The 57,548-nt window shown below is 61.8% G+C and carries 50 protein-coding genes (2 of these 50 running past the window's edge); 29 read left to right on the top strand and 21 right to left on the bottom strand.

Translation table 11 applies throughout. The annotated features are described in order from the left end of the window. From BM079_RS07200 to serA, 4 genes are all read right to left on the bottom strand, one after another. Positions 1 to 1,167 carry the beginning of a beta-glucosidase family protein gene (locus BM079_RS07200; protein WP_090132370.1) on the bottom strand. The gene continues 1,191 nt to the left of window position 1, outside the view, so the window shows 1,167 of its 2,358 coding nt (coding positions 1–1,167); it begins with the start codon at positions 1,165 to 1,167; its stop codon lies off the left edge, out of view. A gap of 269 nt (positions 1,168 to 1,436) precedes the next feature. After that, positions 1,437 to 2,654, bottom strand: coding sequence for an amino acid deaminase (locus tag BM079_RS07195; protein WP_090132367.1), 1,218 nt, complete (start codon positions 2,652 to 2,654; stop codon positions 1,437 to 1,439). A gap of 58 nt (positions 2,655 to 2,712) precedes the next feature. Beyond that, entirely contained in the window at positions 2,713 to 3,603 is an 891-nt protein-coding gene (locus BM079_RS07190; protein WP_090132365.1) for an NAD(P)-dependent oxidoreductase, read from the bottom strand. Positions 3,604 to 3,862: 259 nt separating this feature from the next. Continuing rightward, positions 3,863 to 5,110, bottom strand: a complete 1,248-nt coding sequence (serA, locus tag BM079_RS07185; RefSeq protein ID WP_090132363.1) for a phosphoglycerate dehydrogenase — start codon at positions 5,108 to 5,110, stop codon at positions 3,863 to 3,865. Between the two features lie 384 nt (positions 5,111 to 5,494). Here serA and xseB point away from each other — a divergent pair, with 384 nt between their 5' ends. From xseB to djlA, 4 genes are all read left to right on the top strand, one after another. Then, positions 5,495 to 5,818 carry an exodeoxyribonuclease VII small subunit gene (gene xseB, locus BM079_RS07180; RefSeq protein ID WP_090132360.1) on the top strand — a complete coding sequence of 108 codons (324 nt, stop codon included), beginning with the start codon at positions 5,495 to 5,497 and terminating at the stop codon, positions 5,816 to 5,818. 10 nt (positions 5,819 to 5,828) lie between these two features. Beyond that, the gene (ispA, locus tag BM079_RS07175) at positions 5,829 to 6,728 is read left to right on the top strand and encodes a (2E,6E)-farnesyl diphosphate synthase (protein ID WP_090132358.1); all 900 of its coding nucleotides are present in this window, start codon (positions 5,829 to 5,831) and stop codon (positions 6,726 to 6,728) included. A gap of 97 nt (positions 6,729 to 6,825) precedes the next feature. Then, entirely contained in the window at positions 6,826 to 8,724 is a 1,899-nt protein-coding gene (dxs, locus tag BM079_RS07170) for a 1-deoxy-D-xylulose-5-phosphate synthase (protein ID WP_090132356.1), read from the top strand. A gap of 31 nt (positions 8,725 to 8,755) precedes the next feature. After that, positions 8,756 to 9,523 carry a co-chaperone DjlA gene (djlA, locus tag BM079_RS07165; RefSeq protein WP_090132354.1) on the top strand — a complete coding sequence of 256 codons (768 nt, stop codon included), beginning with the start codon at positions 8,756 to 8,758 and terminating at the stop codon, positions 9,521 to 9,523. Between the two features lie 18 nt (positions 9,524 to 9,541). Here the strand turns inward: djlA and BM079_RS07160 are convergent, their stop codons facing one another. Both BM079_RS07160 and ribA read right to left on the bottom strand, forming a co-directional pair. Then, positions 9,542 to 10,045, bottom strand: a complete 504-nt coding sequence (locus tag BM079_RS07160; protein WP_090132352.1) for an acyl-CoA thioesterase — start codon at positions 10,043 to 10,045, stop codon at positions 9,542 to 9,544. 269 nt (positions 10,046 to 10,314) lie between these two features. Beyond that, positions 10,315 to 10,947, bottom strand: coding sequence for a GTP cyclohydrolase II (gene ribA, locus BM079_RS07155; protein WP_090132350.1), 633 nt, complete (start codon positions 10,945 to 10,947; stop codon positions 10,315 to 10,317). A gap of 210 nt (positions 10,948 to 11,157) precedes the next feature. Here ribA and hemE point away from each other — a divergent pair, with 210 nt between their 5' ends. The 11 genes from hemE (at position 11,158) to BM079_RS07100 (ending at position 25,496) form a co-directional block, all read left to right on the top strand. Further along, a complete protein-coding gene (gene hemE, locus BM079_RS07150) occupies positions 11,158 to 12,222 on the top strand; it encodes a uroporphyrinogen decarboxylase (RefSeq protein WP_090132347.1) in 1,065 nt (354 codons plus the stop codon). Beyond that, positions 12,191 to 12,694, top strand: coding sequence for a thiol-disulfide oxidoreductase DCC family protein (locus tag BM079_RS07145; RefSeq protein WP_175489630.1), 504 nt, complete (start codon positions 12,191 to 12,193; stop codon positions 12,692 to 12,694). The genes hemE and BM079_RS07145 overlap by 32 nt, the downstream gene beginning before the upstream one ends. Before the next feature lie 236 nt (positions 12,695 to 12,930). Further along, positions 12,931 to 13,965 (top strand): amino acid ABC transporter substrate-binding protein, encoded by a 1,035-nt coding sequence (locus BM079_RS07140; RefSeq protein WP_090133239.1) that lies wholly within the window; start codon positions 12,931 to 12,933, stop codon positions 13,963 to 13,965. A gap of 83 nt (positions 13,966 to 14,048) precedes the next feature. Further along, on the top strand, positions 14,049 to 15,242 hold the full coding sequence (locus tag BM079_RS07135; RefSeq protein ID WP_090132344.1) for an amino acid ABC transporter permease: 1,194 nt from the start codon (positions 14,049 to 14,051) through the stop codon (positions 15,240 to 15,242). Between the two features lies 1 nt (position 15,243). Then, a complete protein-coding gene (locus BM079_RS07130; protein ID WP_090132341.1) occupies positions 15,244 to 16,359 on the top strand; it encodes an amino acid ABC transporter permease in 1,116 nt (371 codons plus the stop codon). 101 nt (positions 16,360 to 16,460) lie between these two features. Beyond that, on the top strand, positions 16,461 to 17,189 hold the full coding sequence (locus tag BM079_RS07125; protein ID WP_090133237.1) for an amino acid ABC transporter ATP-binding protein: 729 nt from the start codon (positions 16,461 to 16,463) through the stop codon (positions 17,187 to 17,189). Positions 17,190 to 17,324: 135 nt separating this feature from the next. Then, positions 17,325 to 19,157, top strand: coding sequence for a methyl-accepting chemotaxis protein (locus BM079_RS07120; RefSeq protein ID WP_090132339.1), 1,833 nt, complete (start codon positions 17,325 to 17,327; stop codon positions 19,155 to 19,157). Between the two features lie 239 nt (positions 19,158 to 19,396). Then, a complete protein-coding gene (locus BM079_RS07115; RefSeq protein ID WP_090132337.1) occupies positions 19,397 to 21,454 on the top strand; it encodes a methyl-accepting chemotaxis protein in 2,058 nt (685 codons plus the stop codon). Positions 21,455 to 21,682: 228 nt separating this feature from the next. After that, the gene (locus BM079_RS07110) at positions 21,683 to 23,731 is read left to right on the top strand and encodes a methyl-accepting chemotaxis protein (RefSeq protein WP_090132335.1); all 2,049 of its coding nucleotides are present in this window, start codon (positions 21,683 to 21,685) and stop codon (positions 23,729 to 23,731) included. 187 nt (positions 23,732 to 23,918) lie between these two features. After that, complete coding sequence (locus tag BM079_RS07105) at positions 23,919 to 24,698, top strand: ferredoxin--NADP reductase (protein ID WP_245742863.1); 780 nt, start codon at positions 23,919 to 23,921, stop codon at positions 24,696 to 24,698. A gap of 195 nt (positions 24,699 to 24,893) precedes the next feature. After that, positions 24,894 to 25,496, top strand: coding sequence for an FMN-dependent NADH-azoreductase (locus tag BM079_RS07100; RefSeq protein WP_090132331.1), 603 nt, complete (start codon positions 24,894 to 24,896; stop codon positions 25,494 to 25,496). Between the two features lie 68 nt (positions 25,497 to 25,564). On the opposite strand, the gene glnK is transcribed toward BM079_RS07100, so the two are convergent. Then, positions 25,565 to 25,903: a P-II family nitrogen regulator gene (glnK, locus tag BM079_RS07095; RefSeq protein WP_086621444.1), complete on the bottom strand. Its 339-nt coding sequence runs from the start codon at positions 25,901 to 25,903 to the stop codon at positions 25,565 to 25,567. A 204-nt stretch (positions 25,904 to 26,107) separates the two neighbouring features. Continuing rightward, positions 26,108 to 27,355 carry an ammonium transporter gene (locus tag BM079_RS07090; protein WP_090132328.1) on the bottom strand — a complete coding sequence of 416 codons (1,248 nt, stop codon included), beginning with the start codon at positions 27,353 to 27,355 and terminating at the stop codon, positions 26,108 to 26,110. Positions 27,356 to 27,816: 461 nt separating this feature from the next. On the opposite strand from BM079_RS07090, the gene BM079_RS16990 reads away from it, so the two are divergent. After that, positions 27,817 to 28,359 (top strand): accessory factor UbiK family protein, encoded by a 543-nt coding sequence (locus BM079_RS16990; protein ID WP_090132326.1) that lies wholly within the window; start codon positions 27,817 to 27,819, stop codon positions 28,357 to 28,359. A 508-nt stretch (positions 28,360 to 28,867) separates the two neighbouring features. Next, complete coding sequence (locus BM079_RS07080; RefSeq protein ID WP_090132322.1) at positions 28,868 to 29,983, top strand: metallophosphoesterase; 1,116 nt, start codon at positions 28,868 to 28,870, stop codon at positions 29,981 to 29,983. A gap of 24 nt (positions 29,984 to 30,007) precedes the next feature. Here the strand turns inward: BM079_RS07080 and BM079_RS07075 are convergent, their stop codons facing one another. The 4 genes from BM079_RS07075 to BM079_RS07060 are packed head-to-tail and all read right to left on the bottom strand — an operon-like array spanning position 30,008 to position 33,583. Beyond that, positions 30,008 to 30,862 carry a metal ABC transporter permease gene (locus BM079_RS07075; protein ID WP_090132320.1) on the bottom strand — a complete coding sequence of 285 codons (855 nt, stop codon included), beginning with the start codon at positions 30,860 to 30,862 and terminating at the stop codon, positions 30,008 to 30,010. Further along, on the bottom strand, positions 30,859 to 31,734 hold the full coding sequence (locus tag BM079_RS07070; protein ID WP_090132318.1) for a metal ABC transporter permease: 876 nt from the start codon (positions 31,732 to 31,734) through the stop codon (positions 30,859 to 30,861). The genes BM079_RS07075 and BM079_RS07070 overlap by 4 nt, the downstream gene beginning before the upstream one ends. Continuing rightward, complete coding sequence (locus BM079_RS07065; RefSeq protein ID WP_090132316.1) at positions 31,731 to 32,651, bottom strand: manganese/iron ABC transporter ATP-binding protein; 921 nt, start codon at positions 32,649 to 32,651, stop codon at positions 31,731 to 31,733. The genes BM079_RS07070 and BM079_RS07065 overlap by 4 nt, the downstream gene beginning before the upstream one ends. Further along, the gene (locus BM079_RS07060) at positions 32,648 to 33,583 is read right to left on the bottom strand and encodes a metal ABC transporter substrate-binding protein (RefSeq protein ID WP_090132314.1); all 936 of its coding nucleotides are present in this window, start codon (positions 33,581 to 33,583) and stop codon (positions 32,648 to 32,650) included. The genes BM079_RS07065 and BM079_RS07060 overlap by 4 nt, the downstream gene beginning before the upstream one ends. A gap of 323 nt (positions 33,584 to 33,906) precedes the next feature. On the opposite strand from BM079_RS07060, the gene dld reads away from it, so the two are divergent. Continuing rightward, positions 33,907 to 35,688 (top strand): D-lactate dehydrogenase, encoded by a 1,782-nt coding sequence (dld, locus tag BM079_RS07055; RefSeq protein WP_245742862.1) that lies wholly within the window; start codon positions 33,907 to 33,909, stop codon positions 35,686 to 35,688. A gap of 103 nt (positions 35,689 to 35,791) precedes the next feature. Beyond that, positions 35,792 to 37,300 (top strand): YifB family Mg chelatase-like AAA ATPase, encoded by a 1,509-nt coding sequence (locus BM079_RS07050; protein ID WP_090132312.1) that lies wholly within the window; start codon positions 35,792 to 35,794, stop codon positions 37,298 to 37,300. Between the two features lie 30 nt (positions 37,301 to 37,330). Here BM079_RS07050 and BM079_RS07045 read toward each other — a convergent pair whose 3' ends face one another. After that, positions 37,331 to 37,681, bottom strand: a complete 351-nt coding sequence (locus tag BM079_RS07045) for a hypothetical protein (protein WP_139215273.1) — start codon at positions 37,679 to 37,681, stop codon at positions 37,331 to 37,333. Positions 37,682 to 38,081: 400 nt separating this feature from the next. Here BM079_RS07045 and BM079_RS07040 point away from each other — a divergent pair, with 400 nt between their 5' ends. The 3 genes from BM079_RS07040 (at position 38,082) to BM079_RS07030 (ending at position 42,036) form a co-directional block, all read left to right on the top strand. Beyond that, entirely contained in the window at positions 38,082 to 38,768 is a 687-nt protein-coding gene (locus BM079_RS07040; protein ID WP_217639648.1) for a gluconate 2-dehydrogenase subunit 3 family protein, read from the top strand. Between the two features lie 86 nt (positions 38,769 to 38,854). Further along, the gene (locus BM079_RS07035; RefSeq protein WP_090132305.1) at positions 38,855 to 40,267 is read left to right on the top strand and encodes a cytochrome c; all 1,413 of its coding nucleotides are present in this window, start codon (positions 38,855 to 38,857) and stop codon (positions 40,265 to 40,267) included. Then, positions 40,264 to 42,036, top strand: a complete 1,773-nt coding sequence (locus tag BM079_RS07030; RefSeq protein WP_090132303.1) for a GMC family oxidoreductase — start codon at positions 40,264 to 40,266, stop codon at positions 42,034 to 42,036. The genes BM079_RS07035 and BM079_RS07030 overlap by 4 nt, the downstream gene beginning before the upstream one ends. A 135-nt stretch (positions 42,037 to 42,171) precedes the next feature. Here BM079_RS07030 and BM079_RS07025 read toward each other — a convergent pair whose 3' ends face one another. After that, positions 42,172 to 43,356 (bottom strand): S-(hydroxymethyl)glutathione dehydrogenase/class III alcohol dehydrogenase, encoded by a 1,185-nt coding sequence (locus tag BM079_RS07025; RefSeq protein ID WP_090132301.1) that lies wholly within the window; start codon positions 43,354 to 43,356, stop codon positions 42,172 to 42,174. 287 nt (positions 43,357 to 43,643) lie between these two features. Between BM079_RS07025 and treA the strand changes: the two genes are divergently transcribed. From treA to BM079_RS07005, 4 genes are all read left to right on the top strand, one after another. After that, positions 43,644 to 45,287 carry an alpha,alpha-trehalase TreA gene (gene treA / locus BM079_RS07020; protein WP_090132298.1) on the top strand — a complete coding sequence of 548 codons (1,644 nt, stop codon included), beginning with the start codon at positions 43,644 to 43,646 and terminating at the stop codon, positions 45,285 to 45,287. Positions 45,288 to 45,428: 141 nt separating this feature from the next. Beyond that, complete coding sequence (locus tag BM079_RS07015; protein ID WP_090132295.1) at positions 45,429 to 46,013, top strand: GNAT family N-acetyltransferase; 585 nt, start codon at positions 45,429 to 45,431, stop codon at positions 46,011 to 46,013. Positions 46,014 to 46,072: 59 nt separating this feature from the next. Then, the gene (locus BM079_RS07010) at positions 46,073 to 46,960 is read left to right on the top strand and encodes a carbon-nitrogen hydrolase family protein (protein WP_090132293.1); all 888 of its coding nucleotides are present in this window, start codon (positions 46,073 to 46,075) and stop codon (positions 46,958 to 46,960) included. A 125-nt stretch (positions 46,961 to 47,085) separates the two neighbouring features. Then, a complete protein-coding gene (locus BM079_RS07005) occupies positions 47,086 to 48,510 on the top strand; it encodes an amidase (RefSeq protein WP_090132291.1) in 1,425 nt (474 codons plus the stop codon). Positions 48,511 to 48,519: 9 nt separating this feature from the next. Here the strand turns inward: BM079_RS07005 and BM079_RS07000 are convergent, their stop codons facing one another. The 7 genes from BM079_RS07000 to BM079_RS06970 form a co-directional block, all read right to left on the bottom strand. Continuing rightward, on the bottom strand, positions 48,520 to 49,602 hold the full coding sequence (locus tag BM079_RS07000; protein ID WP_090132289.1) for a sulfite oxidase: 1,083 nt from the start codon (positions 49,600 to 49,602) through the stop codon (positions 48,520 to 48,522). 83 nt (positions 49,603 to 49,685) lie between these two features. After that, positions 49,686 to 50,714 carry a lipopolysaccharide kinase InaA family protein gene (locus BM079_RS06995; RefSeq protein WP_090132287.1) on the bottom strand — a complete coding sequence of 343 codons (1,029 nt, stop codon included), beginning with the start codon at positions 50,712 to 50,714 and terminating at the stop codon, positions 49,686 to 49,688. A 299-nt stretch (positions 50,715 to 51,013) separates the two neighbouring features. Further along, a complete protein-coding gene (locus BM079_RS06990) occupies positions 51,014 to 52,054 on the bottom strand; it encodes a protein kinase family protein (protein WP_090132286.1) in 1,041 nt (346 codons plus the stop codon). A 223-nt stretch (positions 52,055 to 52,277) separates the two neighbouring features. Beyond that, a complete protein-coding gene (locus BM079_RS06985) occupies positions 52,278 to 53,366 on the bottom strand; it encodes a pyridoxal phosphate-dependent aminotransferase (protein WP_090132284.1) in 1,089 nt (362 codons plus the stop codon). A 51-nt stretch (positions 53,367 to 53,417) separates the two neighbouring features. After that, positions 53,418 to 53,975 (bottom strand): hypothetical protein, encoded by a 558-nt coding sequence (locus tag BM079_RS06980; protein WP_139215272.1) that lies wholly within the window; start codon positions 53,973 to 53,975, stop codon positions 53,418 to 53,420. Beyond that, complete coding sequence (locus tag BM079_RS06975) at positions 53,939 to 54,937, bottom strand: alpha/beta hydrolase (protein ID WP_090132280.1); 999 nt, start codon at positions 54,935 to 54,937, stop codon at positions 53,939 to 53,941. The genes BM079_RS06980 and BM079_RS06975 overlap by 37 nt, the downstream gene beginning before the upstream one ends. Before the next feature lie 44 nt (positions 54,938 to 54,981). Next, complete coding sequence (locus BM079_RS06970) at positions 54,982 to 55,368, bottom strand: DUF423 domain-containing protein (RefSeq protein ID WP_090132279.1); 387 nt, start codon at positions 55,366 to 55,368, stop codon at positions 54,982 to 54,984. A gap of 161 nt (positions 55,369 to 55,529) precedes the next feature. On the opposite strand from BM079_RS06970, the gene BM079_RS06965 reads away from it, so the two are divergent. The 3 genes in view from BM079_RS06965 to BM079_RS06955 are tightly spaced (at most 58 nt apart) and all read left to right on the top strand, a layout consistent with a single transcriptional unit that may run on beyond the window. Further along, complete coding sequence (locus BM079_RS06965) at positions 55,530 to 57,011, top strand: alanine/glycine:cation symporter family protein (protein ID WP_090132277.1); 1,482 nt, start codon at positions 55,530 to 55,532, stop codon at positions 57,009 to 57,011. 58 nt (positions 57,012 to 57,069) lie between these two features. Then, positions 57,070 to 57,270 carry a sulfur carrier protein ThiS gene (gene thiS, locus BM079_RS06960; protein WP_090132275.1) on the top strand — a complete coding sequence of 67 codons (201 nt, stop codon included), beginning with the start codon at positions 57,070 to 57,072 and terminating at the stop codon, positions 57,268 to 57,270. A gap of 58 nt (positions 57,271 to 57,328) precedes the next feature. After that, on the top strand, positions 57,329 to 57,548 hold the beginning of the coding sequence (locus BM079_RS06955; RefSeq protein WP_090132273.1) for a thiazole synthase. 584 nt of this gene lie beyond the right edge of the window; 220 of the gene's 804 nt are visible here — the first part of the coding sequence; the start codon lies at positions 57,329 to 57,331; its stop codon lies beyond the right edge, outside the window.

Raw genomic sequence — 57,548 nt, 5'->3', positions numbered from 1 at the left:
ATTTTCGGCGATCTTCTGGGCCACATCGGCATTGGCGCCCTTATCGATGGGCGCACCGGTTGCAGGGTGATCCACGATGCCGGCGGCGAAATAGCTGCGCAGGATGCGAAAGGCCATGTCATCGATACGCTCGCGAGGCACCTCGCCGCGCTCGACGGCTTTCTCCAGTGGCGCACCGAAATAGACCACGCCGTCAAAGTCCTCGGCGGCCGACTGCTGATCCAGCCCGGCGTTGGCAGAGGGGGCGCTGGAGTAGACCGCACCCCAGTCGGACATCACAAAGCCCGGATACCCCCACTCGCCCTTGAGCACCTGATTGAGCAGGTAGCCATTTTGACAGGCATAGTCACTGTTGACCCGGTTATAGGCGCACATCGTCGCGCCCGGGTGGCTGTGCTCGAGCGCATAACGGAACGAGAGCAGATCGGACTCCTGCAGGGCCTGATCGCTGATGTTGGCACTCAGCTTGTGGCGCCCGGTCTCCTGGGCGTTCATGGCAAAGTGCTTGATGGTCGACATGACATGCTGGCTTTCGATGCCGTTGATCTTGGCGGCGGCAGTCAGACCCGAGAGCAGCGGGTCCTCACCGGGCATTTCATAGTTGCGCCCGGCGCGCGGGTCGCGTACCAGGCCCGCCGTGCCGCCCAGCAGCACGTTGAAGCCATAGTGGCGCGCCTCGCGGGCGATCATGGCTCCGCCCTGATGGGACAGTTCGGGCTGCCAGGTGGCGGCAGCGGCCAGCACCGAAGGAAGCGCCGTGGCTTCCCGATCGGGATCGATCCAGCCGGGATTGGTCACCCCCAGATCGGCATCGGTCTGCTGCTGGGCCGGTATGCCCAGCCGGCTGACGCCCGGCACAAAACCGGCGGAGCCGATGGCCCCTCGTACCTGCTGGGTGGCATCCATGGGCGCAGCGAAATCCCCCACCAGCAGCTGCATCTTCTCGGTCGTGGTCATCTCTTCCAGTACGGCGCGCGCGCGCTCATCGGCGCTGCGGCTCTGATCCATCCAGGGCGCCTGGGCCAGGCGCTCGCTCAGGGCCTGCTCGGCCTGGGCCAGCCGGCCGGGGCGCTGGTCCGGCACTGGCGGCATCTGGGTGGCCAGCGTCTGGGCGCTGAAGAGAAGAGCGGACAGCGAAATGACAGGCAGGAAAAAGCGTTGGCGCATGCGTAAGGCGTCTCCGGAAATCAGGATGGCCGGCCCGGCAGCATTGAGGCGAGCACGGGGCAGTCAACAATGGGACTACCTTAGTCGTATGGCCGGTGGTTTGCTGTATCGAAACGTCAGTATTTGCCAGCAACCATGAGCGAGTGTGAACCGTCGTCAGCAGGCGCAACGAACAGGTCCAGGGCCGCTGCGTCATCAGCGCCTGTCCGGGGAGCGGTCATGGTCTGTTCCGTCTTTTTGTGAGGTCTTGTGTCGGTCTTTTTTGAAGCTTAAAAAAACGTCGGCGCGACGGCCGTGACCGACAATTTTTCATCCACCCACAGTCCCTGGCGCCACTTGTCAAAGGTCAGGCACGGATGGGAGGCGCCAAAGGCGATCACGTCCTCGATACGGATATCGGCGTGATCGGGCACGCGCAGGAACGTGTGCTGATCCATGATGTGAAACACCTGCCAGTCGGTGACCTCGCGCACACACCGGCCATCGCGATACAGCCTCAGTGCCATGGGCAGGTCCGGGTCGCAGGAGATATCGCGCTTGCCCATGGCCACGATCGCAAGACCCGGTTCGGGCAGTGACTGTACCTGCGCGAAGACCTCCAGCGCCGGTTCAAGTGCGCCTTCAAGTGCCGGGTGACGCTCGCTGACCGCCTCCATTGCCTCGCGATAGAGCCGGTGGTCGTGGGTCACGTAGCAGCCCGGGCGCAGCACCGGCGTGTAATGTTCACGCAGCTCGGCCTGATCAAAGGCCTCGGCGATCAGGTCGAACCATTTCGACCCTGACGCCGTGACGATCGGGCGCTCAACGGCCAGCGCGCCGCTGTCATGAAGGTGTCTGACGGTCTCCACCAGCCGCTGACCATAGGCGCGCACGTCCTCCAGCGCATGGTCACCACCGATCATGCCTTCATACCCTTCGATGCCTGCCAGCCTCAGGGCCGGGGCCTGCCGGATGGCCTCCACCAGCGTGGCCAGCTCTGAGCTGTCACGCACGCCGCAGCGTCCGCCCGGGACGCCCAGCTCGATCAGCACCTGAAGCTGCTGACCAGATGCCGCGAAAAACTCGTTGAGAACGCGCACGTTATCGGCGTGATCCACCGTGCAATAAAAATCCAGCCCGTTTTCGATCATTCGGGCGATCAGCGCCATGTTGGCCTGTCCGATCAGTTGATTGGCCATGAGAAGGCGTTTGATCCCGTGAGCAAAGGCCGCCGCACACTGTGTCGCGGTAGCCAGCGTGATGCCCCAGGCGCCGGCCTCGATCTGGCGTGAAAAGAGCGCCGGCATCATGGTGGTCTTGCCGTGCGGCGCCAGGCGGGCGTGATGGCGATCGGCAAAGCGCTGCATCCAGGCGATGTTGTGCTCGATCACTGTCTGGTGCAGCACCATCGCCGGCAGGCTCACGCCGGTGAGCAGGTGATCATCGAGGATCAAACTGCCCTTCTGAGGGAACTGGCCTGCGGCAGACGAGAGCGAAGGGGTATGCATGGTGGGGCGCTCCTGATGGGATATTGGTGTTGTTGTCATCGGGCGCCAAAAGGCGCCGTCAGGGTCGGTAACGCGTCTGGCGGCGCAGGTAGTCATGGATGGCAGCAATGTCCTGCTCGCCCAGCCCGGCATTGACGGCGTCGCGCCAGATTTCGCTGATGCGGACCAGTCCCGGCAGGTCAGTATCACCGGCGGCCTCCAGGGCGAGCCGGGCATCCTTGAGCCCCCACTCCAGGGCCATCTGGGCGCTGTATTCGTCTCCCCCGATCTTGTCGAGCTTGGCCTTGACGTAGGGCGCCGCCAGCGGACCGCCATCAAGCACCGACCATAGTTCATCGGTGGAAAAGCCAAGCCGCTCAGCCAGCCGCGCGCTTTCGGCAATGCCCTGCATCATGTGAATCAGCCAGGCGTTGACGATGAGCTTCATGCGTGAGCCGCGCCCGGCATCTCCCAGCCAGACCACGCGTTTTGAAATGGCGTTGAACACGGTATCGATGCCATCGGCGGCCGTTTGATCACCGCTGGCCAGTACCGAGATGGTGGCCTGCTCGGCCGGGGCTTTCGTGCCGGACACCGGGGCATCGATAAGGACCACGTCCGGGCGGGTCGCTTTGACCTCGCGAATCAGGGTTTCGGTCTGTTCCACGCCGATGGTGCCCATCTGGATCACGACGCCCTTTTCGGGCAGATGGGCAAGGGCGCCGGACTCGCCCAGCAGCACGTCACGGGTGGTCTCGACATCGGGCAGCATGGTGATGACAAAGCGTGCGCCGCTGACAGCGTCACTGGCGCTGTCAGTGTTGAGAGCGCCCTGCTTGGCCAGGTCATCGCCACGCGAGTGGGTACGGTTCCAGACCCGCACCGACAGATTGTTTTTCAAAAGGTTGGCAGCAAAGGCGTGGCCCATGGCGCCCAGACCGAGAACCGCGACGGTAGTGTCGTGTGACATGTGTCAATGCTCCTGTGATGGTGTCAGACAGATGGCACCAGCGTAGACCGGGACAGGGGCGGCGGTCATGTCCGGTCTGAAACGACAGCGGGCGCCCTGTGAAAAGGACGCCCGCTGAATGGCCCGTATGAGGTGCCTTCAGACGCTAGGCCAGCGCTGCGAAGACGAAAAACAGCACCAGAACGATGGCAGCAACGATCACGATCAGAAGCCTCGGGTCCTTCATGGCATTGTCCTCCTCGGGCCTTCTGGCTGTGAATTATTCACTATCGGCCTGCGAATAGAGCACGCGCGTGCGCAGGGTGTGATTGACTTCGCGCAGGGCGTTAAGCGCCTGTTCACCATAGGCCTTGTCGACATCGATGACCACGTAGCCGACCTCTTCATTGGTCTGCAAGAACTGGGCAGAGATGTTGATGCCTTCATCGCCCAGCACATGGTTGATCTCGGAGAGTACACCCGGCACGTTGGCGTGAATGTGCAGCAGGCGATGCTTGTCCGGGTGCGACGGCAGGGCGACTTCGGGGAAGTTGACCGAGGTGATGGTCGTGCCGTTGTCGGAGAAGGTGATCAGCTTCTCGGAGACCTCGACGCCGATGTTCTCCTGCGCTTCAACCGTGGAGCCGCCGATGTGCGGCGTCAGAATCACATTATTGAATTTGCGCAGCGGCGAGACGAACTCTTCGTCGTTGCCCTTGGGCTCGACCGGGAAGACATCGACGGCAGCCCCCAGCAGTTTGCCGGATTCGAGCACCTCGGCCAGCGCCTCGATGTCCACGACCTTGCCGCGCGAAGCGTTGATCAGATAGCTGCCCTGTTTCATCAGCGCCAGCTCGTCACGACCGATCATCCAGGTGGTCGCCGGTGTTTCGGGCACGTGCAGGGTGACAACATCGGCGCGCGCCATCAGCTCCTGCAGGCTGCCGACCTGGCGGGCGTTGCCCATGCCCAGCTTGGTGATGGTGTCGTAATAGATGACGTTGAGACCGACCGATTCGGCCAGCACCGACAGCTGGGCGCCGATGCTGCCATAGCCGACGATGCCCAGCGTCTTGCCGCGGGCCTCGAACGAGTTGCTGGCGGATTTCAGCCAGCCGCCCTCGTGGGCGCGGGCATTTTTCTCGGGGATGCCACGCAGCATCATGATGGTCTCGGCCAGCACCAGCTCGGCCACCGAGCGGGTGTTGGAGTAGGGCGCATTGAATACCGGGATACCGAGCTTGAGCGCGGCCGGCAGATCGACCTGGTTGGTGCCGATGCAGAAACAGCCGATGGCGACCAGACGCTCGGCGGCGCTCAGCACACGTTCGTTCAATTGCGTGCGCGAGCGAATCCCGATGAAATGGGCGTCACGGATCCTTTCGATCAGATCCTCTTCGCTCAGCGACGTCGTCAGACGCTCGATGTTGCTGTAACCGGCATTCTGAAAGTTGTCCACGGCGGACTGGTGGACGCCCTCGAGCAGCAGAACCTTGATCTTGCTCTTGTCCAGAGACGTTTTAGCCATGTGCGCATCAACCCTTTAATCGGCTGGCCTGAGGGAAAGTAGGAAGAGATGGCGGGCGCGGCCCGATCTCGGCCGAAATCAATCGGGCATCGATATGACAGCGGGCGAGGCTGCCCGGATGGCCCGGCTCGGCGGGGCGCTTATCCTACCATGGTCGTGGTATCGGTGCATGGACTGCCATGGCAGGCCCGGTTGAAGGATTCGCGGGTGCCGGATGAATGCAATGCATGTGACGAGGGGTTCGTTCGCCTGTTTCGGTCTGCCCGCATACGCGCCCCGGGCGGCGTCAAATCCATGACGGATGTGTATACTTGCAGGCTGTCGGCCGTGACCGTCTGCCGACATTTCGATCTCAAGCCATGTATCGGCGCTACAGGATGACGCATGACACGACGGCCCGAGTCCGCCCCCTTGAATGATCAAAGCGCTGCGGCGCCATCAACCGCCGCGGTGCAGACGCCTTCCGATTTCGCCGGCGCCCTGACCGCCCTTGAAGGTCTGGTCAGGCGTCTCGAATCGGGAGAGCTGAGCCTTGAAGCCTCGCTGGAGGATTTCGAGTGCGGCATCGCGCTGGTGCGAGATGCCCGAACGCGACTCGAACAGGCCGAACTGCGGGTGCAGCAGCTGCTGGAGCAGGGTGATGGCACCCTGGTGTCGCCGGATGACACCTCGCAGGATAACGATACATCGCAGTACAACGACGCATGACGGGGGAGACATGACGGTGGACACGGCGGGTGTGGATGTCGGCGCCCTGATGACAACGCTGCGCGACAGGGTCGAGGCGCGGCTGGGCGACGTGCTGGAAAACGCGGCACCGGTGCAGGCGGCACGGTTTGAGGAGGCCATGCGCTACAGCGTGCTGGGCGGCGGCAAGCGCCTGCGCGCCATCCTGGTCTATGCGGCCGGTCAGGCGCTGGAGGCCGATGACGCAGCGCTGGATGCCCCGGCCGTGGCCATCGAACTGATCCATGCCTATTCGCTCGTGCATGACGATCTACCCTGCATGGATGACGACGATCTGCGCCGCGGGCGGCCCACCTGCCACCGCGCCTTTGACGAGGCCACGGCGCTGCTGGCCGGTGATGCCCTGCAGACGCTGGCCTTCGAGGTGCTGGCCGAGACCCGTCAGCCGCGAGCGGCCGAGATGGTCGCAACGCTTGCGCGCTGTGCCGGTCGCGCCGGCATGGCCGGTGGCCAGGCGCTGGATCTGGACGCTGTGGGCCGTCAGCTCGATGTCGAGGCGCTGATGGCCATCCATCATCACAAGACCGGTGCTCTGATCGAGGCGGCCCTGTCGCTGGGGGCACTGGCGGCGCCCAGCGTACAGCCGGTGCACCTTGAGGCTCTAAGCGACTATGCCCGCGCCATTGGGCTGGCCTTCCAGATTCAGGATGACATTCTGGATGTCACCGGCTCCACCGAGGTGCTGGGCAAGACCCAGGGGGCCGATGCGCTGCGCGACAAGCCGACCTATCCGGCCCTGCTGGGCCTTGAAGAGGCACAGCGCCGAGCGCGTGACCTGCTCAACCAGGCGCTGGCGGCGCTGGCACCGCTGGGGGCCCGCGGCGCCACGCTGGCCGCACTGGCACGCTATATGATCGAGCGCGACCACTAGGACAAGACGCCCCCGGCTGCGGGCCGGCACGACATTTTTTGATGTCCCGGGGTTAGACAGGACCAGGGACAGGATCCTGATAGGCCATTGAGGCGCTATGAAGCTGTTTGACGACATTCCCACAAAAAGACCGGCCACCCCGTTGCTCGATCGTATCGAGGCGCCTTCGGACCTGCGCAGTCTCGACGAGCAGCAGCTCCTGCGTCTGGCCGACGAGCTCAGGGCCTATCTGCTCTACAGCGTCGGGTGCACGGGCGGGCATTTTGGTGCCGGCCTCGGGGTCATCGAGCTGACCATCGCGCTGCATCAGCAGTACAACACCCCGCACGACCGGCTGGTCTGGGACGTGGGGCATCAGACCTATCCGCACAAGATTCTCACCGGTCGGCGCGAAGCGATGGACTCCATGCGCCGCTATCAGGGGCTGGCGGCGTTTCCGCGCCGCGAGGAGTCCCCCTATGACACCTTCGGCGTCGGCCACTCCAGCACCTCCATCTCGGCTGCGCTGGGCATGGCGCTGGCGGCGCGCACCCGCGGCGATAACCGGCGGGTGTGCGCGGTCATCGGCGACGGCGCCCTGACTGCCGGCATGGCATTCGAGGCGCTGGCGCATGCCGGTCATGTCGATGCCAACATGCTGGTGGTGCTCAATGACAACGAGATGTCGATTTCGGAAAACGTCGGCGGCATGGCCACCTATCTGGCGCGCATTCTCAACAGCGGCCCCTATGTGGCCGCGCGCGAGGGCAGCAAGCGAGTGCTCTCGCACCTGCCGGGCGCACTCGATATCGCTCGGCGCACCGAGGAGCACGTCAAGGGCATGCTGACGCCGGCCACGCTCTTTGAAGAGATGGGCTTCAACTATGTCGGCCCCATCGACGGACATGATCTGCCGCTTCTGATTCGCACCCTGCGCGATCTCAAGAACCGCAAGGGGCCGCAGTTTCTGCATATCGTTACCCGCAAGGGCAAGGGCTTTGAGCCTGCCGAGGGTGACCCGATCGGCTATCACGCCATCACCAAGCTCGAAAAGGACAAGGTCGAGACACCGGCGGTGCCGGCGCCGAAGAAGTTCAAGTTCTGCAACGTCTTCGGCCAGTGGCTGTGCGATACCGCCAGCCACGACCCGCGTCTGGTCGGCATCACGCCGGCCATGCGTGAAGGCTCCGACATGATTCGCTTCTCGAAAGAGTATCCGGAGCGCTACTACGACGTGGCGATCGCCGAGCAGCACGCGGTGACGCTGGCCGCCGGCATGGCCTGTGAAGACGTCAAGCCGGTCGTGGCGATCTATTCCACTTTCCTTCAGCGTGGCTACGATCAACTGGTGCATGATGTTGCGGTGCAGGGGCTGGATGTGACCTTTGCCATTGACCGGGCCGGTCTGGTAGGGGAAGACGGTGCCACCCACCACGGCACGCTGGATCTCACCTATCTGCGCTGCGTGCCGGGTATGGTGGTCATGGCGCCCAGTGATGAGCGCGAGTGCTATCGCATGCTGACCACGGCCTATCAGTACGAGGGGCCCGCGGCGGTGCGTTATCCGCGCGGAACAGGGCCGGGCACGGCCTTCGAGCCGGGGCTTGAGCCGCTTGAAATCGGCCGCGCCGACCTGCGTCGCGAAGGTCAAAGGGGGGAGCAGGGCGTGGCGCTGCTGGTCTTTGGCAGCCTGCTGACGCAGGCGCTGGAAGTCGCCGAGCGTCTTGATGCCACGGTCTATGACATGCGCTTTGTGAAGCCGCTGGACAGCGAGGCCATTCTCAAGGCGGCGGGCGATCACGGACTGGTGGTGACGATCGAGGAAAATGTGATTGCCGGCGGCGCAGGCAGCGGCGTGGGCGAGCTGCTGGCGGCTTCCGATGTGCGCACGTCACTGCTGCATCTGGGCATTCCCGATCATTTTATCGAGCACGGCACGCCGGGCGAACTGCTGGCCGAATGCGGTCTGGACAGTGAGGGCATCGAGGCCTCGATTCGGCGCCGCCTGAGCCGCTAACGCTCTTCATTCATCAAAAAAGAACCGTCTCATGCTGATTGTTATCTTCATTGCCGCCATGATCGGCTACGCCATCGGCCGACTACCGGGACTGCTGATCGGCGGCGTACTGGGCTACGCGCTGGTGCGCTGGCTGCGCGCCAAACTGATCGGGAAGCTGGCCGAGCGCCAGACCCGTTTTCTCTCGGCCACCTTCTCGGTCATGGGGGCCATGAGCCGGGCCGATGGCGAGGTCTCCGAACATGAGCGCCGCAGTGCCGAGGCGGTGTTTGATCGGCTCAATCTCAACGACGCTCAGCGCACGCAGGCGCGCGCCGATTTCGAGCGCGGCCAGCAAACGGGCTTTGATCTTGATGCCGAACTTGCCGGGCTGCGCCAGATCGTCGGCGCGCAGCGCGGGCTGTTACAGGTCTTTTTCCAGGTGCAGCTGGTGGCGATGGCCGCCGACGGCCGGGTCGAGCAGTCCGAGCGCGACATGCTGATGCGCGTGGCCCGCGGACTGGGCTGTTCACAGGAGGAGATCTCGCGTCTCGAGGCGATGCTCAACGCTGCTGCCAGCGGCGGTGGCACCCAGGAGAGCGCCCAGCCGCTGGAGGATGCCTACCAGGTGCTGGGCGTGTCGTCCGAGGCCACGGATGCCGAGATCAAGCGGGCCTATCGCAAGCTGATGAGTCAGAACCATCCCGACAAGCTGGCCGGCAAGGGGATGCCTGACAGCATGCGCCGCATGGCCGAACAGCGTACCAGCGAGATCAGCAACGCCTACGAGCGTATCCAGCAGGCTCGCGGCCAGGGCTGAACCCGGCCGCCGCGCGCTTCAGGTACTCGCCTGACCAGCGCTTTCACCGTGTCGAATATCGTGAAAGCGCTGTTCCATTTCCCGGCGCAACTCGCGTCGTCTCAGGCCCGACTCAAAGCGCTGGCGCTCGACGTCGGTTGCCGGCTCAAGCTGGGGCACCTCTACTGACGCCCCGTCATCGCCGACCGCTACCATGGTGAAGTAGCAGCTGTTGGTATGGCGGACCACGCCGGCGCGAATGTCTTCGGCGATGACCTTGATGCCGATCTCCATCGAGGAGCGTCCGGTGTAGTTGACCGAGCCCAGAAAGGTGACCAGCTCGCCGACATGGATGGGCTGGCGGAACATGACCTGATCCACCGACAGGGTTACCACGTACTGCCCGGCCCAGCGGCTGGCGCAGGCGTAGGCCACCTCATCAAGATATTTCAGCAGCGTGCCGCCATGAACCTTGCCGGAAAAGTTGGCCATGTTCGGCGTCATCAGCACGGTCATGGTGATCTGGTGGCGCGGTGTATCCATTCCCTCTCTCGCTTCTTATCGTGTTGTCATGATCGAACCCTGGGGGTCGAGCATACCTCATCCCTGCCCGACTGCGGGCGCTATCGTCATGGCAGAGGCGTCCGAGAGCATAGCGTTCGTCATTCATCCATCGCGAAGCGACATATCGCAGAGCGTCATGGCTTGCAGAGTGTCATGGCGGTGAGGGCGCAGGACTCGAGCCACCCACCGTACGCTATCCATGGCTGTATGTGCTGATTGAACCTGTGGGGGTGTGTCTCAAACCCGGTTCAGGGGCGTTCACGGTCGACGTCGCTGGCGGGTTCGAACTGATCAAGTGCCATCATGTGGCCGAGTTTGCCGGCCTTGGTCGACAGATACTGCTCGTTGTGGGCGTTGAGGCCGGTCGTCAGCGGCACGCGCTCACTGATTTCGATACCGGCGTTTTGCAGGGCGAGAACCTTGCGCGGGTTATTGGTCATCAGCCGCAGCCGGGTGATGCCCAGCTGTTCCAGCATTGGAATACAGATGTCGTAGCGGCGCATGTCGGCTTCAAAGCCGAGCGCCTCATTGGCCTCGACCGTATCGGCCCCGCCATCCTGCAGGTGATAGGCGCGAATCTTGTTCATGAGCCCGATGCCGCGGCCTTCCTGACGCAGATACAGCAGGGCGCCGCGGCCCTCTTCGGCAATGCGTTTGAGGGCAGTCTGGAGCTGATAGCCGCAGTCACAGCGCATCGAAAAGAGCGCGTCACCGGTCAGGCACTCGGAATGCACCCGCGCGAGTACGGGCTCGCCATCGGCCACATCGCCCAGCGTGAGGACAACATGATCCTTGCCGGTCTCGTCATCTTCGAAGCCATGCATGGTAAACGTGGCCCAGGGCATGGGCAGACGAGAGCTGGCGATATATCTGATCGTCACGGTAACCTCATGAAATATTGATAAGCCGTCCCGGCTTCTGAAGATTATCCTGGCAGGGCAGGTTGCATTTATCTATACGTGCGGCGCGGCGTCCTGCCTGCGCCTGCAGCGAAATGCAATCAATCATATTGCACCATGATGGTCCCTCCTGCAGCCGTACTGTCTACGCTACAATGGAACAACATTTTTTCGCCGGATGATCTTGTCTGCATGACTCTTGAAAATGATCGCTTTTTGCGCGCTCTGGCGCGCCAGGACGTCGACCGCACGCCGGTCTGGATGATGCGTCAGGCCGGCCGTTATCTGCCTGAATATCTCAGGGTCCGCAAGCAGGCGGGCAGTTTCATGGACCTGTGTCGCAATCGGGACATGGCCTGCGAGGTGACTCTGCAGCCGCTGGAGCGCTTTGATCTGGATGCGGCCATCCTGTTCTCGGATATCCTTACCATCCCTGATGCGATGGATCTGGGGCTCTACTTCGAGCCGGGCGAAGGGCCGATGTTCAAGCGCCCGGTTCGCGACGCGGCAGCCATCAACGCCCTCAAGGCGCCCGATGCCGATCGCGATCTCGACTACGTCATGAACGCTGTCTCCACGATCCGGCGTGAGCTCAACGGCCGCGTGCCGCTGATCGGCTTTTCGGGCAGTCCCTGGACGCTGGCCACCTACATGGTGGAAGGCGGTCCCAGCAAGGACTTTCGCCACGTCAAGGGGCTGCTTTACGGCGATCCGGCGGCGCTGCATCAACTGCTCGATACCCTGGCCACCGCCGTCACCGACTATCTCAATGCCCAGATTCGTGCCGGTGCTCAGGCCGTGCAGATTTTTGACACCTGGGGTGGGGCGCTGTCCACGCCGGCCTACAAGGCCTTTTCGCTGGCCTACATGGAAAAGATCGTGCGCGGTCTGATCCGCGAGCACGACGGCCGCCGCGTGCCGGTGATCGTCTTTACCAAAAACGGCGGTCAGTGGCTGGAAAGCATCGCTGACATCGGTGCTGACGGCGTCGGACTGGACTGGACCACCGAAATGAGCGACGCCCGTGCCCGGGTAGGGAGCAAGGTCGCGCTGCAGGGCAATCTCGATCCGTCGGCGCTGTTCGGCTCGCCGCAGGTCATTCGCGATGAGGTGGCGCGCATTCTGGAAAGCTTTGGTCCGGGCAACGGCCACGTGTTCAATCTGGGCCATGGCATTTCCCAGTTCACCCCGATCGAGAACGTGCAGGCCTTCATCGAGGCGTTACATGAACTCAGCCCCCAATACCATCGCGAATAACGCCGCAACACCACCAGCGACCCCGGATAGGCCGGGTCAGCTGGTGGTCTTTGATGGTGACTGTCCGCTGTGTCGCCGGTCGGTGCATTTTATCCTTGCCCATGAGGCCCGGCCGGTCACCGCCCTGGTGACCCTGCAGTCCGCGCTGGGGCATCGGCTGGGCGAGCACTTCGGCGAGGACGCCGAGGATCTGGACAGCATGTGGCTGATCCGTGACGGCGCCCTTTATCGCGACAGCGATGGGCTCTGGCGCACGGCACAGTCGCTGAAGGCGCCCTGGTCAGCGGCGGCCGGTCTGCGCTGGGTGCCGACACCGCTGCGTGATGGCCTCTATCAGCTGGTGGGGCGCTATCGTAAACGGCTGGCCAGCGACCCCGGCATGGGCGGCGCCGTTCAATACCGGCTTCTGGAGACACTGAGCCAGGCGCAGTGTGCTCGTCTTTCCCTGCCGGCCTCACTGGCAGACGCCTGATCGGCGCTGTCATGGTGCAGGGCCAAAGCCCCGGGGGCCATTGTGGAACATCACGGCCACCGGGCCGGTCGCCCGGCTGATGCCAGAGCGTTTTGACAATATTCCCTTTCCCTTCAAAAACAGCGCTCTGACGCTGTTTTTGCGCATTCTGGAACGCTCCTTGCAACACCGTATGGACGTCGCGGGCCTGTGTGCTCGCGTCGCATCATTCAACAACCCGGAGTGTTGTAATGAACATGACAATAAAAAGACCGTGGGCATGGGGCGCCACATCGGGGCTGCTCCTGCTCGCCACGATGCTGCCATCGACCTCGTTCGGGGCCACGCTGGATGAGGTGAAAAGCCGCGGTCAGCTGCGCTGCGGGGTCAGCGATGGGCTGGCCGGATTTTCCTCGCCGGATTCGAAAGGGCAGTGGCAGGGCATTGATGTGGATTTTTGCCGGGCGGTGGCCGCTGCGGTTCTGGGAGATCCGAGCAAGGTGACCTTTGCGCCCCTGACGGCCAAGGAGCGCTTCACCGCGCTGCAGTCCGGTGAGGTTGATCTGCTGTCGCGCAATACGACCTGGACCGCCTCACGCGATAATTCGATGGGGCTGACCTTCGCCGGCGTCACCTTCTATGACGGCCAGGGCATGATGGTACGCAAGGATCTGGGCATCTCGAGCGCGAAGGAGCTTGACGGTGCCTCGGTCTGTGTGGCGGCCGGCACCACGACCGAACTCAATCTGGCCGATTACTTCCGCGCCAATGACATGGCCTACAACGCGGTCAGTTTTGATGAGTCCGATCAGACGGCTGCGGGCTTTGACAGCGGACGCTGTGATGTCCTGACCTCCGACTCCTCTCAGCTGGCGGCGCTGCGCCTGCAGCTTTCCGATCCCGACAGCGTGGTCATTCTGCCGGAGCGTATCTCCAAGGAGCCGCTGGGGCCGGTCGTGCGCCAGGGCGACGAGCAGTGGATGAAGGTGGTGCGCTGGACCCTGTACGCCCTGCTTGATGCCGAAGAGTCCGGGATTACCAGTGATAACGTCGATCAGATGCGTGACAGCCCGAAAACGCCCGATGATGCACGTTTGCTGGGCAAGGACGGCAACTTTGGCGAGCAGATGGGGCTGTCCAACGACTGGGCCTACAACATCATCAAGCAGGTCGGCAATTACGGCGAACTCTTTGAGCGTAACGTGGGGGCAGATTCGCCGCTCGAGCTCGAGCGGGGGCCCAATGCGCTGTGGAGCGATGGCGGGCTGCAATACGGTATGCCGGTACGTTGATCATCGGTACTCGCCGCGCCTGACGGCGCGGCGCTTGTCCTCTGAACGGAACAGACCGAATCAACGGCTGGAGACTCATAGCCATGTTGCGCCCCTCCATTTCCATCCCGCGTCGCGGTCGTGGTCCGCTGTGGCGTGACCCGGCGGTACGCTCTCTTGTCTTTCAGGTCCTGCTGCTGGCGACAGTGCTGGGCATTATTGCCTTTCTGGTGCACAACACCATGGCGAACCTGGAGGCCAGGGGCATTCGCACCGGCTTCGATTTTCTCGATTATCGGGCCGGCTTTTCGATCTCTCAGACCCTGATTGATTACTCCAGCAACGCCAGCACCTACGGGCGTACCTTCCTGGTCGGACTGTTCAATACGCTGCTGGTTTCTGCGCTCGGGATTGTCGCCGCCACAATCATCGGTTTTCTGGTCGGGCTGGCGCGCCTGTCGCCCAACTGGCTGCTGGCTCGGCTGGCCGGCGCCTATGTCGAGATCTTTCGCAACATCCCACTGCTGCTACAGATCCTGTTCTGGTACTTCGCGGTACTGCGGTCGCTACCATCACCGCGCCAGAGCCTTTCGCTGCTGGACGGTTTTTTTCTCAACGTGCGCGGGCTGATCATGCCGGCACCCGAGCTACAGCCCGGTTTCATGGCCACCCCGCTGGCGCTGGTTGTTGCGGTCGTGGGGACGATCCTGCTGGTTGTGATCGCGCGCCGGCATCAGGCGGCAACGGGCCGGCGCTGGCCGGTGCTGCCCTTGAGCCTTGCACTATTGATCGGCCTGCCGGCGCTGGTGTTCTGGCTGACCGGCGCTCCGCTTGCGTGGTCGGTACCCGAGCTTGCCGGTTTCAACTTTCGCGGCGGCATGCAGGTGTTGCCTGAGCTGGTGGCACTGTGGATGGCGCTGTCGATCTACACGGCCGCCTTCATTGCCGAGATCGTGCGTTCGGGCATCCAGTCGGTGCCGCGTGGCCAGACCGAGGCGGCACGCTCGCTGTCGCTGCCCGGAGGGCTGACCCTGCGCCGAGTCATCATTCCTCAGGCGATGCGGGTCATGGTGCCGCAGGTGACCAGTCAGTATCTCAATCTGATCAAGAATTCCTCACTGGCCACGGCCATCGGCTATCCCGATCTGGTGGCGGTGTTTGCCGGCACCACGCTCAACCAGACCGGCCAGGCCATCGAGGTCATGACCATGACGATGGCGGTGTATCTGAGCATATCGCTGATCGTGTCGGCGCTCATGAATCTCTACAACGCGCGCATGTCGCTCAAGGAGCGTTGAGATGGCAGCCATTTCACGCGATACCAACGAGACGCTCATTGCGTCACGTCCCCCGCCCACGCCTCAGGGAGGCATGGTGTCCTGGCTACGCACGCGGCTTTTTTCAGGGCCGGTCAACAGTGTGGTATCGCTGGTGACGCTGCTGTTGATCGTGCGTCTGATCTGGCCGGTTATCGACTGGGCCCTGATCGAGGCCGACTGGACAGGCAGTTCGCGTGCCGACTGCAGCGGAGAAGGCGCCTGCTGGGTGTTCATTTCGACGCGCTGGAGCCAGATTGTCTATGGCTTCTATCCAATGGCCGAGCGCTGGCGGGTGGATATCGTGCTGGCACTCTTTTTCATGCTGATCGCCTGGCTGGTGATCCCCCGGTTGCCGGCAAAGAAGATCGCGGCGCTGCTGGGACTGGTCGTCTTGCCGATCGTGGCCTGGGTGCTGTTGCTGGGCGGCCTGTTCGGGCTGCCCCATGTACCGACCCGTGCCTGGGGCGGGCTGATGCTGACCCTGACCATTGCAGCCGTCGGCATCGTGGGCTCATTGCCGCTCGGTGTGGTACTGGCCCTGGGGCGGCGTTCGGAAATGCCGCTGGTGCGGGCCATGTGTGTGATCTTCATCGAGTTCTGGCGCGGCGTGCCGTTGATTACGGTGCTGTTCATGTCATCGGTGATGCTGCCGCTGTTCGTACCGGCCAATGTGGAGTTCGACAAGCTGCTGCGCGCGCTGATCGGCATCATGCTGTTCTGGAGCGCCTATATGGCGGAAGTTGTCCGCAGCGGGCTACAGGCCATCGACAAGGGGCAGAGCGAGGCCGGTGCCGCGCTGGGGCTGGGGTATTGGCTGCGGATGCGTCTGATCATTCTGCCCCAGGCGCTCAGGCTGGTGATTCCGGGCATCGTCAATACGTTCATTGCCCTGTTCAAGGATACCTCGCTGGTGTTGATCATCGGCCTTTTCGATGTGCTTTCCATCATTCAGGCAGGGCTGACCGACAGTGCCTGGCTGGGCTTTGCCACCGAGGGCTATGTCTTCGCGGCTCTGGTGTTCTGGGTGTTCTGTTTTGGCATGTCGCGCTACAGCCAGATCCTCGAGCGCCGTCTCGACAAGGGCTATCAGCGCTAACAACCATCATCATCACCACGGCACGGGAGTGTCGTGGTTCGGGAGTGTCTGTCATGAACGATCGCCAGCAAGGGGCTGCTACCGCCGGGGAAGTCACCTCCATGGTAGAGATATCGCGGCTGAACAAATGGTATGGGGACTTTCATGTCCTGCGCGATATTGATCTGAGGGTGGCCCGTGGCGAACGCATCGTTATCTGTGGGCCTTCGGGATCGGGCAAGTCGACCCTGATTCGTTGCATCAACCATCTGGAGGCGCATCAGCAGGGCGAGATCGTGGTCAACGGGATTCCCATGACCAACGATGTCAAACGCATCGAGCAGATCCGGCGCAACGTCGGCATGGTGTTTCAGCATTTCAATCTCTTTCCGCATCTGACGGTACTGGAAAACTGCTGTCTCTCTCCGATCTGGGTACAAAAGAAGCCGCGCCGCGAGGCCGAAAAAAGCGCGATGGAGTATCTGGAGCGGGTGCGGATTGCCAACCAGGCGCACAAGTATCCGGGGCAGCTTTCCGGCGGGCAGCAGCAGCGTGTGGCGATCGCGCGGGCGCTGTGCATGCATCCGGCGGTGATGCTCTTTGATGAGCCGACCTCGGCGCTGGACCCGGAGATGATCAAGGAGGTACTTGACGTCATGGTCGAGCTGGCCAACGAGGGCATGACCATGCTCTGTGTCACCCATGAGATGGGCTTTGCCAAGACCGTGGCGGATCGAGTGATCTTCATGGACGAAGGGCAGATCGTGGAAGCCGCCCCGCCGGAGACCTTTTTCAACGCGCCGCGCTCATCACGTACTCGTGAATTTCTGGGCCAGATCCTCGGGCACTGAGGCTTATGGTGGCGTCGCTCCAGCCGATCGTGACAGATATCGCGATCGGTTTTTTTGTGTCGTGCCCGAGAGCCGTCATGGTCCTCAAGCTGCAGGGGGCTCGTGTCGATAATCCTTCCCCGACCCTGTCCACTCATGACTCGAGATATTCCCGCGATGCAGCGCTCCATCGGTACTCGTATTCAATTGATCTGTATTGCTCTGCTGGTGATCGCGCTGGCAGCCACCGGTGCCACGATCTATATCGCCAGCCGTCATGCCCAGCTTCAGACCGCCCATCAGAGCGCCCGGGTCCTTGGAGAAGGCGGTGCCGACGCCATGTCCCAGTGGTTCGATGCACGCCGTAAAATTGTTGAATCGATCGGTCATCGCCTGGATGACGGCGATGTGATGGCCGGGCTTCTCAAGGGCAACGAAGCGGGCAGTCTGCTGGCGACCTATGTGGCCTGGCAGGATGGACGAACCCTTTTTTCCGATGGCTGGGAGGCGCCAGCAGATTACGTGGCCAGCGAGCGGGACTGGTATCAGCAGGCGGCGTCGGCGGGACATACGGTTGTGACCGAACCTTATATCGATGCCACCTCCAACGGTCTGGTGGTGACCTTTGCCACACCGGTCATGGTCAATGGAAGGGCCAGCGCAGTGGTCGCCGCGGATGCGGAGATGAAGCAGGTCAACGCACAGATACTGAAAATTCGCCCCACGCCCTCAAGCTTTGTCTTTATCACCGATGCCAGCGGCAAGGTGATTGTGCATGCCCGATCAGAGCATATTCTCAAGCCTGCGACCGAGCTGTCTCCGGCGCTGAGTGCCCCGGCGCTGATGGAGATGGGCAGGAGTGACTCGCTCACCGGTGTCAGTATCGAGGGGCGTGACTATCTGGTGGCCGCCACGCCCATTCCGGGAATGGACTGGCAGCTCAACATTGCGCTCGATCGTGGTGAGGTCCTGTCGGGGCTGGCCTCGATTCGCAATACCACGCTGATCGCACTGGTCATCAGTACCCTGGTGGCGGCGCTGGTGCTGTGGCTGGCGCTCAAGCCGATACTGGCGCGCCTGCGACGTGCACGTGAGGCGATGGACAACATCGCCGGTGGAGAGGGCGATCTGACCCGCCGTCTGCCGGTGGAGGGGCGTGACGAGATATCGGCCATTGCCACGGCCTTCAATGCCTTTGCCGATCGCATGAACGACACGCTGATCGAGATTCGAGACGCCTCGAGTCAGGTCCATAATGCTGCCAGCGAGATCTCTTCGGGAAGCCATGATCTCTCTCGACGGACCGAGACAACCGCGGCCAATCTGGAAGAGTCGGCGGCGGCCATGGAGGAGCTGACCAGTACGGTCGAGCATTCGGCGACGTCTACAAAAGAGGCCAACGGTCTGGCCCATGAGGCTGCAACCATGGCGCGCAGTGGCGGCGAGCAGATGAGCAGTGTGGTGGCCACCATGGCCCGCATCCGCGAGACCTCGGGCAGGATCGAGTCCATTGTCGATGTCATTGATGGCATTGCCTTCCAGACCAATCTGCTGGCACTCAACGCGTCGGTGGAAGCCGCCCGTGCCGGCGAACACGGCCGAGGCTTTGCGGTGGTGGCGCAGGAAGTGCGTAACCTGGCCAACCGCAGCGCTCAGGCGGCCACCGACATCAAGGCCCTGATCACCACGTCGAGCAGTGAAACCACCAGTGGCGCCGAGCTGATACAGGCGGCCAGTCAGGCGATGGGCGATATCGTTGAGCGGGTCGGACGGGTGAGTACCGTCATCGACGAGCTGAGCCGCGCGACCAATGAACAGTCCACCGGCATCGGCCAGGTCAATCAGGCGATTACCCAGCTTGATGACATGACCCAGCAGAATGCCGCACTGGTCGAACAGTCCGCGGCGGCAGCCGAATCACTGAGTCAGCAGGCGCAGCGTCTGTCGCAGACCATCGGTGTTTTCCGGCTTGGCAGGTCGCATACCTGACAGGCTCTTTTCAGTACGACATTCAGTACGACATTCAATACGACATTCAGTACGACAGGAAAAACGGCCTTCGGGCCGTTTTTTGCTGAAGATGGACAAGCGGGCGCTCAAGTCTGTCACCGGTGCGTCGTTAATCCCTGCTCCCGGAGCGACAAATATTATCGCATTTCACTTTTCCGGCCTGTCGCGGTCATGTGGGCTGTCGATAGTCTGGTCGGACAACAGGGTGAGTCAACGTGATGCAGTTCAAATCCATTCGTAACTTTGTCACCGTCACGGCGGGTGCCTGCCTGCTGGCCGTTGTGATCGTGCTGGTGCTGTATTCGCTGATGGCCATGACCCGCACCCAGCAGGAGGCGGCCAGCCGCACCGAAGAACAGCTCAATGAGGCTGTCGAGGCGCGTTTGAAGGCGCTTGGCCGGGCACAGGCCAGTGAGATCAGCGGTCAGCTTGAAAAAGCCCTGCAGCTGGCCAACGAGCTGGCGCGCACCAATGCCTTGATGGCGCGCGATAGCAATGGCGATGCGGCCATCTCGATTGATCGCCAGGACATGTCCCGCATTGTGCGCCAACGGGTCATCGATAATCCCGAGCTGCTGGATGCCTTCATTGGCTGGGAGCCCAACGCTTTTGACAATGACGCCGATTATCAGGGCCAGACCGCACTGGGGTATGGCGACAACGGCCGCTTCATGCCCTGGTGGTATCGCACCGACACCGGCAGCGTCGAGGTGCTGGGGCTGGGTGACACCATGGAGAGTACGTCCGCCCAGCCCAACGGTATCCGGGAGGGTGAGTACTACCTGTGTCCGCGTGAGACCGGCCATGCCTGCGTCATTGATCCCGCGCCGTATGACTTCAACGGCAAGTCCATTCTGGTGACCTCATTCAACGTACCGATCATGGTCGATGGCACCTTTCGCGGCAGCGCCGGGGTGGATCTGTCGCTTGAATTCATCCAGGGACTGCTGGGTGACGCCAACCAGGCGCTGTACAAGGGGGCCGGAAGCATGGCGCTGGTGTCGACCAATGGCACCATCGTGGGCTATTCGGGCGATGCCGCAAGCCCGGGCAAGCCGGCCGGGCAGTTCTTCGATGACAGTACCGCGCGTCAGCTGATTCAGGGCAGTGACAAGCCGCTCATGACCACCGCCGGTGAGGAGCTGAGTCTGCAACTGCCGGTGCGTATTGGCGATCAGACACGCTGGCAGCTGCTGCTGCGCGTGCCCAAAAGCGCTGTCTATGCCGATTTTAACGCCCTGCAGGAAGAGCTGGCCGATCAGCAGCGTAATGCCCTGATGACCATGGCGCTGGTCGGGCTGCTGGTCAGCGCGCTGGGCCTTGGTGCCATCTGGCTGGTCGGACGTCGTATCGCCCGCCCGCTGAAAAATCTGGCCGAGCGGATGCGCCAGATTGCCAACGGCGATGGCGACCTGACCCAGCGCCTGCCGATCGAAGGGCGCGATGAGCCGGCGCAGCTGGCCTCGGCCTTCAATCAGTTTGTGGATCGCATGGAGACGGTGCTGATCGATATCCGTGACTCCAGCCATTCGGTACAGCTGGCCGCGGCCGAGATCTCGGCCGGTGGTCACGACCTGTCGCGACGTACCGAGACCACGGCGGCCAATCTGGAAGAGTCGGCCGCAGCCATGGAGGAGTTGACCAGCACCGTCGAGCACTCGGCAACCTCCACGAAGGAAGCCAACGGCCTGGCCCATGAGGCGGCCGGTATGGCCCGCGGCGGTGGCGAGCAGATGCAGGGCGTGGTCGCCACCATGGCGCGTATTCGCGAGACGTCGGGCAAGATCGAATCGATTGTCGACGTGATCGACGGCATTGCTTTCCAGACCAACCTGCTGGCGCTGAATGCGTCTGTAGAAGCAGCGCGTGCCGGCGAGCAGGGTCGTGGTTTTGCAGTGGTGGCCCAGGAAGTGCGCAATCTGGCCAACCGCAGTGCCCAGGCGGCGACCGACATCAAGACGCTGATTACCACCTCGAGCCGGGAGACCACCAGCGGTGCCGAACTGGTCGACGCTGCCAGCCACGCGATGGGGGAAATTGTCGAGCGGGTCAGCCGGGTCAGCACGGTGATTGACGAACTCAGCCGCGCCACGGGCGAACAGTCCACCGGTATCGGCCAGGTCAATCAGGCGATTACCCAGCTTGATGACATGACCCAGCAGAACGCCGCACTGGTCGAACAGTCGGCGGCGGCAGCCGAATCGCTGAGCCAGCAGGCGCAGCGGCTGGCGACCACGGTGGGCGCATTCCGGCTGAGCGATCACGCCATGTCCTGATCAGGAAAAACGCCCTTTTCGAGGCCCTCGAATGCTCAGGCGTTCGAGGGCCTTTCGTATTCCGTGATACGACTTAAATCCCATCCCGCCCTGGCCACTTTTGATCAAGATCAAGTTTTGCGGGCCGTTATAACCCTTGCAGGCACGACCAGTAGAACTCTTCCATCACCTGGCGAGCCTGTACAACCCGAGATTGTCATCAGTCCTTGAAAGCCATGGTGAGCCATCATGTTGCAGTTCAGATCCATTCGTAACTTCGTCACCGTCACGGCCGGCGCCTGCCTGCTGGCGGTGGTAGTCGTGCTGGTGCTGTATTCGCTGATGGCCATGACTCGCACTCAGCAGCAGACGGCCAGTCGTACCGAGGCCCAGCTCAGCGATGCCATCCAGGCACGCCTGCAGGCGCTGGGCGAAGCCCAGGCCAGCGACATCAGCGCGCGTCTTGACGGGGCGTTGCAGACGGCCCGGGAGCTGGCGCAGACCAATGCCATGATGGCGCAACCCGCCACCGGCGAGGCGCTGTTGCCGATCGACCGACAGGCCATGTCCCGAATCGTGCGTCAGCGCGTCATCGATAATCCCGACCTGCTCGACGCCTTCATTGGCTGGGAACCCAACGCCTTTGACAACGATGCTGACTACCTCGGTCAGACGGCACTGGGTTACGGTGAGGATGGCCGCTTCATGCCCTGGTGGTATCGCACCGCCAATGGCAGCATCGAGGTGCTGGGACTGGGCAGCGGAATGGAAAGTACCAGAGTGATGGAGAGCGGTATTCGCGAGGGCGAATACTATCTGTGCACGCGCGAGACCGGGCGGGCCTGCGTCACGGACCCGCATCCCTATGATTACAACGGCACCACCATGCTGGTGACTTCGTTCAACGTGCCGATCATGGTCAATGGCACCTTCCGTGGCAGCGCCGGGGTCGATCTGTCGCTGGACTTCATTCAGGGCGTGCTGGTGGCGGCCAACCAGGGGCTTTACAAGGGCGTGGGCAGCATCGCACTGGTGTCGGATGCCGGCACCATCGTGGGCTACTCGGGTGATGCCCAGAGCCCCGGCAGGCCGGCCTCCGGATTTTTCAGCGCCGACACTGCCCAACAGCTGGTCAATGGCGGCGATCAATCAATCATGACCACTGCCGGTGATGATCTGAGTCTGCAGCTGCCGGTAGATATCGGTGACGCTACACGCTGGCAACTGCTGCTGCGCGTGCCCAAAAGCGCTGTCTACGCTGACTTCAACGCCCTGCAGGAAGAGCTTGCCGATCAGCAGCGTAATGCCCTGATGACCATGGCGCTGGTCGGGCTGCTGGTCAGCGCGCTGGGCCTTGGTGCCATCTGGCTGGTCGGACGTCGTATCGCCCGCCCGCTGAAAAATCTGGCCGAGCGGATGCGCCAGATCGCCAACGGCGATGGCGACCTGACCCAGCGTTTGCCGGTTGAAGGGCGCGATGAGCCGGCGCAGCTGGCCTCGGCCTTCAATCAGTTCGTGGATCGTATGGAGACGGTGCTGATCGATATCCGTGACTCCAGCCATTCGGTACAGCTGGCAGCGGCCGAGATCTCGGCCGGTGGTCACGACCTGTCGCGCCGTACCGAGACCACGGCGGCCAATCTGGAAGAGTCGGCAGCCGCCATGGAGGAGCTGACCAGCACCGTCGAGCACTCGGCAACCTCCACGAAGGAAGCCAACGGTCTGGCCCATGAGGCAGCCGGTATGGCCCGCGGTGGCGGCGAGCAGATGCAGGGCGTGGTCGCCACCATGGCGCGTATTCGCGAGACGTCCGGCAAGATCGAATCGATCGTCGACGTGATCGACGGCATCGCCTTTCAGACCAACCTGCTGGCGCTGAATGCCTCGGTCGAAGCGGCGCGTGCCGGCGAGCAGGGTCGCGGCTTTGCGGTGGTGGCTCAGGAAGTACGCAATCTGGCCAACCGCAGCGCTCAGGCAGCGACCGACATCAAGACGCTGATTACCACCTCGAGCCGGGAGACCACCAGCGGTGCCGAGCTGGTCGACGCTGCCAGCCACGCGATGGGCGAGATTGTCGAACGGGTCAGCCGGGTCAGCACGGTGATTGACGAACTCAGCCGCGCCACCGGCGAGCAGTCCACCGGTATCGGCCAGGTCAATCAGGCGATTACCCAGCTTGATGACATGACCCAGCAGAACGCCGCGCTGGTTGAACAGTCGGCGGCGGCAGCCGAATCACTGAGTCAGCAGGCGCAGCGGCTGGCGACCACGGTGGGTGCGTTCCGCCTGAGTCATTGAGTTCGTCAGGCATTGAGTCCGGAAGGCATCGAACCAGGGCCACACGTTTGTGTGGCCCTTTTTCATGAATGCGGGGTCATTGCCACATTTGAAGGCGCGCGCGTGCAGTGACGCCCGCGGGTGCAATGTCTAGAATAGGCCCACTGATCCATTGCAAATGCGACCCATTGTCAGGGAGTTCTCCAACGTGTCCAGCAAGTTTGCCACCACCGAAGTCCTGAGCGTTCATCACTGGAACGACTCGCTGTTCAGCTTTCGCACCACCCGCGAGGACAGCCTGCGCTTCAAGAACGGCCAGTTCGTGATGATCGGACTCGAGGTCGACGGCAAGCCGCTGACGCGTGCCTATTCGATCGCCAGTCCCAACTGGGAGGAGCATCTGGAGTTCTTCTCGATCAAGGTACAGGACGGCCCGCTGACCTCGAGGCTTCAGCATCTGCAGGTGGGTGATTCGCTGCTGGTCAGCCGCAAGCCGACCGGCACGCTGGTGCTGGATGACCTGAAGGAAGGCCGCCACCTTTACATGCTCTCCACCGGCACGGGGCTGGCGCCTTTCCTGAGCCTGATCCAGGACCCGGAGGCCTACGAGCGTTTTGACAAGGTGATTCTGATTCACGGCGTGCGCACGGTCAGCGAGCTGGCCTATCAGGAATTCATTACCCGTGACCTGCCCAATCACGAGTTTCTGGGCGAGGAGGTCAGCGAGAAATTGATCTACTACCCGACCGTCACGCGGGAAGATTTCCACACCATGGGACGCCTGACCGATCACATCCGCTCCGGCAGGCTGGCCGCCGATATCGGCCTGCCGCAGATGGACCCCGAGCACGACCGCGCCATGATCTGCGGCAGTCCGGCCATGCTCGAGGAGAGCAGCCAGGTGCTGGACGAACTGGGCTTTACCATTTCGGCGCGCATGGGTGAGCCAGGAGATTACGTGATCGAACGCGCCTTCGTTGAAAAGTAGGGCGGGTTGGTTGTTCTGCAAGGCGCCGGCATCATGTCCGGCGCTTTTTTATGGCCTGACGGTGGTCCGAAAGGCCTTCAGGGTTATTCGATAAAATCGAATCAAAAGCGCCAATAATTGCGCTTAACAATCGATTCAATGAGCCTGTAAAGTCACGTCATTCGCCCACCGGCACCACCTTTACAGGACAGGTTCATGTCAAAAGCACTGATTCTTAAATCCAGCATCCTCGGTGAATATTCTCAATCCAGCCAGTTGGCGGATTATCTCCAGGACCGCTTCGAAAGCCGTCACGGCGCCGGCAGCGTCACCGTTCGCAATCTGGCTGACACCCCCGTTGAAGTACTGGATGCCGAGCTGATGGCGGCGCTGCGCGGTAGCGTGGCCGAGCCGACGCCGGCCCAGCAGGACGCTCTGGCGCTCTCCGATACGCTGGTCGAGGAGCTCAAGGCCCACGATACCATCGTGATCACGGCGCCAATGTATAACTTCAATATCTCGACCCAGCTCAAGACCTGGTGTGACTTTGTGGCGCGCGCCGGGGTGACCTTCCGGTATACCGAACAAGGGGCAGAGGGCTTCATCACCGGCAAGCGCGTGATCGTATTGACCACACGCGGTGGGCTGCATCGCGATACGGATCATGATCTGATCACGCCCTATTTGCGGACCTTCCTCGGTTTCCTTGGCATGACCGATATCGAGTTCGTCTATGCCGAGGGGCTGGCCATGGGGGAGGAGGCAGTTGGTAGCGCCCGCGCCTCTGCGCGTGCCGGGATCGACGCGCTGTCGCTGTAAGCGCCACATCGCGACAATATAAAAAAACCCGCCGATCGGCGGGTTTTTTCATGTCCGTGCCCGGAGTGTCAGACGGCGTCCTGCCCGGTTTCTCCGGTACGAATACGGATGACCTGTTCAAGGGGCGCCACAAAGATCTTGCCGTCACCGATCTTGCCGGTATTGGCGACCGAGGTGATGGCCTCGATGATCTGATCGACCATGGCATCGTCCACGGCCACCTCGATCTTGACCTTGGGCAGGAAGTCGACCACGTACTCCGCGCCGCGATACAGCTCGGTATGGCCTTTCTGACGACCAAAGCCCTTGACCTCCGTGACGGTAATCCCTTGTACGCCGACCTCCGAGAGGGACTCACGCACGTCGTCAAGCTTGAAGGGTTTGATGATGGCAGATACCAGTTTCATCTTTCGTGTCCTCACCTGATCGTCTTTGAATTGGGCAGGGCCGGCGCCCCTGTCGCTCAAGCATACAGTGCCGGTTGCCGGTTTGAAAAAGCATGATTGCACCCGGGTGCCCGATCCTGCTGCCGCGTGACCATGGTGGTGGCGGCTTTCATGCGCCAGCCCATGACAGCGGGCACCCACATGAGTGCCCGAGCCGTACAGCGTCTAGCGCTTGCCGCCGGTGAATTCAGGATAGGCTTCCAGACCGCATTCAGCGACATCCACGCCTTCATACTCTTCCTCTTCGCTGACGCGAACCCCCATGATGGCCTTGATGACCAGCCAGACGGCAAGGCTTGCCCCGAAGGTCCAGATAAAGATGACGGCCATGCCCAGCAGCTGAGCGCCAAAGCCGGCCTCCCCATCGGTCAGCGGCACGGCCAGAAGGCCCCAGATGCCGACAACACCGTGCACCGAGATAGCGCCGACCGGATCATCGATGCGCAGCTTGTCCAGCGCGACGATGGCAAAGACCACCAGCAGCCCACCGACGGCGCCAATCAGTGTGGCGGCCAGAATACTCGGGGCCGACGGGCCGGCGGTGATGGCCACAAGACCTGCCAGCGCGCCGTTGAGACCCATGGTGAGATCGGCCTTGCGAAACCACAGCCGGGCCAGAATCAGCGCAGCGATCACGCCACCGCTGGCGGCGGCATTGGTGTTGGCAAAGACCTGAGCCACGGCGTTGGCGCTGCTGATATCGGAAAGCTTGAGCTCCGAGCCGCCGTTGAAGCCCAGCCAGCCCAGCCACAGGATAAAGGTGCCCAGCGTTGCCAGCGGCATGTTGGCACCGGGGATGGCGTTGACGGCGCCGTTCTTGCCGTACTTGCCCTTGCGGGGGCCCAGCACCAGTACGCCGGCAAACGCTGCGGCTGCACCGCACAGGTGCACGATGCCGGAGCCTGCGTAATCGCTGAAGCCGGCCTCATTGAGGAAGCCGCCGCCCCAGGACCAGTAGGCCTGAACCGGATAGATCAGACCGGTCATGAACACTGAAAACAGCAGAAAGGACCAGAGTTTCATGCGCTCGGCCACGGCGCCGGAGACGATCGACATGGCCGTGGCCACGAACACCACCTGAAAGAAGAAGTCCGAGCGGGCGGCGTAATAGGTATCGCCACCGCTGCCGAGGACATCGTCCACGCCATGTTCGGCGCCGATCAGAAAGCCGAAATCGGGCAGGATGCTGCTGCCGTCACCCAGATAGACGATGTGATAGCCGATCAGCATGTACATGGTGCAGGCAATCGCAAACAGCGCCATGTTCTTGGTCAGGATTTCGGTGGTGTTCTTGGCCCGTACCAGACCGGCTTCCAGCATCGAGAAGCCGGCGGCCATCCACAGCACCAGCGCACCGCAGATCAGAAAGTAAAAGGTATCCAGTGCGTATTGCACTTCTACAAGTTCGTTCATTTGATTATATCCTTGCAGCCGGAGTCTGGACGGCGTCAGTGCACGCGCGCCGGTACGAGGTCGAATGACATCAGGCCATGTCATGACAGCGTCCCCTCACGACCCGGAAGCCGTACCGGGGGCGGATGGTGTCTCTCCTGAATCAGGATGACCGACGCCTGTTCTTTACCGGGCAGACAGTGTGCCAGTGTCATGAGAGTGCTTCTAAAACAGTGTCTTATTGGCTGCTCGAGGGCTAAAGAGGTGCGCAAAGGCACCATGATCGCGCATGGCAGGCGCGTTGATGCACTAAAAGGAGAGATCGCCGGCTCGTTTGTGCCCTCTTTTGGTGCGTAGCGGTTTTTAGGCGTTCCGCCGTCATGTTGCGTATCCTGTAGGCAGGTACTGTCGGCAAACGTCCTGGAGGCGGTGTGGCCGACCCTCTCTTTCAGGGAACCCGGACAATCAGAGGAAGGGCAGACATGGCAAAGCACGATATTTTTGGACGACTGGCACAGCAGGTCGGCGAGCGTCTGCAGGACGTCTCCCGCGGGCCCGAGGAAATCCAGCGCACGGTGCAAAGCGCCATGCGCAGCGCCTTTGATCGCATGGAGCTGGTCTCGCGCGAAGACTTTGACGTCATGATGGAAGTGCTTCAGCGCACCCGTTCGCGCGTGGAAGATCTTGAAAGACAGGTTACCCGTCTGGAAGCCGCGCTCGACGAGCGTGATGGCAAGTCGGCAGGCGGTGCCACGCCCTCCGAGATGAGTGCCGCGGCCGCTCCCGGCGGTGCCAGCACCACCGCCGAAGCCGAGCGCCTGGCCGGCGAGCATGACGCGCCGGCCGCCCCGGTCGATGCCGCCAGCACTGCCACCGACACCAGCAGTGCCAGGACGGGCAGCGCGACCGCCTCCGACAAGACCGCCTCGAGCACTGCCGCGAAATCGAGTGCCAAAACCACCCGCGGCAGCGGCAAGCGCGCCTCCGGCGCCGATGATCAAAGCGGGCAGGGCACCGCAGACTAAAGCGCTCTGATCATCCCTGATCGGCCAGCATCGCCTCCGGGCGGTGCTTTTTTATGTTCTCCGCTGCAGACCCTGAAGGTGCGGTATGGCCGCCGGGGCTCGACGTTTCGCCCGCGAATGAAGTAAAACCCCTCCCATACGGCACATCTTAAGACCCACAAAAGCAGTTCGGGCATCGTTATGGTGCGTGCCGACAGTGGCTGCGGTGTCCCGCAAGGGCCTCGTGTGACGGGGTGCGTACGCCTCAGGAGTGGCAGCCCGCGTCGCCTTTTATCAGCGAGTGACCACCAGGCGTGCGTAAGCGTCTCGCCTCTGGTGATCCTCGGTCGCCCCGCCTTCGTGCGGGGCACGGTCGTTCTGGATTCAAGCCTTGATGCGGCTGCTTATGACAGCCTTATCGAGTCAGGACAGTGTCATGAGCGTGCTGGATCATGCAGGGTTCGTTCGTCCGCTATCCTTTGCAGAGTCTGTTCGATTCCACTTACTCCAACCAAAAGAGCCATGTCCCATGTTTCATCTGGTGGCCGCCCTGCCCTGGGGCGTTGTCGTACTTCGCTATCTCCTGCCGCTGACGGCCCCGTTCTGGATCAAGCTTGTCCTCGCGCTGGCGCTTTTGATCGTGGCCAAACAGCACCTGATCAGCCGTTGGCTCACCGGGTCGATTTTCTCGCCTGACATCCCGCGCCCGCTGTCGATGGTGATGAATGCCCTGTTCGGGGCACTGGTCCTGCTGGCGGTCTTTCAGCTTTTGCTGGATCTGATCATGATCCTCACCATGCTGGTCAAACAGCAGCGCATGGCCGCACCGCTCGCGGCCCGCTACGTGATCGGACTTCTGGCACTGGGGCTGGGAATATGGGGCGTGCAGCAGGCCGCTCGCGTGCCGCCGGTCAAGGATATCGAAGTGGCCATCCCGGGACTGGCACCGCAGTTCGAGGGCTATCGAATCGTGCAGCTCACCGATCTCCACATCAGTGGCCTGTTTCCCGAGGACTGGACGCGAGCGGTGGTCGAGCGCACCAACGCGCTGGACAAGGATGCCATCCTGATCACGGGGGATCTGATGGACGGCACGCTGGAGAACCGCCGCGACGACGTTGCACCGCTGGCTGGTCTTCGCGCCGCCGATGGCGTGTTCGTTATCCCGGGCAACCACGAATACTATTTCGGCTACGAGCCCTGGATGCAGCGCTACGCATCGCTGGGCATGCAGCGCCTATCCAACTCGCATGCGCTCATCGAGCGCGACGGCGCGCTTCTGGCCATTGCCGGCGTTACCGACCCGGCCGGGGTCAGCCGCGGATTGCCCGGCCCGGACGTGGCGGCAGCCGTTGCAGGCGTACCCGATGACGTGCCGATCATCCTGATGGATCACCAGCCCAAAAACGCCCGGGAAGCCGCCCGTGAAGGCGTGGCTCTGCAGCTCTCGGGCCACACGCATGGTGGCATGATTGTCGGGATGGACCGGATCGTGGCGCGCGCCAACAATGGCTTCGTGTCAGGGCGCTACGGCGTGGATGACATGACACTGTACGTCAGCAACGGCACAGCGCTTTGGATGGGCTTTGCCCTGCGCCTGGGTCGACCCTCGGAACTGACCCGCATTACGCTGAAGAGCCCCTGACCGGCAGGCGGTCAGGTACCGGCCTCACGAAGCGGAGGATTCATGGCCGGCCTCGTGTCGGGCCGTGCGGCGCGTGTTGTATACGAAGGCGACGATGAACACGAGGGTGTAGAGCAATACGATGGTCGGAGCGGAGGCGCTATCGATGAAAAATGACGCATAGACACCGAGAAAGGCAATCACGGCAGACATTGCCACCGCGACGACGAGCATGACACTAAAGCGCCGTGTCAGCAGAAAGGCGACGGCACCGGGGGCGATCAGAAGGGCGATGGCGAGGATGATTCCGGCGGCCTTGAGTGCGCCGACAATGGTCAGCGAAATCAGACAGAGCAGGCCATAATGCAGCCAGCCGGTACGCAGGCCGACCGCACGCGCCTGGGTCGGGTCAAAGGCGTGGAGCAGAAAGTCCTTCCACTTGAGGCCGATCACGCTTGCTGTCACCAGTGCGATCAGGGCGGACTCCAGAATATCCCGTGTGCCCACGCCGAGAATATTGCCGAACAGGATGTGATCGAGATGCACATTGGACTGGATCTCGATGTAGAGCACCAGCCCCAGCCCGAACATGCCCGAGTAGACGATCCCCATCACCGTGTCCTGCTTGATGCGACTGTTCTCCTTGAGAAATCCGGTCGCCACAGCGCAGAACATGCCAGCGGCGAAAGCGCCGATGGCAAGGGGAATGCCTGCGATGTAGGAGATGACGACGCCAGGAAAGACGGCATGCGAAATGGCATCTCCCATCAGCGCCCAGCCCTTGAGCACCAGAAAGCAGGAAAGCAGCGCCATGGGAATGGCGACCAGTACGGCGATGATCATGGCGTTGACCATGAAATCGAACTGGAAAGGGGCGATCAGCCACTGACCGAGGCTCATGACGTCACCTCCTGTTCAGCCGGCGCGCCAAGTGCCCGTGAGGCCTTCCGGCGCGCTGCCAGCATGCCGTGTTTGGGGGCGAACAGGAAGGTGATCAAAAAAATCAGTGTCTGCAGCACCACGATGATGCCGCCGGTGGCGCCATCAAGAAAATAGCTGATGTAGGCACCGAAGAAACTGGTCAGGGTGCCGATGACCACGGCGATGATCAGCACTCTCGCAAAACGATCGGAGAGCAGATAGGCGGTCGCGCCGGGGGTCACGACCATGCAGATCACCAGAAAGGCACCGACGGTCTGAAGGGCGGCGACGGTCGAGGCCGAGAGCAGGGTGAAGAAGACGATTTTCAGCGCGCCCGGATTGAGTCCGATCGAGCGGGCATGATTTTCGTCGAAAAAGACCACCAGTAGATCCTTCCATTTCACCAGCAGGACCGCCAGCGACACAGTGCCAATGAGCGCGAGCTGTAGCGTATCGCTCGGCGTGATGGCCAGCACGTTGCCCAGCACGATGGACTGGATGCTTACCGATGCCGGTGACAGCGATACCATGAAAAGCCCGAGCCCGAAGAAGCTGGTGAAAATCAGGCCGATGATGACATCCTCTTTCAGTTTGCTGCGCTGATTGAGAAAGAGCATCGCAGCCGAGGCGAGTCCGCCGGCAAAAAAGGCGCCCAGCGAGAAAGGCAGGCCGATCATGTAGGCGCCGGCGACGCCCGGCACAATCGAATGCGAGAGCGCATCGCCGATCAGCGACCAGCCCTTGAGCATCAGATAGCAGGAGAGAAAGGCGCACACGCAGCCAACGAGCGCTGATACCCACATGGCATTGCGCATATAGCCATAGGTGAACGGCTCAAGCAGAACGATCATTTCCGACTATCCCCTGGCCTGCTTCGACATTTCGCGGCGATGCCGTTTTGCAGTACCAGCGCGCGTTCGTCGTCGGTAAACACGCCGACCGGATTGCGCGTCCTATTGTCATCGGCATCATGTTCGAGCATGAAGTGACGCAGAACGCCGCCGAAGGTCTGCTCCAGATTCTTCTGGGTAAAGGTCTCCTCGGTCGGTCCATAAGCGAGCACGGTACCCTTGATCAGAACCGTGCGGTCACAGAACTCCGGTACCGAGCCGAGATTGTGGGTGGAGACCAGCATCACGCGCCCCTCTTCACGAAGCTCGCGCAAGAGCTGGATGATCTGATCTTCGGTCTTGACGTCGACGCCCGTGAACGGCTCGTCGAGCAGGATCACGCGGCTATCCTGAGCAAGCGCCCGCGCCAGAAAGACACGCTTGCGCTGGCCGCCCGAGAGTTCGCCGATCTGGCGCTTTCTGAACTCGCTCATGTTGACCCGTGCCAGCGCTGTCTCGACCGCTTCTCGATCGGCTTGCTTCGGGATTCTGAGCATGCCCATGTGGCCATAACGTCCCATCATCACCACGTCCTCGACCAGCACCGGAAACTGCCAGTCGACCTCCTCGGACTGCGGCACATAGGCGATGAGGTTACGCTTCAGTGCGGCATTGACCGACATCTCGAGCACTCTGATCTCGCCTTTGGCGAGTCGGACAAACCCCATGATTGCCTTGAATAGCGTCGACTTGCCCGAGCCATTGACGCCCACCAGCGCGGTGATGGTGCCGGCCGGCGTCTCGAAACTGGCGTCGCGCAGCGCGGTATGGCCGTTGCGATAGGTCACTGTGGCGCTTTCGACGGCAATACCGCCGCCCGGGTTCCGGGCGGCGGTGGGTACAACGTTGGAGCATGCTTGAGAGTCGGCTGCGCTCATTGCGCTTGTTCTCCTGTCAATCCCTCGGTCAGTCCGTCAGCGATGGTTCCTGAAGTCACTTGTAGCAGGTCGATATACGTCGGTACAGGGCCATCAGCGGCGCTCAACGAGTCGACATAAAGTACGCCGCCGTAGTGGGCGCCTGTCTCACGGGCGACCTGCTGTGCTGGTTTGGCAGAGATGGTGCTCTCGCTGAAGACCGCCGGGATGTCGTGTTCGCGGACCTCATCGACCACGTGGCGCACCTGCTGCGGTGTGCCTTGCTGATCAGCATTGATCGGCCAGAGATAGAGTTCCTGCAGACCAAAGTCGCGTGCCAGATAAGAGAAAGCGCCTTCGCTTGAGACCAGCCAGCGTCGATCTTCGGGGATTTGCGACAGGCTCTCACGGATCGGGGCGATGGCCGCCTCGATTTTCTCTTTATAAGCGGCAGCATTGGCGCGATAGGTATCTGCGTTGTCCGGATCGTATTCGATGAAGGCATCGCGAATATTATCGACGTAAATCAGCGCGCTTGAGGGCGACATCCATGCATGCGGGTTGGGTTTGCCATCGTAGGGGCCATCCGTAATGCTGATCGGATCAACGCCATCGGAGGCGACGACGCTGGGGACGTCATTCAGATGCTGGAAAAATCTCTCGAACCATCGCTCCAGATTGAGCCCGTTCCAGATAATCAGATCAGCGCCCTGGGCGCGCATGATGTCACCCGGCGTTGGCGAGTAGTCATGGATCTCGGCGCCCGGCCTTGTGATCGACTCGACCGTCGCCGCATCGCCAGCGACGTTCTGCGCCATGTCGGCGATGACTGTAAAGGTCGTGACGGCCTTGAATTTTTCCTCGGCCATTGCGGGTGTTGCCAGCATCATTGTGCCGGCAACAGCCCCGGCGATCGCAACAAGGGCGCTACGCCAGACGCTTGACTTGATCATGAGATATTCCCCCTTTTCCTGCTTTTTTTAACCATGGTTTAAATATGTTCCCAAGGGTTCTTTTTATAACATCGGGATAATTGGATGTGAAGCCAGCCCTTCAGATCCGCCTCAGCGACGCTGGTACCGGTTTTTTGCAGGCCCTTGAAGGCGTCCCTGTCCCGCTGAGCCAGCGTCATCGTCAGGCATTTGCCACTGGCAATGACGTAATATCGGTTTCACAATGATGTCCTTATGTAGTGCCGACCTGCTGGAAAGATACCGATGGTTCAGACCCGTGAGGTGGCCAATGGCCGTTTCGCGGCGATGTTGCGGAGACTTCAATGACGACCGATCGCCAGACCCTTGATCCATCCATGCTGAAAGGACAGCCCGCCGATACCGCCGAGCGCGAACGGTTCATCACGGCGCTGGAATCGATTGCGGGGCAGGATTTCGTGCTCAGCGATGAGGTCAGTACCCGGCGCTATCGCACCGGTTTCCGCTTTGGCAGCGGCCGCGTGCTGGCCGTGGTGCGCCCGGGCACACTGGTCGAGCAGTGGCAGGTACTGAAGGCCTGCATGGAAACCGATCGAATCGTGATCACCCAGGCGGCCAATACCGGTTTGACCGGTGGCTCCACGCCGGATGGTGACGACTACGACCGCGAGATCGTGATTGTCAGCACGCTGCGCATGAACATCATTCAGCCCATTGACGAGGGCCGTCAGGTGATCTGTCTGCCCGGCGCCACGCTGGATCAGCTTGAAAAGACGCTGGCCCCGATGGGGCGCGAGCCGCACTCGGTGATCGGCTCGTCGTGTATCGGTGCCTCGGTATTTGGCGGCGTGTGCAACAATTCCGGTGGCTCGCTGATCAAGCGCGGCCCGGCCTATACCGAAATGTCGCTCTATGCGCGCATGAACGAGGCCGGCGAACTTGAACTGGTCAACCACCTGGGCGTACGGCTCGGTGACGATCCCGACACCATTCTCGAGCGGCTGCAGCGCGGTGACTATCAGGATACCGATATCGACCAGGGCGAGGCGGTTGCCTCTGACCCGGACTACCACCAGCATGTGCGTGATATCGAGGCCGACACGCCTGCACGCTTCAATGCCGACCCGCGCCGCCTGCATGAAGCCTCTGGCTCGGCCGGTCGACTGATGGTGTTCGCCCTGCGGCTGGACACCTTCGAGCAGGAGAAAAATCCGAAGGTGTTCTACATCGGCACCAACGACCCCGTAGAGCTGACCGAGCTGCGCCGCCGGATTCTCTCCGATTTCGACACGCTGCCGATTGCCGGGGAGTACATGCATCGCGATGCCTATGACATCGCCAAACGCTACGGCAAGGACACCTTTCTCACCATTTTGAGGCTGGGCACGCATCGGCTGCCGGCGCTATGGGATCGCAAGAACCGCATTGATGATGTCTGCAATCGGCTGCCCTTTCTGCCGGACCATGTCACCGACCGTGTCATGCAAAAGCTTGGCCGGCTGTTCCCCGATCACCTGCCCGCGCGCATGAATGACTACCGTGACCGCTTTGAGCACCATCTACTGCTCAAGGTCGGTGAAGAGAATATCGAGCGCACCCGTGCACTGCTTGATGCGCACTTCGCCTCGCGGGCGGGGGACTATTTCGAATGCAGTGATGAGGAGGGCAAAAAGGCCTTTCTGCACCGTTTTGCCGCGGCCGGTGCTGCCGGGCGCTATCGCATCATTCACGATAATGAGGTCGAGGACATCGTCGCACTCGATGTGGCGTTGAAGCGCAACGAGCGCGACTGGCTCGAAGTCCTGCCCGATGACGTCGACGCCCCGATGATCCACAAGCTCTACTACGGCCACTTTTTCTGTCACGTGATGCATCAGGACTACATCGTCAGAAAAGGTACCGACTGCCTGGCGCTCGAGCATCGCATGTGGGCACTGCTGGACGCCCGCGGCGCCGAGTATCCGGCCGAGCACAACGTGGGGCATCTCTATCACGCCAAACCAGCCCTGCGAGCGTTCTATCAGCAGCTTGATCCGTGCAACTGCTTTAACCCCGGTATCGGTCAGACCAGCAAGCAGCGTCACTGGGGCGAACATGAGACAACAGAGACCAGCTCGTCGCCCTGAGCGTCGCTGCGATTAAAGTCGCGCCTGTTACAGCCGATGCTAAAGGGATGTCTAATGCACGCTGCGGGAGGCGGCGTGCCGATCATCCTGTCTGGAGTCCTGAATGCTTGCGATCATCCCCACCCGAGCCAGCGTCGGGCTGGCGGCCCCTGAAGTCGTGGTCGAGGTGCATCTCTCCAACGGGCTGCCGGGTCTGGCGATTGTGGGGCTGCCCGAGGCGGCGGTGAAGGAGAGCCGCGAGCGGGTGCGCAGTGCCCTGATCAATGCCGGCTTCGAGTTTCCTGCCAAGCGCATCACGCTCAATCTTGCGCCGGCCGATCTGCCCAAGGAGGGCGGGCGTTTTGACCTGCCGATCGCGCTCGGCATTCTGGTCGCCTCCGGGCAGATCCCGCAGGAGGCGATCGGTAATCTGGAATGTCTGGGCGAGCTGGCCCTCGACGGTCAGTTGCGGGCCGTCACTGGCGTGCTGCCGGCTGCGCTGGCAGTGACCGATGCCGGGCGTCAGCTGTTGCTGCCGGCGGCCAATGCCGATGAAGCGGCACTGGCCGGCAATCTGGAGGTCCTGCCGGTTTCCAATCTGCTGGAGGTGGTGGCCCATCTCACCGGGGAGCGGCGCATTGCCCCGCACCAGCTGACCGAACCGCCGGCCGCGACCCTTGCGGCGGCGGATCTTTGCGATGTTCGCGGTCAGCATCAGGCGCGTCGAGCGCTGGAGGTCGCGGCAGCCGGTGGTCATAATCTGCTCTTTGCCGGCCCGCCCGGTACCGGCAAGACCATGCTGGCGAGTCGGCTGGCCGGGATTCTGCCGCCGCTGACCGAAAGCGAGTGTCTGGAAGTGGCAGCGATTCGCTCGGTCTGCGGGCTTGATATTCTCGAGCGCTGGGGGCAGCGGCCGTTTCGCGCTCCGCATCACGGCGCCAGCCCCGCGGCGCTGGTAGGCGGCGGCTCTCGCCCTCGGCCGGGGGAAATCTCGCTGGCGCACCAGGGCGTGCTCTTTCTTGATGAGCTGCCGGAGTTTGATCGCAAGGTGCTGGAAGCCATGCGCGAGCCGCTGGAGTCCGGTCGCGTCCATATCGCCCGCGCCAGCCATCAGCGCGAGTACCCGGCGCGGTTTCAACTCGTGGCTGCCATGAATCCGTGTCCCTGCGGCCATCTGGGCGATCCGCGCCAGCAGTGCAGCTGTACCCCCAATCAGATCCAGCGCTACCAGGCACGGCTTTCCGGCCCGCTGCTCGACCGCATCGATCTGCAGATCGAAGTCCCCGCGCTGCCCGCCGATCAGCTCACCGCCAACACGCAGGGGGAAAGCTCCGACATCGTGCGCGAGCGCGTGATGGCCGCTCGGAAGATTCAGTACGCCCGTGGTGGGCTCAACGCCCATCTTTCCACCAGCGAACTGGAAGCCGCCTGCGCACTGGGGGAAGACGAACGCAGCTGGCTTTCCGGCGTGCTGGCACGGCTGAATCTCTCCGCACGGGCCTATCACCGGGTGCTCAAGGTGGCGCGGACCATCGCGGACCTGAACGGTGAGGGCAGAGTGGAGAAGAGTGCCCTGATGGAGGCGATCGGCTATCGCCAGCTCGACCGCATGATGGGGCGGGGCGTTCAATGACGCGGCGCTGCGGCCTGATACCTGTCGGTGTCAGGCGTTGAGGGCCCGCGCCATACGGTCAAACACCAGCGCACACTGGCTGTGCCAGTAGCTTTCGAAGTCGAAGTGGCCCTGCTCGCTTTCATACCAGCGGTAGGCATCCGCCTTCAGGTTCGCCGCCTGGCGACTTTTCATGTTGGCGCCTCTCTGCTGGAAGGCCGATCGCAGGATATCAAACGCCTCGGGCTCGAATCCCTTTTCAGTGCCGGTGACCGCGCAGGTATAAATCGCGACGGCCTGACTGCCGGGCGTGTTGAACTCATCACTGATATAGCCTGCAGCGACGGCGTTGAATGAACTGCTCAGCAGGAGGGTGCCTGCCAGTACGGCTTTCATGTTCAAGCGCATCTCCTTCGGCATGGATGGCTGTAGCGGCCGGTCGTGGAAACGGCTCGAGCCGTTACGGCTGCCGTCCGGGGACGCAATGACTGCGTCCGGTAGGGAAGTTATCGACCAGGCAACTTCGCCACTTTAAGAAGGGAAAGGCGAGAAGAGAAAGGCGAGAAGAGAAAGGCGAGAAGGGAAAAGCGAGAAGGGAAAGGCGCCGAAAGGAGAGCGGGGGTCGTCGATGTTGTCTTCGATGCCCGGTTTGACAGAAAAAGATGGTTTTCTGTCGTTAAGCTACATTTAGGTTTTCTGTATCATGGGCATTGGCAAAGCCCTGGCCGTTGATGGGTCATGGAAAGAATAATGAGGAAGACCGATGACAAATGAACCTGACAATATGAAACGGCGCGATTTCATGCGCCGGTCTCTGCTGACGATACCGGCCGTCAGTATAGGTAGCAGCGTGGCGTTTAATGCGTATGCCGACAGTGGTGTACCGGCGCTGAGCGATTATCAGCCGATGTTTTTTGAAGATTCGCAGTGGCAGTTCATTCTGGCCGCCACTGATCGCCTGATCCCGCGTGATGAGCATGGCCCCGGCGCGCTGGAAGCGCATGTACCGGTATTTATCGACAAGGAACTGGCAGGCAGCTACGGCCGTGCCGATGACTGGTACATGGAAGGCCCCTTCCATGTCGATGCCGATGAAGCGCTTGGGTACCAACTGCCGCATACCCCGGCGGATATTTATCGATTGGGTATTCGCGCCACCAACGATTATTGCCGCCAGCGCTTTGATCGTGACTTTACGGCGCTGTCCCGGGACGATCAGGAAACGGTATTGAGGGCGCTTGAAAAGGGCACGCCCGATTTCGCCCGACTGGGTGTACAGGACCTGCCCAGCAAAACCTTTTTCTCGTTTCTTCTGCAAAACACCAAAGAGGGGTTCCTGGCCGATCCGATCTACGGCGGCAACCGCCATATGGTGGGTTGGAAACTGCTTGGTTTTACAGGGGCGCGCGCCAGTTTCCGCGAATGGGTCGATCAATACGATCGTGACTATCCGCTGGGGCCGGTAAGTCTTTCCGGGGAGCGTGGCTGATGTGGTCAGCTCAAGGATGGGAACGTTCCCACCATGTGACAAGGCTTCACGGTTCGCGTGCCCTCAGGCAGACAGGACTTCCAGAAATGATCAATCAATTGATGTATGCCGGCGGTCTGGCCCTGATGCTGACGGCTACCGTAGTGCAGGCCGATGAGCAAACAAAAGGCCATGGTGATCAGGACACGATCGAGCGCGGGGCCTATCTGTCGCGTGCCGGCGATTGCGTGGCCTGTCATACCGCGCCGGGCGGCGATGACTTTGCCGGTGGGCTGGGCATCGAAAGCCCCTTCGGGACGATCTACTCCACCAATATTACGCCGGACAAGCAGGCGGGCATCGGCAATTACAGTGAAGCCGAGTTCGCCGCGGCCCTGCGCCAGGGCAAGCGCGCCGATGGTGCCAATCTCTATCCGGCCATGCCCTATCCCTCCTACGCCAGACTGACGGATGACGACATTCACGCCCTGTACGTCTATTTCATGCATGGCGTGGCCCCCAACGACCACCAGCCGCAAACCACCGACCTGAGCTTCCCCTTCAATCAGCGCTGGGGCATCAGTGGCTGGAACTGGCTGTTCGCCGATCAAAAGCCTTTCGAGCCGGATGACCAGGACAGCGAGAAGATCAACCGGGGGCGTTATCTGGTCGAAGGGCTGGGTCACTGTGGCAGTTGCCACACGCCGCGCGGCCTATTCCAGCAGGAAAAGGCCCTCAACGATGACGATGGCGATGAGTATCTGGCCGGGGCCAATCTCAATGACTGGCTGGCACCGGGGCTGCGTGGCAAGGGAGAGGACCATCTCGGTGTGGCCGGCTGGCGCGAGCAGGACATCGCGGATTATCTGGCCACCGGTCGCAATGCCCATTCGGCCGTGTCCGGCGAGATGACCAGCGTGATCAAGAACAGCACGTCGCACATGACGCGCGACGACCTGTCGGCGATCGCCGCCTATCTGAAAACGCTGCCGGTCAGTGATGAGACGGCCATCGGCAGCGAGCGCCATGTCAGCGCCCGAAAGGACAGCGAGACCGAGCAGCAGTTGACCCGGGCCGACGACCTGAGCGAGGGCGGGCGGTTATATCTGGACAATTGCAATGCCTGTCACTTTGCCGACGGGAGGGGCGCCAGTGGTGTCTTCCCGGCACTGGCCGGCAATTCGCAGGCCAACGCCGACAATCCCACGGCCCTGATTCATACCATTCTGGCCGGCGCCCAGCTGCCTTCGACCCCCGAACGACCGGAAGCCCTGATGATGCCGGGCTTTGGCTGGCGCCTGTCGGATCAGGAAGTGGCGGATCTGGCCACCTTTGTGCGCCAGGGCTGGGGCAATCAGGGCGGCACGGTCTCCAGTGAGGCGGTTCGAAAGGTGCGTGATTCGATGGACAAGCGTGAAGGGTTCAGCGGCAATCCCGACACCGCCGCGTCTGATACATCGGCTGCGCAGGCCGATGCGGAGACCGCGTCACAGCCGAACGTAAAGGATAATGAACAATGAGTACGACACGACCTGAAGTGGATGCGGTCATCATCGGTCTTGGCTGGACCGGCTCCATCATGGGCATGGAACTGACCGATGCCGGGCTCAACGTGGTCGCGCTGGAGCGGGGTAACGAGCGGACCAAGGAGGATTTCCTCTACCCGAAGCCCGCCGATGAGCTGAAATACGGCGTGCGCCTCAAGATGATGCAGCGCCCGAAGCAGAGCACGGTCACCATCCGGCGCAACGCCTCCGAAACGGCCGTGCCTCAGCGTCACTGGACGACCTTTCATCCGGGAGATGGCGTTGGCGGTGCCGGCTCGCACTGGACCGGGGTACTCTATCGCGCCACGCCCAACGAGCTGGCCCTCAAGAGCTTCGCCGATCGCACCTTTGAGCCCGGCTTCCTGCCGGAGGACATGACCATTCAGGATTATGGCGTGACCTACGAGGAGCTGGAGCCGCACTACGACTTTTTTGAAAAGGTCGCCGGGCTCTCCGGTCAGGCCGGCAATATACAGGGTGAAACCATCGAGGGGGGGAATCCCTTCGAGGGGCCGCGCCAGAATCCCTTCCCGCTGTCGCCGTTGCCGCGCACGCTGACCGACACGCTCTTTACCGAGGCGACGAAAAAGCTCGGCTGGCACCCCTATCCGTATCCCTCGGCCAACGTATCCGGCGCCTGGACCAACCCGTACGGGATGCAGCTCGGGCCGTGCAACTTCTGTGGCTTTTGCAGTAACTATGGCTGTCTGAACTATTCCAAGGCCTCGCCGCAGACCTGCATTCTGGATGCGCTCAAGCAGCGTGAGCACTTCAGCTATCGCACCAATTGCGAGGTCACCCGTATCGTCAAAAGCGACGATGGGGAAACGGTCAAGGGCGTCTTGTATCATGATGGGGAAGGGCAGGAGATCTTCCAGCCGGCGAAGCTGGTGATTCTGGCCTCCTTCCCGCTGTCCAATGTTCGATTGCTGCTGCTGTCGCAGATCGGCCAACCCTATGATCCGGTGGCCAATACCGGTGTGGTGGGGCGCAATTTCTCCTACCAGATCACCGGCTCGATCGACATGTACTTCAAGCGCCACCAGTTCAACCCCTTCATCTCGGCCGGCGGCAGTGGGCAGGTCATCGATGACTTCAGCCCGGATACCTTTGATACGGCAAAACACGGTTTTATCGGGGGCTCCTACATCTATACCACTCAGGGGCCGGGCGGGGCGATCGGTGCCGTGAAGGTACCGCCGGGCACGCCTTCCTGGGGCAGTGAGTGGAAGAAGAATGCCAGCGAGCACTACGGGCACCACATGATGCTGGGCACCACCGGCACCAATATGTCCTATCGCGATGTCTATCTGGATCTGGACCCGACCTATACTGACCCGCACGGTGATCCGCTGCTGCGCATGACCTACGACTGGAAGGACAATGACATGCGCATGACGCAGTTCATGGCCGAACGCATGCGCGAAATCGTGGCGGAACTTGAACCGGACTATCACACCGAGAACTTCAAGCAGGTCGGCGATCACTTTGATGCCGCAAAGTATCAGTCTACCCACCTGACCGGCGGCGCCATCATGGGGACCGATCCGAGTACCTCGGTGCTCAACCGCTATCTGCAGCACTGGGATGCGCACAATCTGTTCGTGATGGGCGCCAGCGCCTTTCCGCAGAACATGCAGCACAACCCGACCGGTACCGTGGCAGCGTTGACCTACTGGTCGGCGAAACACATCCGCGAGCGCTATCTGGGCAACCCGGGGCCGCTGATGTCGCAGGGGTGAGATGTTGATCTAAAGATAGTGAGACGTTGCTCCAAAGATACTTCGTCTTCAGAAACGGCCCTTCGGGGCCGTTTGTTGTAGAGCAGGGAGGGTCGCAGCAGGACAGCATGGGCGAGTCGCCCATGCTGTCCCGAGTCAGGCAGGTTCGGGTGTCTTGTGCGGCTCGCCGAGCGTGATACCGGGAAGGTCGCCCGTCATCGTCTCCTGTGGCTGGTAGTGAATCACCGAGCGGATCGCCTCGCCGCGGTGGAGCAGATCGAACGCCGTGTTGATGTGGTCATGGGTCATGTTGTGGGTGATATACGGGTCGACTTCGAAGCGTCCGGAAAGCCACTCATCGACCATCCCGGGCAGTTCGGAGCGGCCCAGCACGCCGCCGAAGGCGCTGCCTCGCCAGACACGTCCGGTCACCAGCTGGAAGGGGCGGGTCGAGATTTCCTCGCCGGCGCCGGCCACACCGATGATGATGCTCTCGCCCCAGCCCTTGTGGCAGCACTCCAGCGCCGCGCGCATCAGAGTGACGTTCCCCACGCACTCGAATGAAAATTCGACGCCGCCGTTGGTCATGTCGATGATCACTTCATGCAGCGGCTCGGAGTAATCGTTGGGGTTGAGGCACTCGGTAGCGCCCAGTGATTCGGCCAGCGCAAACTTGGCCGGATTGACGTCGATGCCGATGACCCGCCCGGCGCCCTGCAGTTTCGCGCCCTGAATCACCGCCATGCCAACCGCCCCGAGCCCGAAGACGGCCACGGTATCGCCGGGGCGTACCTTTGCGGTATTGCGCACGGCGCCAATGCCGGTGGGTACTGCGCAGCCCATTACGCAGGCTTTCGAAAGCGGCGCTTCCGGGTTGATTTTCGCCACGGCGATTTCCGGCAGTACGGTGTACTCGCTGAAGGTGCTGGTGCCCATGTAGTGACGAAGGGTCTTGCCCTTGTAAGAGAAACGGCTGGTGCCGTCCGGCATCAGACCCTGCCCCTGGGTCTTGCGGATCGTCTGGCACAGGTTGGTTCTGCCCGACTGGATGTAGGGGCAGTCGGGATCTTCCGGGGTATACAGCGGGATGATGTGATCGCCCGGCTTGACCGACGTCACACCCTTGCCGATCTCTTCGACAATGCCCACGCCTTCATGGCCCAGTACGCAGGGGAAAAGCCCTTCCGGGTCGCGGCCGGAGAGCGTGAACATGTCGGTATGGCACAGGCTGGTGGTGACAATACGAACCAGCACTTCGCCCGCCTTGGGGCCTTCCAGATCGATCTCCTCGATCTCCAGCGGACGATTCGGTTCCCAGGCAATGGCAGCACGCGTTTTCATGAAGTCCTCCCGAAGGAATGGCGGGGCCGGCGCGGCCCTTGAGATGTCGCCTGCAGGTGAGATGGAGCGGCCTCGTATTGACCGTTAAATAAAACGTTATAACATAACAATTATTGGTGCAAATCCGTTTTCACCATCCCTCTCCTGATTGAGCGATGTGTGGCCGGACGCTACGCCCAATGGCGAGTCGCACTTCAAGGGCGCTGCGCTAATATAGGAGCCGGCATCATCCATGAGATCCGGCATCGTCGGGCACTATAAAAGTGACAGAAACAGGAGAGTCATTCATGCGGGCAGGGGCATCAGAGAACAGGGCAGGCCGTCTTCTGGCGGGCGTGATGCTGGCATGGGCGCTGGTCGGCTGTGCTGGAAGTAACACGATGAGCGGTGATCCCAAAACTGCGGCGCAGTCACCGGATCGGGCCTGGGGGCCGGTCATGGTGGCCATTGCCGAGGCCGGGCTTTATGACGATCAAAAGACGGTGGTCGATCTGATTCCCCGGCGTGAACCGAGTTCGATCGTCGCGGACTATCAGGCGCGCACCACCGATGGGCCGCTCTCCCGGGAGGCGCTCAAGGCCTTCGTGCGTGCCAACTTCGACGAGCCACCCGAAAATGAGGCGCGTCTGTCGGAGGAGGCCGGGACGCCGATCGATCAGCACATTAAAAACCTGTGGCCCTATCTGACCCGCGACCCGGCCGCTACCGATGAGGGGCAGTGGAGCAGCCTGGTGGTCCTGCCGCATCGCTACGTGGTCCCCGGCGGGCGTTTCAACGAGATGTTCTACTGGGACAGCTTCTTTACCATGCTGGGGCTGGCGCACAGTGATCGGTATGATCTGGTCCGCGACATGGTGGACAATTTCGCCTGGTTGATTGATCAGTACGGTTTTATTCCCAACGGCACTCGCACCTATTTCCTGACCCGCAGTCAGCCGCCGTTCTTTGCCTCGATGGTCGGGCTGCTGGCCGAGCATGATGGTGATGAGGTCTATCAGCGTTATTTGCCCGAGCTTGAGCAGGAATACGACTACTGGATGCAGGGTGCCGAGACACTGTCCCCGGGACAGGCACAGGCGCATGTCGTGAAACTTGAAGACGGCACACTGCTTAATCGCTATCACGGCAGTGAAAACATGCCGCGTCCGGAGTCCTGGGCCAGTGAGGTTGCGCTGGCGCAGAAAGCGGCTGACCGACCTGCCCCCGAGGTATACGCCAACCTGCGAGCCGCGGCCGAAAGCGGCTGGGATTTCAGCTCGCGCTGGATGCGGGATGGCAGCCAGCAGACCACCGTCGCCACCCGGGACGTTTTGCCGGTGGACCTCAATGCGCTGCTGTTCCATCTGGAACAGACGCTGGCCCATGCCTGGCAGCTTGAAGGTAATCAGGCGCGCGCCAGACAGTTCGAGCAGCGGGCCGAGACGCGCCGCGAGGCGATCAACCGGGTCTTCTGGGATGCGGATCGGGGGCTTTATACCGATTATGACTGGCGTGATCAGCGTCCGAGTGAGGTGGTCTCTGCCGCCATGGTCTATCCGCTGACCTTCGGTGTGGCCGATCAGCCCCGCGCCGAGGCTACTGCCGCCGCCGTCGAGCGCGAGCTGTTGAGACCCGGCGGTATGGTGACCACCAACCGCCATACCGGCGAGCAGTGGGATGCGCCCAATGGCTGGGCGCCGCTGCAGTGGCTGGCGGTGGAAGGGCTGTCCCGCTATGGCCAGACGCGGCTGGCCGCGACCATTGCCCGGCGCTGGATCGACACCAATCAACGCGTCTATGACCAGACCGGCAAGCTGGTGGAAAAGTACAACGTCGAAAATCCCGGCGTCGGTGGGGGCGGCGAGTATGAGGTGGTCGACGGCTTTGGCTGGACCAACGGCGTGCTGCTGGATCTGATAGCGCGCTATCCGCAGGCGGTCTCAACGCCCTGAGTTGAGGCTGCGTTATCCACATCTGCTTTCATGTATGCCCGCTCTGGCGCCTGTGGACAGACAGGCGCCGGTTCAGGGCAGCATCGCCCTCGTCGGTACGTTATCCTGCACGATCCGTTGATATGGTGCGGAGGCGTTTCAATGCAGCTGATTCATCTTCAGGGTGCGCAGATCCGCCAGTGGCTTGAGGCGCTGGCGGCCCTGCGTATCCGGGTCTTTCGTGAATTCCCCTACCTTTATGAGGGCTCGCTCGACTATGAGCGTGACTATCTGGAGACCTACGCGCAAAGCGAGGACAGCCTCTGCGTGCTGGTGCTCGACGGTGAGCAGGTCGTGGGCATGAGCACGGCGCTGCCGCTGGCCCACGAGGATGAAGCGTTCATGCGGCCCTTCATCGAGCAGGGGTTCGATGTCGATTGCGTCTGCTATTTCGGCGAATCGATTCTGTTGCCCGAGTATCGTGGCCAGGGGCTGGGCGTGCGCTTTTTCGAGGCGCGCGAGGCGCATGCCAGAGCGCTTGGCCTGCGCTATACCGCCTTCTGTGCCGTAGAGCGCTCCGGAGATCATCCACGGCGCCCGGCCGATTACCAGCCGCTGGACGGTTTCTGGCAGCGTCGCGGCTACACGCATCGCCCCGAGCTGTGCGCCCGCTACGAGTGGCAGGATATTGATGCGTCGGTGTCGGATCACAAGACACTGCGCTTCTGGCTCAAAACGCTTGATTGATGTGAGATGCATCGCTTGTCTGTCAGCATCTGACTTACCCCCCTTATTGAGGAATGCCCATGCATCTGGCCCTGTGTCAGTACGCCATCGAGCTGTTTGAAAACGCGCACGACTATCAGGCGCATCTCGAGTCGCTGATCGAGCAGGCCGCCCGGCGCGGTGCGCAGCTTCTGGTGCTGCCGGAATATGCCAGCCTGGTCATGACCGGGCAGATGCCGCCCGATGTGCGCGGCGATCTGCACGCCTCCATTGAGGCCCTGCAGGCGATGCTGCCCGACTGGCTTGCGCAGTGCGAGGCACTGGCGAAGCGCTTCGGCATTTATCTGGTCCCCGGTAGCGCGCCGGTGCGCGATGACGACGGTGTCTATCGCAATCGCGCCTGGCTTTATGGTCCCAACGGGCTGATCGGTACCCAGGACAAGCTGATCATGACGCGTTTCGAGCGCGAGCACTGGGGCATCGAAGGCGGCAGCGGTCTGCAGGTGTTTGATACCGCGCTGGGCAAACTCGGCATCCTGATCTGCTATGACAACGAATTCCCCATGGCGGCGCGGCTGCTGGCCGAGCAGGGCGTGGATCTGATTCTCTCCCCGAGCTGCACCGATACCGAATCGGGCTATTACCGGGTACGCACCGGGGCCCGCGCCCGGGCGCTGGAAAACCAGATCGCTGTCGCCGTGTCGCCCACGGTCGGCGAGGCGGCCTGGTCGCAGGCGCTGGATTACAACTACGGGCGCGCCGGGCTCTATGTGCCGGCCGATATCGGCATGCCCGCCAGCGGCGTGGTGGCGCAGAGCGAAAACATCACGATCGACCGCAGCTCCTGGCTGCACGTGGAGCTGGATCTCTCCGCCATTGCCGCCCTGCGCGACGAAGGGCAGGTGCTGCTGCGCCGCGACTGGCCTGAGCAGTTCGATCCCGAGCGGATGTATATCATCGACAAGTGATCCTGCTGTCCTGTGTGGCATGACGCTGGTCGGGGCACTAGCCTTGAAGGCTACTTGCCATTATTGACGGTCTCGCTGGTAACGTGATTGAAGTACCCCGGCGAGTCGTGACAGGGAGAGAGAGCATGCAGGAGCGGCCAACGGATCTCGGGCTGTGCGACGCTCGTACGCTGCGCGCGCTGTTCGAGTCGGGGCATACCTCGCCGGTCGAGGTGACCCGGACGGCGCTTGAGCGTATCGAGCGCTTCAACGGTGAGGTGAACGCCTTTTGCCATGTCGATCATGACGAGGCCTTCAAGGCCGCCCGTGACAGTGAGGCGCGCTGGCAGCGCGGCGAGCCGCTGGGGCCGCTCGATGGCATTCCCGCCTCGATGAAGGATCTTTCCGAGGTCGCCGGCATGCCGGTACGCGACGGCTCGCTGACCACCCGTGACGAGATCTGCGATCACGACGGCCCGCCGGCCCAGTTTCTGCGCCAGGCTGGCGCCATCCTGCTGGGCAAGACCTGCACGCCCGAGTTCGGCTGGAAGGCCACCACCGACAGCCGCGTGACCGGCATCACCCGCAATCCCTGGAATACCGACCTGACGCCCGGCGGTTCCTCCGGCGGTGCGGCCGTGGCGGCAGCGCTCAACATGGGGGTACTGCACCAGGGCGGTGACAGTGGCGGCTCGATCCGCATTCCGGCGGCCTTTACCGGCGTGTTCGGCTTCAAGTCGACCTATGGTTGGGTGCCGCAGTGGCCGCCGAGCACCATGGCATCGCTATCGCATATCGGGCCGATCACCCGGACGGTCGATGACGCCATTGCCATGCTCAACGTCATCGGGCGCTTTCACGGCCACGACTACTTCTCGGTGCCGGGCCAGCCCGCCGACTGGGGTGAGCAGTGCGATGAGGCGGGGCGGCTGGACGATCTGAAAATTGCTTTTTGTCCGGCGCTGGGTACGGCTGCACGCGACGACGAGATCTCCCACTGCCTGGGGCATGCCGCTCAGGGTCTGGAAGGGCTTGGCGCGCAGGTCGATCGCATCGAGCCGGAAGTGGAAAGCTCGCTGGAGACCTATCGCATCCTGTGGGCCTCGGCATCGGCCACCCAGGTGGCCGACATGACGCCGCAGCAAAAGGAACTGCTCGATCCGGGGCTTCTGGAAATCGCTGAATGGGGCCGGGCCTTCTCGGCCGTGGACCTGCTGCGCGCCCAGACCATGCGCACCCGCCTCAACCGTCATATGGATCATTTTCTGGACAGCTATGACCTGATCCTCACGCCCAGCGTGCCCATTGCGGCCTTCGAGGTCGGCCATGAGGTGCCGCCGGGCAGCGGCATGCGTGACTGGATGGAGTGGACGCCATTTTCCTATCCGTTCAATCTGACCCAGCAGCCCGCGGCCTCTGTCCCCTGTGGTTTTACCGCTGCCGGCCTGCCGATCGGTCTTCAGATCGTCGGTGCCCGCTTTGACGATGCTCGGGTGCTGCGCACCTGTCGGGCGTACATGAACGCCTTCCCGCCGCGTTTTCCCGAGCGGATCAATGAAAGCCGGCCGTGAGGGCGCCAGTCACTTCGACCTGCGATCCTCGATATGAAATGTGACGCGGGTCACGGCGTTGTAGCAGCAGCCGTGGTTGTTCCATGACACCTGCTCGGGCTGTTGGTGACCCCGATTATCGGTTGCCCGAGCGCTGATGGTGTGCTGCCCGGGCGATAGATCACAGTGCAGTGACCAGCAGACCCATGCACCGGCAATATCGGGCGTGTGCAGGGTGGCGTGCTGCCACTTGCCATCATCCAGGCAGTATTCAACGGCGGTGACCTGCCCCTCGCCGGACAGCGCCCGCCCGCGCAGGATTGTGGGACCTGACGGCAGACGGGCATCGTCCTCCAGCTCGATCATGCTCATGACCGGCATGGTGGTGATCGGCACACCATCGGCCTCGCCTTTGGCGGGGTAGTCGGGGCCGGCCAGGGTGTAGTCCTGCGTGTTCCAGTACGTATCCAGTGCATGGCGCGAAACCTCAAGACGGCCCAGCCATTTGACGCTGGCCGCGCCCAGCCATCCGGAAACCACCAGCCGTGCCGGAAAACCGTGATCGATCGGCAGCGGTTCGCCGTTCATGGCCAGCGCGATGATGGTGTCATCGGCCAGCGCCTTGTCGATGGGCAGTGGTCGGGCAAAACGGCCGCTGTCGAGCCCCTCGGGCCGGACATGAAAGGCACCTTCCTTTAGACCCGCCAGTGCCAGCACGTCGCGCAGGCGTACGCCGCTCCATTCCGCCACGCCGACCGCGCCCGTTCCCCACTGAGCGCCTTCGGCGGGCCTGCCGAAATCACGGGCAAAGCAGGCACGGGCATTGCCGGCACATTCGATGGCGCGAATGACGCTGACGCGTGGAAGCTGGTTGAGGTCATGCAGGTTCAGTGACTGCGAGCGTGACAGGGCGTCCCCGGTGAGCGTGAGCTGCCAGTCAGCGGCCTTGAGCTCGGGGATATCAAAATGGCTGCGCACGAAGAACTGATGGTTGGGGGTGAGATAGCCTGGCAGGCGGGACAGGCGGGTTTCGACATTGGTGGCACCCCCTTCTTCAGGGTGTCGGAAATACTCGGCAGGCAGTGGCTTGAAGATGCCGGGGTGATGGCTCATGACAAAACGCTCCAGGAAGGCCGTAAAGGGCAACTCTCCAGAGCGTAGTGGCTTTTAACGACAGGACATGCCCGCAGGGCACTTCAGTGGCCTGAATAGGCAGGCACTTCATCCGACATGGCCGGATGGCTGTGCGCCCAGACGATGGCCGGCATGTCGGTATTTTTGCTTGAGGCACGTACGCGCTTCTCCAGCGCCGGGCCGTCAATATTGATAAACGACGCGGTGACCAGCTTGCGACGGGACAGATTCTTGCTCAGTCGATAGCGCAGGGACAGGGCCAGCAGGGTATCGGTGGCGTCATTGTCTCCTTCCCTGCCCGCGATGCGGCGCTGCATGGCGCGTGCCTGGGCGTAGCGCGCCGCGAAACCCGCTTCGTCACGACCATAGAGTTCCCGCAGCATCTTGCCGATCTGAAGCGCTGTGGAAACCGCCGGCTGGGTCACCTGCGTCTCCATTTTGGCGCAGTCAATGGCACGCAGCGGTGTCTCGTGGTCCCGAGTAGACACCATCAGGTTGTCGATATTGATGTCCAGATGGCAGATCCGGGCGTCGTGCATGGCCTTGAGCAGGGCTTCCATGCGATATAAAAGCGAATGGCGCCCGTGTTCATCGGCGGCCTCGAAGGCATCTCCCAGACCGATCCAGCCGTCAAGCCAGGGCTGAATCAGCAGCTGTCGCGTCGGTATACCACCGCGCAGATATTCCCCCAGGCACAGCACCTCAAGCCCCTGTCGGGTACGCCTGTCGAGCGTCAGGGTATTGTCTACCTCGGCGCTGCCGTGATCATGACCAAAGAGGGTGTTCTGTACTCCAAGCCAGGCACCAAGCCGCTTGCGCAGTGTCTTTAGCGCAATCTCCTTGGCAAAGAAATCACCCTGGTTGCCCTGAAGACGAAAGATGCTGCGGCCCTTGCGCTCGCGCAGGGTCGTGACACGGTTTTTCTCTCTGCCTTGCAGATGGTGATCCATGCGCTGTGCTGCCTCATGGGCACTCTCATCATCGGCCAGCCACCACTGCCAGTCGGAACCGGGAAAGCGGATGGGGCCATGAAAGTGGCGCTTGAGAACTTCAGGGCGCCCGATATGACGACCTTTGGCTGTCTTGAACATGATGAAAACTAAATTTACCTGAAGTTGAAAGACCGAACGAACGGCTTGAAAAAGATCGGTTTCCTTTGATTGCGCGCAAAAACGATCTATTTATTAACAGGCTAACGATAAGTTTCCACAGAATAGAAACAATGTTTTCTTATGTCCAGATTAATTTTAATCTTTCTTTAACAATCGATGCGCGCGCACGGCGCCCCGATGTTTGAGCTGCATCAGGAAGAGCAAAAGCAAAAAAGGAACAGGCAACAAGGAAGGGGAGTCAGAGAAAACTGCTGAGCAACGCGGTCATGAAAGTTGCATCAGTATGACGGCAAGGTGGGGACGATATGTTCCATATCGGATTTTGAGTCCTTTAACCGTTGCCAGTCGATAAAAGGCATATCCGCATTTTTGTAGGTAAGTCGCGCCTGAGCTTCCAGCGCCTGGCAATCGATGGCGTTGAGCGGTGACATGACCAGTCGGCGTCGTGAAATTGTTTTGCTCATTCTGTAGCGCAACGAAATGGCCAGTACACCATCTATCTCTTCACTGAGATCGCGGTTGCCAGTAATGCGACGCTGCATATGACGCGCAAGTGATAGCTGTTGCAAAAAATGCTCGGGTCTCCGGCCTTCCAGTTCACGTAACAGTTTGCCGATATGAAGCGCAGTCGCCACCTGCGGCTGGGCAACATCCACCGCCATCTTGTCGCAGTCAATGACATGCAGTTTCGAGACAGCATTTTCCTGAGCGATCATGATGTTGCCGCCGTGCAGATCCAGATGCAGGAGGCGAGCCCGGTATAATGCGCCCAGAAGTTTTTCGATATGTGGCAGCAGGCGTTGACGGTATTCGGGCGTAGTGGTCTGCCACAGGGTCTTTAGCCCAACGCTTTCCCCAAGCCAGGGTTGAATCAACAGCTGTTGAAGCGGCAGGCCGTGTCGCATGTGTTCACCCAGACAATACACCGGCAGACCATAATCGGTATGTTCATGCAAAAACAGCGTGTTGCTGACCTCGGCGCTACCGTGGTCGAAGCCCAGCAGTACATTTTGATGGCCGGTCAACGCGCCAATCCGCTTTCTCAATGTCAGTAATGGAATTCGCTTTGCAAAACAGTCGCCGGTCGTGTCGTGAAGATGATAGATACTGCGGCTCTTGAAAGTACGTAGGGTATTAACCCCCTGATCGTTTTGATCATTTCCCAAAAAGGCGTCCATACGACGAGCAGCTGACAGCGCATGCCCTTCGTTGGCGACCCACCATTGCCAGTCGGAACCGGGAAAGCGGATGGGGCCATGAAATTGGCGCCGCAAAACGTCGGGACGTCCGCAGCGGCGCTGTCGATCGGAAATGGTCATGAGGAAGTACCAGTATGAATCCTGGTGGGTGGACCACGAATTTCGTTAACAGGCAAAGGTTTTGATCAATATAAGAACGCTGTTCGTTCATGTCCAGAGCGGTTTAACATGGTTTTAATAATTAAATGGTAGAGGCGTTATGATGGGTCGCCGCCTCGTTTTCGGCCGACACGAAAAGGCCCTGCTGCGGGGCAGGGCAGGGCAGGGCATAACAGAGATAGCGTCAGCGCTGAAGAAGGTTCTGAAGTGCGGCCAGCCGGCCGGGTGCCAGGGCATCCTCGACGGCCGAGAGGCGCAGGACATGGCCCAGCGCCGGATGGGGCGGGCGATGGACGATGACGCCATCGGCCAGTAGTGCCTGCTGTATCTCGAGTGCCAGGTCAGCATCGGGCAGGCGCACGGCCACGAAGTTGGTGGCCGAGGGCAGCACGTCGGCGCCCCATGCCTGAAGCTGCGCCGCCAGCCGTTCACGCCTGTCGATCACCGCCCGGATGTGCTGTTCGACCTCGTCGTCATGGGCCAGAACGACTTCGGCGGCCGTCAGGGCTATTGATGAGACCGCATAGTGAATGCGCACCTTGTTCATTATCTCGAGCGTGTCGGACGCTGCGATGGCGTAGCCGATGCGCAGACCGGCCAGACCGTGGGCCTTGGAAAAGGTGCGAAGTCGCACCACGCCAGTCATGGGCTGGCTGTCGCGATAATCCAGGCGAAACTCGTGATAGGCCTCATCCAGCAGGAGATGACACGTCGGTGGCAGGTTGTTGACCAGATGGGCGATATCGGCATCGCTTGAACAGTGGCCGCTGGGATTATCCGGGTTGGCGAGATAGACCAGTGACGCATGATGCAGCCAGGCGGCCTGAACCAGCGCATCGACATCGGGCGCCAGCCGATCGGGGCCCTGCTGATAGTTTACCTCGACCAGACGACAGCCGTGACCCTCGGCAAAGTAGCGAAAGGTCGGGTAGGTGCCGGCACTGGTAACCACGGTCGAGCCGGTATCGCACAGGGCGCGCAGGGTCAGGGCGATCAGGCTGTCGGCGCCGGCATCCACCAGCAGGGCGCTGGCTGAAACATCCAGTCGCTCGGCCAGTCGCTGGCGCAGATCATGAGCCTGAGCATCGCCATAGGTGCGTGCCAGCGCTGCCACCGGCTCTCCCAGCGCCTCGGTCAGTGCCCGATGAGGCATGTCCAGACCTTCATTGGACCCCAGCTGATGGGGCAGCTCACGCTCCAGCCGTCGCTCCAGTGCCTGACGCCCGGGAAATGGATTGTCCGGTCCTTCGCGGTCAAGATGGGATGCGCGCACGAAACAGCCTCCGGTTCATGGATAAGTGATGGTCAGCTCATTGAACGATAATCAGGGTGCTGGAGTTACGGCTGCCGACGACAGGGGCAATCCCTGCTCGTCGAGGGCGCCGTCGATCTCCTTCTGCCACCAGACATCGTCACTGTCACCGCGTTTGAGCGTCAACGTCAGCGTATAGGGATAGAGCTTTCGATCCGATAGCGTGATGGCGCCCAGCGGCGCTTCCAGACGCGATGAAAGACGCCACTGATTGTCGGGCACCCCGGGTTGTGCCGTGGCCTCGGTCACCGAGAGGATCTGCGGACCGTGTCGGGCGCTGAGCAATCCACGGGTCAGGGCGTCATTGAAACGGGCATCGGCGCGGGTGCCGAAATCGGCATCGGCCTGCACGGGCGTGATCAGGATGACGCGGCTTTGCGGGTCGCCCGGCCAGGGCGGCTTTTCGAGAACCTCCGTGGCGGCGACCCGGCCCAGACTTTCCAGCGGTGTTCGGTGACGCGCGGTATCGCTGTCCATTCCGGCGCAGCCTGTCATTACGAGGGCCAGCAGCACAGGCAGTGCCTGCCGCCCTGTCAGGAAGCGTCGGGCGTGTCGGCAGGGGTGACGCATGGGCCTTCGGTCCGTGTGATCAAGAAATGGTACAGGTCCCTGAACAGCGCCTGGCGAATATCGGGAGATTCATTGACCAGATGGTGTCGGGCCCGTTGATGGTAGACGATCCTTGCACGCGGCAGCAGCCGGCGCAGCACCTCGAGATTCCAGCGCCAGTCCACGGTGGCGTCCTGCTCGCCCTGCAGGATCAGCGTTGGCAGCTCGCAGGGCGGCAGACGACGAACGTGGGTCATCCAGTTGCGCATGGCGCCCACCCAGACCAGCGGCAGGGTGTCGGTCTGCAGTGGGTCCTCTCGGTGCAAAAAATCGGTGAAGGCCAGATTGGTGGTGTTGGGCCGATAGTGGCGCGGAATGCTGCGAATAAAGGGCGTGGCCAGGCGGTGCATCAGACGCGATCGCTGCCATTTGCAGGGGCGCACCAGCGGGGCCAGCAGTACCAGTGACTGCCATGGCTGGCGCTCGGACCGCTCCAGGGCATCGGTGGTGAGAATGGCCGCGCCGGTGCTCTGGCCGATGCCGATCAGCGGCGCCGTGATCAGTCCCTTCGCCTCGAGCCGTGCGAGCAGGGCGCGCAGGCATCGGGTATAGGTGGCAAAGTCATCGATGGCGGCGCGCTCGCCGCTGGACAGACCGTGGCCCGGCAGGTCCCAGAGCACCACGCGAAACCCGCCGTCCAGCAGCAGGCGCAGCAGGTGGCCATAAAGGCCCAGATGATCGAAATAGCCGTGTACGACCATGACCGTACCGCGCAGTGCGGTGCGCGGCGTCCAGACCTGAGTCCAGAGGCGAAACCCGTCGGCCTGCACATGGCCGGACTCGATGTCAGCGACCTGAGTGATGAGTGCCTCAAGCCCGTAATGACGAAAATACCGTGCCATTACCCCGGTGGGCGGCAAGGACAGGGGGGCCAGCGGACCGGCCTCCAGCAGATCGGAAAAATCGGGTAAGGACATCGTCATGAACGCTCATGCTTACGCCACGCCGGTCGCGCAGCCCGGAATTATTATGAGGGCTCGGGGCGTCGGCGCAAGCCGGTCACGCCCAGTACGACCCAGCCGGTCATCATGACAAGGCCGCCCAGCGGCGTGATGGGACCCAGCAGGGGCGGGCCCCCCAGCGCCAGCAGATACAGCGAGCCTGAAAAAAGCACGATGCCTGCTCCCCACAGAATCAGTACCAGGCGCTGGCCAGCCAGTGGCACGACTTCGCGCCAGATCACAATGATCATGAACGCCAGCGTATGCCAGGCCTGATAGCGCACACCGGTGTGCCATGCGTTGAGGGCGGCAGCGTCCAGCCGGTCACTCAGGCCATGGGCACCCCAGGCGCCCAGCACCACCAGACTCAGTCCGGAAAGTGCAGCAACGAGCCAGAGAAGGCGCGATGGCATGGCGTATACTCCTATCGAGTCGGGCATTTGCCCCTGAATCCGTGTATGGTCGCACGCACACGCCCGAGCCACCAGGTGGCGTACAGGGATTGATGGCTCTGATCGATAACACACCATAAGAGTAATGCCTCTGTGACAGTGAGGCATGGCGGGGATTTCCCATGGAATTTATCACTACCGTTGAAAACGCCATTCTTGCCATTACCGACCCCATCAGCAGTTTTATCTGGACCTATATTCTGGTCTATCTGCTTTTGGGCGCGGGTTTGGCATTTACGCTGTTTACCGGGTTCATGCAGTTTCGTCTGCTGGGCCACATGGCTCGTGTGACCTTTGGTGGTCGAGGCTCGGGTGACGGCATCAGCGCCTTTCAGGCCTTTGCGACCTCGCTGGCCTCCAGGGTTGGTACCGGCAATCTTGCTGGTGTCGCGATTGCGCTCTGGGCCGGAGGGCCGGGGGCCATCTTCTGGATGTGGATGACCGCGCTGGTCGGGCTGGCCACGGCCTTTATCGAATCCACGCTGGCTCAGGTCTATAAGGTCAAGCATGAAGATGGCGTCTTTCGCGGCGGGCCCGCCTACTATATGGAGCGCGGTCTGGGGCAGCGCTGGATGGGCTGTCTGTTTGCCGTCTTTTTGATCATCGCCTTCGGTCTTGCCTTTAACGGCGCGCAGTCCAACACCATTGCCAGGGCCGTCGACAGTGCCTTTTCTGTGCCGGCCTGGGTCACCGGGGTTGTGCTGGTCGTCCTGACCGCCCTGATCATCTACGGCGGTATCAAGTCGGTGGCGCGTACGGCTGAAAAGATTGTACCGGTCATGGCCGTGGCCTACCTGCTGGTAGCACTCTACATTCTGATCGTTAATATCGGTGAAGTGCCGGAGATGCTGGCGCTGATCGTCAAGAGTGCCTTCGGTTTTGGTCCGGCCGTTGGCGGGGCGGCCGGCTATTCGATCAAGATTGCAATGGAAAACGGCATCAAGCGCGGTCTGTTCTCCAACGAGGCGGGCATGGGCTCGGCGCCCAACGCCGCGGCCACGGCCACCGTCAAGCATCCAGCGGCCCAGGGGCTGGTGCAGTCCTTTGGCGTAGTATGTGACACCCTGATCATTTGCACCTGTACGGCCGTGGTGATTCTGCTGTCCGGAGTCTATGACACGTTGCTGACAACGTCGCCGGGCGTCGATATTCAGGGCATTCAGCTGACCCAGGACGCCATGAGCGATCATCTGGGCGTTTTCGGTACCTGGTTCATTGCGCTGGCCATCCTGCTGTTCGCCTTCACCTCGATCATCGGCAACTATGCCTACGGCGAGATCAACATGGGATATCTGTTCGGTCGACATAGCAAGGGCGCTATTCATGCCCTGCGTCTGGCCGTGCTGGCCATGGTCATGCTGGGGGCCGTGGCAGAACTTGATTTTGTCTGGGCCTTTGCCGATTTCGCGATGGGATTGATGGCGACGACCAACCTGATCGCCATATTGCTGCTGGCGCCCGTGGCCCTGCGTGTGTTGAAGGACTATGAGCGTCAGCGCAAGAGCGGGGTCAGAGAGCCGGTGTTTGATCCTTCCGTGCTCAAGCATCCCGAGCGTCTGGCAAAGGGGATCTGGACGTCATCGGAAAGCACCGCGAAACGGTAGGAGCGTCTTCGGCCTCGACGTTATACTGCGCTTTCCCGATGCCAACGCAGGATGTGACATGCAGCTATACATCAACGGGGAAGCGCGCCGGGTCGAGCAGATCGACAGTGTGGCTGATCTGATCGCGTCACTGGATCTGGCCGGCCGGCGCATTGCCGTAGAGGTCAACGAGGCCATCGTGCCCCGTACCCGCCATACGACCACGACGCTCAACGAGGGTGATCGTGTCGAGATTGTTCACGCCATCGGCGGCGGCTGAGACGTCGCCCCGAGGGTGATCGCACCAGAGCCCGCACGACGGGTTCGAGGAGAGCACCATGAGCATTGATTCCCAATGGGATACCCCCCTGCAGATTGCGGGGCGACGTTTCGCCTCGCGTCTGCTGGTCGGTACCGGCAAGTATCGTGATCTGGAAGAGACCGGGGCTGCGGTCGAGGCCAGCGGCGCCGAAATCGTGACGGTGGCCGTGCGCCGCTCCAACATCGGGCAGAATCCGGATGAGCCCAATCTGCTTGATGTCATTTCCCCCGAGCGCT

The sequence above is a fragment of the Kushneria avicenniae genome (assembly GCF_900112585.1).
Classification (GTDB): domain Bacteria; phylum Pseudomonadota; class Gammaproteobacteria; order Pseudomonadales; family Halomonadaceae; genus Kushneria; species Kushneria avicenniae.
The sequence above is the reverse complement of the archived record's forward strand: the minus strand, read 5'-3'. Positions and strand labels throughout refer to the sequence as shown.

Excerpts from the sequence above, each read along its gene's own strand:
- BM079_RS06995 (WP_090132287.1), bottom strand. The coding sequence starts at position 50,714 with ATGTTCAAGACAGCCAAAGGTCGTCATATCGGGCGCCCTGAAGTTCTC.
- serA (WP_090132363.1), bottom strand. The coding sequence starts at position 5,110 with ATGGCTAAAACGTCTCTGGACAAGAGCAAGATCAAGGTTCTGCTGCTC.
- BM079_RS07005 (WP_090132291.1), top strand. The coding sequence starts at position 47,086 with ATGCAGGAGCGGCCAACGGATCTCGGGCTGTGCGACGCTCGTACGCTG.
- BM079_RS07050 (WP_090132312.1), top strand. The coding sequence starts at position 35,792 with ATGCTTGCGATCATCCCCACCCGAGCCAGCGTCGGGCTGGCGGCCCCT.
- BM079_RS07090 (WP_090132328.1), bottom strand. The coding sequence starts at position 27,355 with ATGAACGAACTTGTAGAAGTGCAATACGCACTGGATACCTTTTACTTT.
- BM079_RS07040 (WP_217639648.1), top strand. The coding sequence starts at position 38,082 with ATGCGCCGGTCTCTGCTGACGATACCGGCCGTCAGTATAGGTAGCAGC.
- BM079_RS07065 (WP_090132316.1), bottom strand. The coding sequence starts at position 32,651 with ATGAGCGCAGCCGACTCTCAAGCATGCTCCAACGTTGTACCCACCGCC.
- BM079_RS07060 (WP_090132314.1), bottom strand. The coding sequence starts at position 33,583 with ATGATCAAGTCAAGCGTCTGGCGTAGCGCCCTTGTTGCGATCGCCGGG.
- glnK (WP_086621444.1), bottom strand. The coding sequence starts at position 25,903 with ATGAAACTGGTATCTGCCATCATCAAACCCTTCAAGCTTGACGACGTG.
- BM079_RS07140 (WP_090133239.1), top strand. The coding sequence starts at position 12,931 with ATGACAATAAAAAGACCGTGGGCATGGGGCGCCACATCGGGGCTGCTC.
- BM079_RS07110 (WP_090132335.1), top strand. The coding sequence starts at position 21,683 with ATGTTGCAGTTCAGATCCATTCGTAACTTCGTCACCGTCACGGCCGGC.
- BM079_RS07080 (WP_090132322.1), top strand. The coding sequence starts at position 28,868 with ATGTTTCATCTGGTGGCCGCCCTGCCCTGGGGCGTTGTCGTACTTCGC.
- BM079_RS07145 (WP_175489630.1), top strand. The coding sequence starts at position 12,191 with ATGAACTCAGCCCCCAATACCATCGCGAATAACGCCGCAACACCACCA.
- BM079_RS06980 (WP_139215272.1), bottom strand. The coding sequence starts at position 53,975 with ATGCGTCACCCCTGCCGACACGCCCGACGCTTCCTGACAGGGCGGCAG.
- BM079_RS07015 (WP_090132295.1), top strand. The coding sequence starts at position 45,429 with ATGCAGCTGATTCATCTTCAGGGTGCGCAGATCCGCCAGTGGCTTGAG.
- BM079_RS06990 (WP_090132286.1), bottom strand. The coding sequence starts at position 52,054 with ATGACCATTTCCGATCGACAGCGCCGCTGCGGACGTCCCGACGTTTTG.
- BM079_RS07135 (WP_090132344.1), top strand. The coding sequence starts at position 14,049 with ATGTTGCGCCCCTCCATTTCCATCCCGCGTCGCGGTCGTGGTCCGCTG.
- BM079_RS07120 (WP_090132339.1), top strand. The coding sequence starts at position 17,325 with ATGACTCGAGATATTCCCGCGATGCAGCGCTCCATCGGTACTCGTATT.
- BM079_RS07075 (WP_090132320.1), bottom strand. The coding sequence starts at position 30,862 with ATGAGCCTCGGTCAGTGGCTGATCGCCCCTTTCCAGTTCGATTTCATG.
- dld (WP_245742862.1), top strand. The coding sequence starts at position 33,907 with ATGACGACCGATCGCCAGACCCTTGATCCATCCATGCTGAAAGGACAG.
- BM079_RS07160 (WP_090132352.1), bottom strand. The coding sequence starts at position 10,045 with ATGGATACACCGCGCCACCAGATCACCATGACCGTGCTGATGACGCCG.
- BM079_RS07000 (WP_090132289.1), bottom strand. The coding sequence starts at position 49,602 with ATGAGCCATCACCCCGGCATCTTCAAGCCACTGCCTGCCGAGTATTTC.
- hemE (WP_090132347.1), top strand. The coding sequence starts at position 11,158 with ATGACTCTTGAAAATGATCGCTTTTTGCGCGCTCTGGCGCGCCAGGAC.
- dxs (WP_090132356.1), top strand. The coding sequence starts at position 6,826 with ATGAAGCTGTTTGACGACATTCCCACAAAAAGACCGGCCACCCCGTTG.
- treA (WP_090132298.1), top strand. The coding sequence starts at position 43,644 with ATGCGGGCAGGGGCATCAGAGAACAGGGCAGGCCGTCTTCTGGCGGGC.
- BM079_RS07030 (WP_090132303.1), top strand. The coding sequence starts at position 40,264 with ATGAGTACGACACGACCTGAAGTGGATGCGGTCATCATCGGTCTTGGC.
- BM079_RS06970 (WP_090132279.1), bottom strand. The coding sequence starts at position 55,368 with ATGCCATCGCGCCTTCTCTGGCTCGTTGCTGCACTTTCCGGACTGAGT.
- BM079_RS07130 (WP_090132341.1), top strand. The coding sequence starts at position 15,244 with ATGGCAGCCATTTCACGCGATACCAACGAGACGCTCATTGCGTCACGT.
- ispA (WP_090132358.1), top strand. The coding sequence starts at position 5,829 with ATGACGGTGGACACGGCGGGTGTGGATGTCGGCGCCCTGATGACAACG.
- xseB (WP_090132360.1), top strand. The coding sequence starts at position 5,495 with ATGACACGACGGCCCGAGTCCGCCCCCTTGAATGATCAAAGCGCTGCG.
- BM079_RS07195 (WP_090132367.1), bottom strand. The coding sequence starts at position 2,654 with ATGCATACCCCTTCGCTCTCGTCTGCCGCAGGCCAGTTCCCTCAGAAG.
- BM079_RS06965 (WP_090132277.1), top strand. The coding sequence starts at position 55,530 with ATGGAATTTATCACTACCGTTGAAAACGCCATTCTTGCCATTACCGAC.
- BM079_RS07125 (WP_090133237.1), top strand. The coding sequence starts at position 16,461 with ATGGTAGAGATATCGCGGCTGAACAAATGGTATGGGGACTTTCATGTC.
- BM079_RS06975 (WP_090132280.1), bottom strand. The coding sequence starts at position 54,937 with ATGACGATGTCCTTACCCGATTTTTCCGATCTGCTGGAGGCCGGTCCG.
- thiS (WP_090132275.1), top strand. The coding sequence starts at position 57,070 with ATGCAGCTATACATCAACGGGGAAGCGCGCCGGGTCGAGCAGATCGAC.
- BM079_RS07025 (WP_090132301.1), bottom strand. The coding sequence starts at position 43,356 with ATGAAAACGCGTGCTGCCATTGCCTGGGAACCGAATCGTCCGCTGGAG.
- BM079_RS07190 (WP_090132365.1), bottom strand. The coding sequence starts at position 3,603 with ATGTCACACGACACTACCGTCGCGGTTCTCGGTCTGGGCGCCATGGGC.
- BM079_RS07070 (WP_090132318.1), bottom strand. The coding sequence starts at position 31,734 with ATGATCGTTCTGCTTGAGCCGTTCACCTATGGCTATATGCGCAATGCC.
- BM079_RS07010 (WP_090132293.1), top strand. The coding sequence starts at position 46,073 with ATGCATCTGGCCCTGTGTCAGTACGCCATCGAGCTGTTTGAAAACGCG.
- BM079_RS07115 (WP_090132337.1), top strand. The coding sequence starts at position 19,397 with ATGCAGTTCAAATCCATTCGTAACTTTGTCACCGTCACGGCGGGTGCC.
- BM079_RS07035 (WP_090132305.1), top strand. The coding sequence starts at position 38,855 with ATGATCAATCAATTGATGTATGCCGGCGGTCTGGCCCTGATGCTGACG.
- djlA (WP_090132354.1), top strand. The coding sequence starts at position 8,756 with ATGCTGATTGTTATCTTCATTGCCGCCATGATCGGCTACGCCATCGGC.
- BM079_RS07100 (WP_090132331.1), top strand. The coding sequence starts at position 24,894 with ATGTCAAAAGCACTGATTCTTAAATCCAGCATCCTCGGTGAATATTCT.
- BM079_RS16990 (WP_090132326.1), top strand. The coding sequence starts at position 27,817 with ATGGCAAAGCACGATATTTTTGGACGACTGGCACAGCAGGTCGGCGAG.